This window comes from Leeia oryzae DSM 17879, from assembly GCF_000376945.1.
Taxonomy (GTDB): Bacteria; Pseudomonadota; Gammaproteobacteria; order Burkholderiales; family Leeiaceae; genus Leeia; species Leeia oryzae.
Map to the genome: position 1 here is coordinate 57672 of NZ_AQXU01000013.1, position 57131 is coordinate 114802.

At 51.3% G+C, this 57131-nt stretch carries 62 protein-coding genes (2 of these 62 cut by a window edge); 40 read left to right on the top strand and 22 right to left on the bottom strand.

Annotated elements, in window-relative coordinates:
- A protein-coding gene (gene rpoS, locus F552_RS0101845) for an RNA polymerase sigma factor RpoS (protein WP_026182300.1) crosses the window boundary here: on the top strand, window positions 1–173 show its end. Its footprint begins 772 nt before the window's first position; 173 of the gene's 945 nt are visible here — the last part of the coding sequence; the start codon falls outside the window, past its left edge; the stop codon is at window positions 171–173.
- Between the two features lie 106 nt (window positions 174–279).
- Here rpoS and F552_RS0101850 read toward each other — a convergent pair whose 3' ends face one another.
- Window positions 280–1086 carry an MOSC domain-containing protein gene (locus F552_RS0101850; RefSeq protein WP_018150011.1) on the bottom strand — a complete coding sequence of 269 codons (807 nt, stop codon included), beginning with the start codon at window positions 1084–1086 and terminating at the stop codon, window positions 280–282.
- 145 nt (window positions 1087–1231) lie between these two features.
- Here F552_RS0101850 and rarD point away from each other — a divergent pair, with 145 nt between their 5' ends.
- Window positions 1232–2185, top strand: coding sequence for an EamA family transporter RarD (gene rarD / locus F552_RS0101855; protein WP_156802199.1), 954 nt, complete (start codon window positions 1232–1234; stop codon window positions 2183–2185).
- 57 nt (window positions 2186–2242) lie between these two features.
- Here the strand turns inward: rarD and F552_RS0101860 are convergent, their stop codons facing one another.
- The 3 genes from F552_RS0101860 to F552_RS0101870 form a co-directional block, all read right to left on the bottom strand.
- On the bottom strand, window positions 2243–3547 hold the full coding sequence (locus tag F552_RS0101860) for a DUF3422 family protein (RefSeq protein ID WP_026182302.1): 1305 nt from the start codon (window positions 3545–3547) through the stop codon (window positions 2243–2245).
- Window positions 3548–3639: 92 nt separating this feature from the next.
- Complete coding sequence (locus tag F552_RS18225) at window positions 3640–6057, bottom strand: sensor domain-containing protein (RefSeq protein ID WP_018150014.1); 2418 nt, start codon at window positions 6055–6057, stop codon at window positions 3640–3642.
- Window positions 6054–7343, bottom strand: coding sequence for an HD-GYP domain-containing protein (locus F552_RS0101870; protein ID WP_026182303.1), 1290 nt, complete (start codon window positions 7341–7343; stop codon window positions 6054–6056). The genes F552_RS18225 and F552_RS0101870 overlap by 4 nt, the downstream gene beginning before the upstream one ends.
- Before the next feature lie 271 nt (window positions 7344–7614).
- Here F552_RS0101870 and F552_RS0101875 point away from each other — a divergent pair, with 271 nt between their 5' ends.
- Together F552_RS0101875 and F552_RS0101880 are read left to right on the top strand one after the other, a co-directional pair.
- Window positions 7615–8037, top strand: a complete 423-nt coding sequence (locus tag F552_RS0101875; protein WP_018150016.1) for a SirB2 family protein — start codon at window positions 7615–7617, stop codon at window positions 8035–8037.
- A 192-nt stretch (window positions 8038–8229) separates the two neighbouring features.
- Window positions 8230–8625 (top strand): group II truncated hemoglobin, encoded by a 396-nt coding sequence (locus F552_RS0101880; protein ID WP_018150017.1) that lies wholly within the window; start codon window positions 8230–8232, stop codon window positions 8623–8625.
- Between the two features lie 72 nt (window positions 8626–8697).
- On the opposite strand, the gene F552_RS0101885 is transcribed toward F552_RS0101880, so the two are convergent.
- Both F552_RS0101885 and F552_RS0101890 read right to left on the bottom strand, forming a co-directional pair.
- The gene (locus tag F552_RS0101885) at window positions 8698–9411 is read right to left on the bottom strand and encodes an SAM-dependent methyltransferase (RefSeq protein ID WP_018150018.1); all 714 of its coding nucleotides are present in this window, start codon (window positions 9409–9411) and stop codon (window positions 8698–8700) included.
- 4 nt (window positions 9412–9415) lie between these two features.
- The gene (locus tag F552_RS0101890; RefSeq protein ID WP_018150019.1) at window positions 9416–10018 is read right to left on the bottom strand and encodes a Maf family nucleotide pyrophosphatase; all 603 of its coding nucleotides are present in this window, start codon (window positions 10016–10018) and stop codon (window positions 9416–9418) included.
- 170 nt (window positions 10019–10188) lie between these two features.
- On the opposite strand from F552_RS0101890, the gene F552_RS0101895 reads away from it, so the two are divergent.
- The 11 genes from F552_RS0101895 to pabC all read left to right on the top strand — a co-directional run bounded on the left by F552_RS0101895 (window position 10189) and on the right by pabC (window position 19328).
- Window positions 10189–10683, top strand: coding sequence for a YceD family protein (locus F552_RS0101895; RefSeq protein WP_018150020.1), 495 nt, complete (start codon window positions 10189–10191; stop codon window positions 10681–10683).
- Window positions 10684–10710: 27 nt separating this feature from the next.
- Entirely contained in the window at window positions 10711–10890 is a 180-nt protein-coding gene (gene rpmF / locus F552_RS0101900) for a 50S ribosomal protein L32 (protein ID WP_026182306.1), read from the top strand.
- A 111-nt stretch (window positions 10891–11001) separates the two neighbouring features.
- The gene (gene plsX / locus F552_RS0101905; RefSeq protein ID WP_018150021.1) at window positions 11002–12048 is read left to right on the top strand and encodes a phosphate acyltransferase PlsX; all 1047 of its coding nucleotides are present in this window, start codon (window positions 11002–11004) and stop codon (window positions 12046–12048) included.
- On the top strand, window positions 12049–13005 hold the full coding sequence (locus F552_RS0101910; protein ID WP_018150022.1) for a beta-ketoacyl-ACP synthase III: 957 nt from the start codon (window positions 12049–12051) through the stop codon (window positions 13003–13005). It abuts the gene before it with no gap.
- 3 nt (window positions 13006–13008) lie between these two features.
- Window positions 13009–13488, top strand: coding sequence for a DUF3617 domain-containing protein (locus F552_RS0101915; RefSeq protein WP_018150023.1), 480 nt, complete (start codon window positions 13009–13011; stop codon window positions 13486–13488).
- On the top strand, window positions 13488–14405 hold the full coding sequence (gene fabD / locus F552_RS0101920; RefSeq protein ID WP_018150024.1) for an ACP S-malonyltransferase: 918 nt from the start codon (window positions 13488–13490) through the stop codon (window positions 14403–14405). Before F552_RS0101915 ends, fabD begins: the two co-directional genes overlap by 1 nt.
- Before the next feature lie 20 nt (window positions 14406–14425).
- Entirely contained in the window at window positions 14426–15166 is a 741-nt protein-coding gene (gene fabG, locus F552_RS0101925; RefSeq protein ID WP_018150025.1) for a 3-oxoacyl-ACP reductase FabG, read from the top strand.
- Between the two features lie 195 nt (window positions 15167–15361).
- Window positions 15362–15601, top strand: coding sequence for an acyl carrier protein (gene acpP, locus F552_RS0101930; RefSeq protein WP_018150026.1), 240 nt, complete (start codon window positions 15362–15364; stop codon window positions 15599–15601).
- Between the two features lie 114 nt (window positions 15602–15715).
- Complete coding sequence (gene fabF / locus F552_RS0101935) at window positions 15716–16954, top strand: beta-ketoacyl-ACP synthase II (RefSeq protein ID WP_026182307.1); 1239 nt, start codon at window positions 15716–15718, stop codon at window positions 16952–16954.
- A gap of 167 nt (window positions 16955–17121) precedes the next feature.
- Window positions 17122–18498: an aminodeoxychorismate synthase component I gene (locus F552_RS0101940; protein ID WP_026182308.1), complete on the top strand. Its 1377-nt coding sequence runs from the start codon at window positions 17122–17124 to the stop codon at window positions 18496–18498.
- A 5-nt stretch (window positions 18499–18503) separates the two neighbouring features.
- Window positions 18504–19328, top strand: coding sequence for an aminodeoxychorismate lyase (gene pabC, locus F552_RS0101945; RefSeq protein WP_018150029.1), 825 nt, complete (start codon window positions 18504–18506; stop codon window positions 19326–19328).
- Window positions 19329–19470: 142 nt separating this feature from the next.
- Here pabC and F552_RS0101950 read toward each other — a convergent pair whose 3' ends face one another.
- Together F552_RS0101950 and F552_RS0101955 are read right to left on the bottom strand one after the other, a co-directional pair.
- Window positions 19471–19887 (bottom strand): hypothetical protein, encoded by a 417-nt coding sequence (locus F552_RS0101950; RefSeq protein WP_018150030.1) that lies wholly within the window; start codon window positions 19885–19887, stop codon window positions 19471–19473.
- Window positions 19888–19931: 44 nt separating this feature from the next.
- A complete protein-coding gene (locus F552_RS0101955) occupies window positions 19932–20369 on the bottom strand; it encodes an acyl-CoA thioesterase (RefSeq protein WP_018150031.1) in 438 nt (145 codons plus the stop codon).
- A gap of 188 nt (window positions 20370–20557) precedes the next feature.
- On the opposite strand from F552_RS0101955, the gene F552_RS0101960 reads away from it, so the two are divergent.
- From F552_RS0101960 to mgrA, 7 genes are all read left to right on the top strand, one after another.
- Window positions 20558–21001, top strand: a complete 444-nt coding sequence (locus F552_RS0101960; RefSeq protein WP_018150032.1) for a universal stress protein — start codon at window positions 20558–20560, stop codon at window positions 20999–21001.
- Between the two features lie 177 nt (window positions 21002–21178).
- Window positions 21179–21895: a proteasome-type protease gene (locus tag F552_RS0101965; RefSeq protein ID WP_018150033.1), complete on the top strand. Its 717-nt coding sequence runs from the start codon at window positions 21179–21181 to the stop codon at window positions 21893–21895.
- 6 nt (window positions 21896–21901) lie between these two features.
- Complete coding sequence (moaD, locus tag F552_RS0101970; protein ID WP_018150034.1) at window positions 21902–22162, top strand: molybdopterin converting factor subunit 1; 261 nt, start codon at window positions 21902–21904, stop codon at window positions 22160–22162.
- Window positions 22163–22189: 27 nt separating this feature from the next.
- A complete protein-coding gene (locus F552_RS0101975) occupies window positions 22190–22660 on the top strand; it encodes a molybdenum cofactor biosynthesis protein MoaE (RefSeq protein ID WP_018150035.1) in 471 nt (156 codons plus the stop codon).
- Between the two features lie 6 nt (window positions 22661–22666).
- Window positions 22667–23269, top strand: a complete 603-nt coding sequence (mobA, locus tag F552_RS0101980) for a molybdenum cofactor guanylyltransferase MobA (protein ID WP_083917400.1) — start codon at window positions 22667–22669, stop codon at window positions 23267–23269.
- Window positions 23270–23308: 39 nt separating this feature from the next.
- Window positions 23309–23788: a cyclic pyranopterin monophosphate synthase MoaC gene (gene moaC, locus F552_RS0101985; RefSeq protein WP_018150037.1), complete on the top strand. Its 480-nt coding sequence runs from the start codon at window positions 23309–23311 to the stop codon at window positions 23786–23788.
- A gap of 245 nt (window positions 23789–24033) precedes the next feature.
- The gene (gene mgrA / locus F552_RS0101990) at window positions 24034–25071 is read left to right on the top strand and encodes an L-glyceraldehyde 3-phosphate reductase (RefSeq protein WP_018150038.1); all 1038 of its coding nucleotides are present in this window, start codon (window positions 24034–24036) and stop codon (window positions 25069–25071) included.
- A gap of 29 nt (window positions 25072–25100) precedes the next feature.
- On the opposite strand, the gene F552_RS19875 is transcribed toward mgrA, so the two are convergent.
- The 13 genes from F552_RS19875 to yjgA all read right to left on the bottom strand — a co-directional run bounded on the left by F552_RS19875 (window position 25101) and on the right by yjgA (window position 36370).
- Window positions 25101–25610, bottom strand: a complete 510-nt coding sequence (locus F552_RS19875) for a hypothetical protein (RefSeq protein WP_018150039.1) — start codon at window positions 25608–25610, stop codon at window positions 25101–25103.
- A gap of 159 nt (window positions 25611–25769) precedes the next feature.
- Window positions 25770–26933: an acetate/propionate family kinase gene (locus F552_RS0102005; RefSeq protein WP_018150040.1), complete on the bottom strand. Its 1164-nt coding sequence runs from the start codon at window positions 26931–26933 to the stop codon at window positions 25770–25772.
- A gap of 4 nt (window positions 26934–26937) precedes the next feature.
- Complete coding sequence (locus F552_RS0102010) at window positions 26938–27945, bottom strand: bifunctional enoyl-CoA hydratase/phosphate acetyltransferase (RefSeq protein WP_018150041.1); 1008 nt, start codon at window positions 27943–27945, stop codon at window positions 26938–26940.
- 39 nt (window positions 27946–27984) lie between these two features.
- On the bottom strand, window positions 27985–28746 hold the full coding sequence (gene fabI / locus F552_RS0102015) for an enoyl-ACP reductase FabI (RefSeq protein WP_018150042.1): 762 nt from the start codon (window positions 28744–28746) through the stop codon (window positions 27985–27987).
- Window positions 28747–28875: 129 nt separating this feature from the next.
- On the bottom strand, window positions 28876–29781 hold the full coding sequence (locus F552_RS0102020) for a LysR substrate-binding domain-containing protein (RefSeq protein WP_018150043.1): 906 nt from the start codon (window positions 29779–29781) through the stop codon (window positions 28876–28878).
- Window positions 29782–29837: 56 nt separating this feature from the next.
- Window positions 29838–31034 carry an L-2-hydroxyglutarate dehydrogenase gene (gene lhgD, locus F552_RS0102025; RefSeq protein WP_018150044.1) on the bottom strand — a complete coding sequence of 399 codons (1197 nt, stop codon included), beginning with the start codon at window positions 31032–31034 and terminating at the stop codon, window positions 29838–29840.
- 181 nt (window positions 31035–31215) lie between these two features.
- Entirely contained in the window at window positions 31216–32160 is a 945-nt protein-coding gene (gene glaH, locus F552_RS0102030; protein ID WP_018150045.1) for a glutarate dioxygenase GlaH, read from the bottom strand.
- A gap of 170 nt (window positions 32161–32330) precedes the next feature.
- Window positions 32331–33215, bottom strand: coding sequence for a 2-hydroxyacid dehydrogenase (locus F552_RS0102035; RefSeq protein WP_169333554.1), 885 nt, complete (start codon window positions 33213–33215; stop codon window positions 32331–32333).
- 32 nt (window positions 33216–33247) lie between these two features.
- Window positions 33248–33928: an alpha/beta hydrolase gene (locus tag F552_RS0102040; protein WP_018150047.1), complete on the bottom strand. Its 681-nt coding sequence runs from the start codon at window positions 33926–33928 to the stop codon at window positions 33248–33250.
- 2 nt (window positions 33929–33930) lie between these two features.
- Complete coding sequence (locus F552_RS0102045) at window positions 33931–34509, bottom strand: DNA-3-methyladenine glycosylase I (RefSeq protein ID WP_018150048.1); 579 nt, start codon at window positions 34507–34509, stop codon at window positions 33931–33933.
- Window positions 34510–34520: 11 nt separating this feature from the next.
- Complete coding sequence (locus F552_RS0102050) at window positions 34521–35195, bottom strand: energy-coupling factor ABC transporter permease (protein ID WP_018150049.1); 675 nt, start codon at window positions 35193–35195, stop codon at window positions 34521–34523.
- Between the two features lie 7 nt (window positions 35196–35202).
- Window positions 35203–35799 (bottom strand): molybdopterin adenylyltransferase, encoded by a 597-nt coding sequence (gene mog, locus F552_RS0102055; RefSeq protein WP_018150050.1) that lies wholly within the window; start codon window positions 35797–35799, stop codon window positions 35203–35205.
- Window positions 35792–36370 (bottom strand): ribosome biogenesis factor YjgA, encoded by a 579-nt coding sequence (gene yjgA, locus F552_RS0102060; protein ID WP_018150051.1) that lies wholly within the window; start codon window positions 36368–36370, stop codon window positions 35792–35794. Before yjgA ends, mog begins: the two co-directional genes overlap by 8 nt.
- Window positions 36371–36537: 167 nt before the next feature.
- Here yjgA and pmbA point away from each other — a divergent pair, with 167 nt between their 5' ends.
- The 14 genes from pmbA (at window position 36538) to F552_RS0102135 (ending at window position 49829) form a co-directional block, all read left to right on the top strand.
- On the top strand, window positions 36538–37878 hold the full coding sequence (pmbA, locus tag F552_RS0102065; RefSeq protein ID WP_018150052.1) for a metalloprotease PmbA: 1341 nt from the start codon (window positions 36538–36540) through the stop codon (window positions 37876–37878).
- Between the two features lie 87 nt (window positions 37879–37965).
- Window positions 37966–38487, top strand: a complete 522-nt coding sequence (locus F552_RS0102070) for a TIGR00645 family protein (RefSeq protein WP_245546643.1) — start codon at window positions 37966–37968, stop codon at window positions 38485–38487.
- A 16-nt stretch (window positions 38488–38503) separates the two neighbouring features.
- Complete coding sequence (locus F552_RS0102075) at window positions 38504–39151, top strand: DNA-3-methyladenine glycosylase family protein (RefSeq protein WP_018150054.1); 648 nt, start codon at window positions 38504–38506, stop codon at window positions 39149–39151.
- 500 nt (window positions 39152–39651) lie between these two features.
- Entirely contained in the window at window positions 39652–40596 is a 945-nt protein-coding gene (locus F552_RS0102085; protein WP_018150056.1) for a chemotaxis protein, read from the top strand.
- Between the two features lie 46 nt (window positions 40597–40642).
- Window positions 40643–41578, top strand: coding sequence for a chemotaxis protein (locus F552_RS0102090; protein WP_018150057.1), 936 nt, complete (start codon window positions 40643–40645; stop codon window positions 41576–41578).
- Between the two features lie 49 nt (window positions 41579–41627).
- On the top strand, window positions 41628–42017 hold the full coding sequence (cheY, locus tag F552_RS0102095; RefSeq protein WP_018150058.1) for a chemotaxis response regulator CheY: 390 nt from the start codon (window positions 41628–41630) through the stop codon (window positions 42015–42017).
- A gap of 10 nt (window positions 42018–42027) precedes the next feature.
- Window positions 42028–42783 carry a protein phosphatase CheZ gene (cheZ, locus tag F552_RS0102100; RefSeq protein ID WP_018150059.1) on the top strand — a complete coding sequence of 252 codons (756 nt, stop codon included), beginning with the start codon at window positions 42028–42030 and terminating at the stop codon, window positions 42781–42783.
- Between the two features lie 54 nt (window positions 42784–42837).
- A complete protein-coding gene (locus F552_RS0102105) occupies window positions 42838–44739 on the top strand; it encodes a chemotaxis protein CheA (RefSeq protein WP_018150060.1) in 1902 nt (633 codons plus the stop codon).
- Between the two features lie 67 nt (window positions 44740–44806).
- Window positions 44807–46039, top strand: coding sequence for an EAL and HDOD domain-containing protein (locus tag F552_RS0102110; protein WP_018150061.1), 1233 nt, complete (start codon window positions 44807–44809; stop codon window positions 46037–46039).
- A 108-nt stretch (window positions 46040–46147) separates the two neighbouring features.
- A complete protein-coding gene (gene tmk / locus F552_RS0102115) occupies window positions 46148–46801 on the top strand; it encodes a dTMP kinase (protein ID WP_033374471.1) in 654 nt (217 codons plus the stop codon).
- Entirely contained in the window at window positions 46791–47825 is a 1035-nt protein-coding gene (gene holB / locus F552_RS0102120) for a DNA polymerase III subunit delta' (RefSeq protein ID WP_018150063.1), read from the top strand. The genes tmk and holB overlap by 11 nt, the downstream gene beginning before the upstream one ends.
- Before the next feature lie 64 nt (window positions 47826–47889).
- Window positions 47890–48213, top strand: coding sequence for a PilZ domain-containing protein (locus F552_RS0102125; RefSeq protein WP_018150064.1), 324 nt, complete (start codon window positions 47890–47892; stop codon window positions 48211–48213).
- A 66-nt stretch (window positions 48214–48279) separates the two neighbouring features.
- Window positions 48280–49068 carry a TatD family hydrolase gene (locus F552_RS0102130; protein WP_018150065.1) on the top strand — a complete coding sequence of 263 codons (789 nt, stop codon included), beginning with the start codon at window positions 48280–48282 and terminating at the stop codon, window positions 49066–49068.
- Complete coding sequence (locus tag F552_RS0102135) at window positions 49065–49829, top strand: MBL fold metallo-hydrolase (protein WP_026182316.1); 765 nt, start codon at window positions 49065–49067, stop codon at window positions 49827–49829. The genes F552_RS0102130 and F552_RS0102135 overlap by 4 nt, the downstream gene beginning before the upstream one ends.
- 100 nt (window positions 49830–49929) lie before the next feature.
- Here F552_RS0102135 and F552_RS18235 read toward each other — a convergent pair whose 3' ends face one another.
- Window positions 49930–50250 carry a 2Fe-2S iron-sulfur cluster-binding protein gene (locus F552_RS18235; RefSeq protein ID WP_169333555.1) on the bottom strand — a complete coding sequence of 107 codons (321 nt, stop codon included), beginning with the start codon at window positions 50248–50250 and terminating at the stop codon, window positions 49930–49932.
- 212 nt (window positions 50251–50462) lie between these two features.
- Between F552_RS18235 and F552_RS0102145 the strand changes: the two genes are divergently transcribed.
- The 4 genes from F552_RS0102145 to F552_RS0102160 form a co-directional block, all read left to right on the top strand.
- Window positions 50463–52610: a type I secretion system permease/ATPase gene (locus F552_RS0102145; RefSeq protein WP_026182317.1), complete on the top strand. Its 2148-nt coding sequence runs from the start codon at window positions 50463–50465 to the stop codon at window positions 52608–52610.
- Window positions 52610–54037, top strand: a complete 1428-nt coding sequence (locus F552_RS0102150) for an HlyD family type I secretion periplasmic adaptor subunit (RefSeq protein WP_018150068.1) — start codon at window positions 52610–52612, stop codon at window positions 54035–54037. Before F552_RS0102145 ends, F552_RS0102150 begins: the two co-directional genes overlap by 1 nt.
- Window positions 54037–54645, top strand: a complete 609-nt coding sequence (locus F552_RS0102155) for a response regulator transcription factor (RefSeq protein ID WP_018150069.1) — start codon at window positions 54037–54039, stop codon at window positions 54643–54645. Before F552_RS0102150 ends, F552_RS0102155 begins: the two co-directional genes overlap by 1 nt.
- A 221-nt stretch (window positions 54646–54866) precedes the next feature.
- On the top strand, window positions 54867–57131 hold part of the coding region annotated (locus F552_RS0102160; RefSeq protein WP_018150070.1) for a retention module-containing protein (this coding region is incomplete at its 3' end). 2888 nt of the annotated region lie beyond the right edge of the window; 2265 of 5153 annotated nt are visible.

A 57131-nucleotide genomic window follows, 5' to 3' on the forward strand; every position in this document is an offset into this window, starting at 1 on the left:
TCGTGATTGAAAAACGCTACGGTTTCAATGACAGTGAAGTGTATACCCTGGAAGAGTTGGCTTCTGAGCTCGGACTGACTCGTGAGCGGGTCCGCCAGATTCAGATCGAAGCAACCACAACATTGCGTAAAATGCTAAAACGTAACGGTGTTCATAAAGAAGCGTTGTTTTAGCGCTTGCTTCATTTATATTTGACATAAAAAATGCCAGCATTTTTGCTGGCATTTTTTATGGTTGTAACCCGCTGACCTCACAAGGTGTTGTGCCTGACACTTGGGCTTAGAACTGCCAATCCAGAATGTCGACTTCATCTCCCACCTTGATCAGCCCCGGTTTCGTCACTTCCAGATTCTGGCCAAAGCAAATCCCCCAGTCAGGCAGGTTCCGATAACTGGATAACGTCACCAAAGGTTCATTATCTGCCGATTTGATACCACTTTGAGGATCAACCGTTGTAAACACGCAGCGTTCGCAAGGTTTGCGAATGGTCAGTTCAACTTCACCAATGCGTATGCTGGCCCAGAAATCTTCTTCAAAAGCGGGCGCACCGGCAATGACAATATTGGGCCTGAACTGCAGCATGCTGACCGGCTTTTCCAACCGGTTGTTCAGGTCGGTCAGCGAACTTTCGCCCGCCAGTAATAAAGGATAACCATCCGCAAAGGAAAGGGGTATCCGTTCTTCCCGGAATCGCTGTGTTGCACTGCCAATGTAATACAGAATGCAATCGATGCCCAGAAACTGCGAGGTCCAGTCATTCGCCTTTTGACTGCCGGTATTTGCCCCGAATGTTTGCCCCCAGACGGTTGCATCCGCTGGTTGGCTCAGCTCGTCCAGCGTAAGGGACAGTATTGGCATGTCAGGGGCCTGGAGCTGGATATGCTTGTCTATGAACGTCAGCCGGATTGTTACCAGTTGCGGGTATTCACGCCCGGTAATGAAACGGCCTTCTGGTGTGGCAATCATCCAGTGCCTGTCGAGCGGTAAGCCCATGTGGTCAGAATATGCTTCCGAAAGCGGAAATGGTGCGCCGGATTTGAGCGGGTAGGTATAGAGTGCCGAGACATGCATGGATGCATCTTTCATGACAAAACAGTATGAATTCTAGTTGAAGAGCCAAAGATTCACCAGTACAGCTTTTCAACTGTATAGCTCTGTTTTATGCAACTGTACCGTGACAGTTTATTGTATCCAACGTAGTCTGATGTCTGCAGATACTGTAAACGGGGTCATGTTTACCCTGACCTTGCTTGTCTGCAAACCACTCAGTCAATTGTCGAGGTACGTTGTGTTGTCTAAAAAAGGTTTGGGATACGGCTTTATGGCCTACTTTATCTGGGGATTGTTTCCATTGTACTGGAAACCGCTCTCCGCTATTCCCGCTTTTGAGATTCTGGCCCATCGCATGGTTTGGTCTTTGGTGGTCATTGCCATCCTGCTGACGTACCGCAAAGAATGGTCAGTCTTGCAGGCCTCTTTAAGCAACCGTAAAACCGTACTGACCTTTCTGTGCTCGTCCATTTTGCTGGCGACCAACTGGGGCGGGTATATCTGGGCAGTCAACAACGACATGATTCTGGAGTGTAGCCTTGGCTACTTCATGAATCCGCTGGTCAATGTCATGTTGGGCGCTCTGGTATTAAAAGAGCATTTAAGGTCGGGGCAAAAACTGGCCATCATGATCGCTGCAGCCGGTGTGGTGTGGCTGACCATCCACCTTGGGCATCTACCCTGGATTGCATTGCTGTTAGCGCTGTCTTTTGGCCTGTATGGGCTGATCCGCAAAACTGCCAGCCTTAACTCGCTGGAAGGGCTTTCGCTAGAAACCTTATTGCTGGCAGGGCCGGCTTTGCTATGGCTCATCTGGCGTGATACTGCAGGTATCGGCCATTTCGGTCATGTGGTCTGGTGGCAGAACCTGATGCTGGTCGGTGCCGGCATCGTTACAACTGGCCCGCTATTGCTCTTTGCCGCAGGCGCAAGACGCTTGCCATTAAGCACCATGGGGTTGTTGCAGTACATGACGCCCACCATTCAGTTTTTCATGGGGATCTGGCTGTATCACGAGCCGTTTGATCATGCGCGTTTGCTCGGTTTTATCGCCATCTGGTGCGCATTGGCCCTCTATACGATGGAAGGACTGTGGCAACAGCGGAAAACCATGATGGCAGCCATGCCGCAATAGAAAACGACAAAGTGGCCAGATGATAAAATCTGGCTGCATTGTCGTAGTCAGTCCTGATTATTGGTGCGACGAAAGTTTCTTTTTGAAACGGTGCATGCCAAACGCCACCAGACCGGCAACCACAGGGATGCTGATGCCTGTGACCAGTTCATAGTCCACCGCCAGTCCGGCCGCATGTAGTCCCTTGCTGGCATAGCCTACCAGGCCAACAATGTAATAAGTCAGCACGGCAACAGAAAGCCCTTCTACCGTTTCTTGCAAGCGTAGTTGAAGTGCAGCACGCCGGTTCATGGATTCCAGCAGCCCATGGCGCTGGGTTTCACTGGCAATGTCGACCCGGGTTCTCAGCAGGGCAGTCGTTCGCTGCAAGCGCAAGGATAACTGTTCTTGCCGCAGACTCACCGCATTTGACGTATGTATTGCGGGGGCCAGGCGTCGCTCCACAAACTCTCTGAACGGTTGAAGGCCTTGAAGGCGAGACTCTCGCAACTCTTCAATCCTGCGTTCGATCAATGCATAGTAAGCCCGGGTGGCCCCAAAACGGTAGCTGCTGGTGGCAATGCTGTTTTCGAGTGCACCAGCCAGCTGTGTCATGCTGTTGAGCAGGTTCTTGTCTTCTTCAGACTCGGTCCGGATTGCCGTGGTCAGCTTGCTGAGCTGGGTTTCCATTTGTGCTAGTTGCGGCAGTAGCTGTTTGGCTACTGGTAAAGAAAGCAGAGCCAGCAGCCGGTAAGTTTCAATTTCCAGCAAACGCTGCAACATGCGACCGCTTTGACGCTGCCCCATCAATCCGTCCAGTAGCAGTATGCGTGAGGCGCCAGAGGGCAGGTACGGATCTGCATGCAAACGCAAATCGGTCAGCCCGACGCCTTTGCCATCACCGAGTTCGGAACCGATCAGATCATTGCCGGCAAAGTACGCATTGGCCAATTCTCCAAGATCCAGCCGGGTCGCCGGTTTGGGCAATACCGCGGTATGGATGGCTGCCAATACTTGTCCCGGCAGGTTGCTTAACCAGTTTTCTGGCAGCAAGGTGAGCGGACTTTCAGAAAAAATGGTATCTGTCTTGTCCCAGCACCGGATGAACGTATATCGTACAAACTCCGTATGCACATCCCAGCGAACAGTGAGCGGAGTGCTTGAAATGGTGTGATGCGATGCATTGTCCTGGGGAGGGGCAGTGCCCAGCATGCGGCTGAGAGTCGATAGCGCCTCCCTGTGTTGCTCTACCCCCTCACTGGTCATGACCAGCGAGGTTACTTGCGAATAGAGGGGGGCAATAAAGAAGGGTCTTGCATGCGCTTCATCATTCAGAGACCGTCTTAAAGGATGCTCGTTCATGGGTTTGATGGGGGAGGTCATGGCCTTGGACAGTGATGGACTAAGTAAAATTACGTAGGAGTGTAACTGAAGGCACACAGGCCTCCAAGGAGAATTTCCCGATCTGCCGATGATCAGTCGGTGACTTTTTTGTCTTTGGTCTCAGAGAAATGATGGTAGAGACGCGAAATCTCATCTGGCGATGTAGGGCGTGCAAAAAGATAGCCCTGAAAGTTATTGCAACCCGTAGAGACCAGAAAATCTCGTTGCGCCCGGGTTTCTACACCTTCTGCCAGTACTTTTAACTTCAAGGCCGTCGCCATATTGATCATGGCGTGAATCAGACCCTCATCCACATGATTGCCAGGGATACCCTTGATGAAGGAGCGGTCGATTTTCAGTGAGTGAATCGGAAACTGTTTCAGATAGGCAAGATTGGAGTAACCGGTACCAAAATCATCAATCGCCAGTTTGATGCCCAACTCTGCCAATGCCTTCAACCGGCGGATGGTATCTTCTACCTCACGCACCAGCGAGGTTTCTGTTAATTCCAGTTCCAGCAAATGGGCCGGAAGCTGATGGCGTAACAGGGCTTCTGCCACTTCATCGACGAAATTGGGTTGCTGAAACTGAAGCGCCGATACATTGACGGCAACCACAATATTCATATTGGCTTTATGCCACACGGCGGCTTGCCGGCAAGCCTCATCCAGTACCCAACTGCCAATCTGCATGATAAAGCCAGTCTCTTCTGCAAGCGGAATAAACTTTCCGGGCGGGACAATGCCTGTCATTGGGTCTTTCCAGCGTATTAATGCTTCTACGCTACCCAGTGTGTGACAATCCGTGTTGATCTGAGGCTGGTAATCCAGATAAAAGAGATTTTGCTTGAGTGCTGCTCGCATCGCATGGTCGAGCTTCATCCGGGACAAAAGTCCGGTATTCATTTGCTGCTGGTAAAAACGCGCTCCAGAGCGACCACGTCCCTTCACATGGTACATGGCACTATCCGCATTCTTGATCAGGTCGTCTGCCGTCAACCCGTTTTCCGGGAATAGCGCAATCCCCAGACTTGCCGTCAGGCTAAAAGCCTGCTGATCAATATCATACGGAATCGTCAGGTAATCAATAATCCGTTTGACGACGCGTTCAGCAGCGACCTCATCGACGTCTTTCAGCAGCAGAATGAATTCGTCCCCTCCCTGGCGTGCGGCAATATCCACAGGCCTCAGACAGGCAACCAGACGTTTGGATACCTCCCGCAGAACCTTGTCACCAAAGGCATGCCCCAGAGAATCATTGATGTGTTTGAAGTGGTCAAGATCAAGGCAAACAACGGCAAAGCTGTTGCCAGGGTAGGGAGAGGCGATCAGGGACGACAGAATATCCTGGAAGAGCGTCCGGTTAGGAAGCCCCGTCAAGCTATCGTGCTGGGTTAGTTCTTCCAGGCGGTCTTTTGCAGCTTTTGATTCACTATTGTCTTTGATAAAAGCAACTACGGCAGCAGATGTATTGGAGTGATGCTTAAGTCGTGTCATGTAAACATCAAACGGATGCTGGATGTCAGTATTTACATTAAACAAGACTTCGCCACGCCACTCACCACTGATCTCAAGCCCATCAAGAATGTTCTGCCGGGTTTCTGTATCTGCCAGCTTTAACAGATCAGGCAGGGAGCTGGCGCCATATTCATTCAGCCTGCTTTGCAGTTGCTCAGCCTTGGGGTTGATGTGCAAGATATTCAAGGCCTGATCCAGAACGATAATCGCATCCAGATTGCATTCGAATACGGAGGCGGCCAGTGTTCTGTCTTGTTCACCGGCAATCAGTCTGCTGATATCCCGGAAATACACCACATAGCCGATCAGCTGATGCTGGACAAATTGCGGCGTAATGGTTTGCTCAAGGTACAGACCTTGCTGTGTCTTGATAATAACCTGTTGTGGTAGCTGACTGGCGCCAAGATTCAGGTAGTTCACCAGCATGAAGTCAGCCGGTTCGGCCAACTGTGGGCCCATAACCAGATCAACAGGCTGGTTTAAAATATCCTTGCCAAGGAGTGCATGATGCTGGAGCCATAGTGCATCAAAGGCCCGGTTATAATTCCTGATCCGCCCGGTAACATCTACAACCACCACCGCATCCGAACAGGCTTCGAGTGTGGATTTTAATTCTGCCACTTCACGCGTCAGTTTTCGCTGTTGCGCGGTATGGTCGCTAATGTCTTTAAATACAACCAGCAATTGCACATCGTCAAGCCGTGTGATGCGTCTCCGGATCAGAATCTGGTGGCCAACGATATTTTGCAGCAGAGTTTCGGAGTCGAGTAGCACGTCCCCGGCATGTTCTCCATCCATACCGGACCAGAATAGCGCATCCTCCGGTGAAGGAAACCATTGCTGCACACTGCTGCCCAGCAATTGCTCTTTCCGCATGCCAGTCAAGGCGCAAGCCATTTCATTGGCTTCATGCACCTGCAAGGTCTCTGCGTCCACAAAAAATGCCGCATCAAAGATGCTATTGATGCAGGCGGGGCTGAGAATTGGACTCAACCGTGCTCTCCCATGACAAGAGAGCGGTTGGTGTGTTCAAAGAAGTAGCTTAACTGTTTTCTGGGGGCCAGGTAGTCAAAAACAGCCTTGGGCAATTGAACGGGTTTGATTGATTGCTTGATCCCGAGATCGTTGACATGTTCCAGATTGATGACGGGAGCATGCTCACGAGCCACTTTGGGCTCGTAAGCCAGAATAGTCGGCTTTAAAGGCTTGTTCGGATTGACCGAGGTGACAATCCCGAATCTGTCATCTGTCAGTTTCACAACTGAGCCAGGAGGGTAAATGCCCATCATTTTGACAAATGATGCCAGCAAGGTTTCGTCAAACTCATGACGAGTCTGGGCAAAGATGGTCCGGAGTGCTTCGTGAGGCGTCAGCATGTCCAGCGGATTGGCATTGTTGCACAGGTTATCATAGCGATTAATCAGCGAAATGATTCTGGCCGCTACTGTCATCCGGTGGACGTTGATACCGCTCGGATAGCCATTGCCGTCGGCGAGTTCATGGTGCTGGCCAATGGCCAGCAACACATGCGGAGGCAATTCCATCTCTCTGCCGATTTCCACCCCTTTGGCAACGTGTTCTTTGAGCAAGGACTTTTCTGCTGAGCTTAGCTGGGTATTCTGAAAACGTAACCGGTCCGGCAAACTGAGTTTGCCAATGTCGTGCAGTAGAGAGCCGACTGTCAATGCGTGCAAGGCCGCTTCTTCCAGTCCCGCATTTTTGCCAAGCAACAGGGATAATACCGTGACATTCACACTGTGAAGCGTGAACTCGTCTCCTGAGCGATCTGCCAGCAAGCGGATGGCCACATTATCATCCATCAGCTCCTGAATGAGGCTGCTGGCCAGTGCATCGACTTTTTGTTTTGCCTGTTGCGGTTGAGAAAATACTTCTTTGGTCAGGACCCTGAGCTGCCGGCAAGCGTCGTTGTAATGTTTCTCGCATTCTTGCAGGCTGGCTTGTTGTTCATGTTCTTTTTTGTGGGCCAGCTTTTTCTGGGCGATTTCTTCGGCAGCCAGCTCGCGTGCCTGAATCATTTCTGGTGTATCGACAGCGACAGGCTCAACCTTCTCTTCTGATAGCGGGAGTGTATCGCTGCGCGCAGGGTCATAGCGCACTTGTTGCAGACCAAGTGAACGAATGGTGTCTATTTGCGTCTGAGAACGAATCTTGAAACGGTTTAAAGAGAATGGGTGAGACATCCAGTCTAACTCAAGCTCGATAAACATCCCGACTCTCAGGCGAGATACATCAATATATTCTAATTCGGGTGCGCTCATTTTGGATAAGTTAACCAATACTAACCGTTCATGGAGATGTTACCTTCAAATAACACCCCTGAATAATGTCATTGGTATCTGTGCGATATCAGGAGGCTACTATATCACTATAGATTAACAAACCAGCATTTTTCATATAAATTTCGCTGGAAAATTGTCTATGGCATAAATACCGGAGATTCTTCATCCGGCGGATTCATGTTTTATGTCACTATAATGGCATGACATTATTGCATGATGAAGAAACAACACCGTATCTGGCCATCAAGACATGGCGATTCTATATAAATTAGAAAAGGCAAATTACATGGTGTTCTATCAAACGGTCAAGCATATACACATGCTGGCGGTCGCATTGTCTGGCATTTTCTTTTTGGTTCGGGGGCGCTGGATGATGCAGCAATCTGAGAACCTTCAAAAAAAGTGGGTTAAGGTACTACCCCATATCATTGATTCATTACTGCTGCTTGCCGCGCTGACCTTGTTATTTTCTGGTGGCTGGTATCACAGCTTGCCTTCCTGGATTGTGGCTAAAATACTAGCGTTAATCATCTATATCGGGCTGGGCACCATGGCATTGAAACGCGGTAAAACGCTGGAAGTGCGGTTGATATGCTTTGTGCTGGCCATCTCGGTGTTTGTCTACATGATACTGGTAGCCATCAGCAAATCTCCCGTGCCAATACTGTCTTAGTTTGGGCGGCATGGCCAGATGGGTAATTGGATTTTACGAATTGCGTCAATGTCAGGCTGGGCTGGTTACTCTCTGCCAAAACAATCCAGTACAATATGTATTGGATTGTGTCTGCTTATGTGTGCCGAGTGACTGGGGCCGTGTGACAGACATCAGATAGCATTAAAAGACAAGCGAAAGCAGTTACTCATCATGTCAGAAGTAAATCAACTTACCCCATACCAGATGCTGGGCGGGGATGCCGTACTGAAACAATTGGTCGACCGTTTTTATCAGATCATGGATCAAGACCCGAAAGCGGCAGAAGTCCGTGCCATGCATCCGGAAGATTTGACCGTGTCTGCAGAAAAGTTATACATGTTCTTGTCTGGCTGGATGGGTGGGCCGGATCTGTACATCGAAAAGTATGGACATCCCATGTTAAGGGCAAGACACATGCCTTTCCCGATTGACAGCCAAGGTCGGGACCAGTGGATGTATTGCATGCTTACAGCTATGAACGAAGTGCCGATGGAAGATGCGTTGCGCCTTCAGCTGGAACAGGCCTTCTTCAGAACGGCGGATTTCATGCGAAATCAGGATGCCTAGTCAGAATAGTCAGATCATTGCCTGACGGCATGTGGAAGTACCAGGAAGGTATCTCCACATGCCGTATTGCGTTCAGTTTGCCAGAAACAGGAACAGGGCAGGGCGTTTATGAAATGCCGGTGCAGACTGTTTTTTCCATTCCCCGACGGTCAGTGTGCGGATTTGTTCTTCCGGACACGTCAGGTCCACTGCAATGCATAGTCTGGTGGCCGGGTTGAGGCTACTTAGCAAGCTATCCAGCATGGCCTGATTGCGGTAGGGTGTTTCAATAAACAGAATGGTTTCTTTATTTTGCCTGGAGTAGATTTCCAGCTGCTTCAGGGTTTTGGTGCGATCGTCGTTATTGGCAGGCAAATAGCCTTGAAAAGAAAATCGCTGCCCATTCAAGCCAGAACCCATGACCGCCAGCAAAATGGAGGAAGGGCCCACCAAGGGTACAACCTTGATGTTGTGCCTGTGTGCCAGCGCCACCAGCTGTGCGCCTGGGTCGGCAACCGCCGGGCACCCGGCTTCGGAAAGCAAACCAACATTCGTACCATCAAGCAGCGGCTGCAACAAGGCTGCCAGCTCATTATCCTGCGTATGTTTGTTCAGAGTCTGTAATGAGAGCTGCTGCAATGGCAGTGCCGTCTCTACTTTTTTCAGGTAAGCCCGGGCTGTTTTTGCATGCTCAACCACAAAATGCGTCAGCGTTCTGGCAATTTGCAATGTGGCTTCAGGAATGTGCTCAATCTGGGCCAGATTTTCATCCAGAGGTGCCGGAATCAAATATAAAATACCTGCCATGTTGTTATGCAACTCCAAGAGGGGGCATGCCAACTTTGATCAGCATGTCGGTTAAAGCCATTAGTGGCAGGCCAATAATGGCGCTAGGGTCGTCACCCCGCATCCATTCCATCAGGATAACACCCATGCCCTCTGTTTTTGCACTGCCGGCGCAGTTATACGGCTGCTCCGCACGCAAATAGGCTTCAATCAGTTCATCCGAATAATCGCGCATCTTGATGTGATATGGCACGACAATCTGCTGGCAGCTGTCCGTGCGTGTATCGAGCAGGGCCAAGGCAGTGTGGAAGGTAAGCGTTTTTCCACGCATTTTCTGCAGTTGCAGCACCGCCCTGTCATGAGTGCCTGGTTTGCCCAGTTGCTCGTCACCCAGCAAGGCGACTTGATCGGATCCGATAATCAGTGCGCCAGGAAACTTTGCGGCAACTGCACGCGCTTTTTGCACTGCCAGACGATCGGCTGTTTCTGCAGGCCCTTCGCCTGGGAGGGGAGTTTCATCAATATGTGGCCCTGCTACCTCGAAAGGAAGCCCCAGTCTTTGCAGAAGCTCTTTACGGTAAGGGGACGTTGAAGCAAGAACGAGTTGTGGCTGGTTTGATTCTGTCATGATCGTGTGGCTGGATGATATCTTTTAAGATGATTGATTAGGGCTTCAAGCCAAGTCTGGTATAAAATAGCGGTAAATCACGCCATTTTCCACATTTCATGCTGGCTACAGTGAGGTTTTGTCAGAGATGCTTTGACAAAAGTTGTCAGTAATAATATCATGCTGCGTTTATGTCAGAACAGTTCATTATCCATAATTTGCGTTTCGCCGAAGGTAAAGAGCAGATTGATGCGGTTTTGCCGCAATCTTCTTTTGCCCGTTTAAGCGCAGAGGTGGTACGGCCTACTGGGGATGTGCATTTCCGATTAACGGGGGGGCGCAACAGTTTAGGGTTGCCAGTCTTGGATCTGGCGGTTTCAACCACAGTTGAACTGGTCTGTCAGCGATGCATGAATGTCATGACAAGCGATATCGTTTCTGAAAGCCGCCTCGTGGTGGTAGATAAAGAATCACTTATCGACGAGTATGACAGTGACGAAGAAGATGCCATCCTTGAGGATGCAGAATTTTCGGTGCTTGAGCTGGTAGAAGACGAACTTCTGCTGGTATTGCCTGCATCGCCCAGACATGAAATGTGTGTGGATTCGTCAGCTGCAAAAGCGGCGGCAGAAGCCAATAAAAAACCCAACCCGTTTGCGGTGTTGGCCGAACTGAAAAACAGATAATTTTACAGGTTTAGTCAAGGAGTCATCATGGCCGTTCAACAGAACAAAAAATCCCCATCAAAACGTGGTATGCACCGCGCTCACGATTTTCTAACTACACCTCCATTGGCTGTTGAGCCAGTGTCTGGTGAAGTGCATCTGCGTCACCACATCAGCCCAAATGGCTACTATCGTGGTCGTAAAGTACTGAAGACCAAAGGCGAATAATTTGCCTGCCGCTTTTGCGGTGCAATATCAAACTGCTATGACTGACAGCAAATTCATGTCTGAAGGTCATAGCAGCTTCTCTCCCTACCTAAAGAAATTAAAATCCAGTCGATGAAAATCACAATTGCCGTAGACGCCATGGGCGGCGATCACGGTTGTCGTGTCACCGTTCCGGCTGTGCTCAAATTTCTTGAGCTACATCCCTCCGTTCATATTATTCTGGTTGGCATGACCGACGTGATCGAATCTGCACTGGCAGGTCGCGGGCACCTTTTTGCCGAACGCTTGTCTATCTTGTCAGCAACAGAAGTGGTCGGGATGGACGAGTCACCACAATCTGCGCTCAAGAACAAAAAGCAATCATCCATGCGGATTGCGATCAATCAGGTAAAAGAAGGGACTGCACAGGCTTGTGTTTCAGCCGGCAATACCGGCGCCCTGATGGCGACCGGGCGTTTTGTACTGAAAATGTTACCCGGAATTGAACGCCCTGCGATTGCCAAAGTCATGCCAAATGTAAAAGGCCATAGCGTTGTGCTGGACCTTGGGGCAAACATCGATTCAGAAGCATTGCATCTGTTGCAGTTTGGTGTCATGGGGTCCATGCTGGCGTCAGCCTTGTTAAATATCGAAACACCATCTGTCGGTTTGCTTAACGTGGGCACCGAAGATATCAAGGGTACACCTGTCATCAAAGAGGCTGCTGCGTTGCTGAAAAGTAGCGGCCTGAATTATTACGGTTATGTTGAAGGTAACGATATCTACAAGGGTACAACCGATGTTGTTGTCTGTGACGGTTTTACAGGGAATGTTGCGTTAAAAACTTCGGAAGGTTTGGCCACCATGGTGAACACCTTCTTGCGTGCAGCATTCGGTAAAAACTGGCTGACAAAATTTGCAGCATTGGTGGCTTATCCGGTACTCTCTGACTTCAAAAAACGGGTTGATCACCGTCGTTACAATGGGGCGAGCCTGCTTGGCCTGCGCGGAACGGTGGTAAAGAGTCATGGTTCTGCTGACGAACTGGCTTTCCGGTATGCACTGGAACAAGCCCTTCGTGAAGTGGAAAATAAGGTTATTCCTCGTACCGCTGAAAAGATGTCCGAGTTTCAGATGCGTGTCGATTCTTCGAGTGATACGGTTCAAGAGGCGATATAGATGTTTGCTAGAATCATTGGTACGGGAGGTTATCTCCCTGAGAAGTGTGTAACCAACAAAGATCTGGAGTCTGTGGTTGAGACTTCTGATGAATGGATTTTTACCCGTACAGGGATTCGTCAGCGTCATATCGCAGCGGATGGTCAACTGACGAGTGATCTGGCGCTGGTGGCCAGCCAGCGTGCACTGGAAAGCGCTGGCATTGATGCCAAAGACCTTGACCTGATCATTGTGGCAACTACCACGCCGGATATGGTTTTCCCGAGTACTGCATGCATCTTGCAACAAAAACTGGGGGCGGGCGCATGCCCTGCCTTTGATATGCAGGCGGTTTGCAGCGGGTTCGTGTATGCCTTGGCAACAGCTGAAAAATTCATCAAGACTGGCTCTGCCAAGCGCGCACTGGTTGTCGGTGCCGAAACCCTGTCACGTATTGTCGACTGGAAAGACCGTACCACTTGCGTCCTGTTTGGAGATGGCGCGGGTGCCGTTGTACTTGAGGCCTCAGAGGAGACCGGCATCTTGTCCAGCGTCCTCAAGGCAGATGGTAACTATTTGCCTCTGTTGAATGTCCCGGGACAGGTTCGCCATGGCGCTGTTGAAGGAACACCATTCATTCATATGGATGGCCAGGGCGTATTCAAGTTTGCCGTTCGTTCGCTGGGTGAAGTGGGTGAAGAGGCTTTGGCTCAACAGGGTATCGATAAGACAGAACTTGACTGGCTGATTCCACACCAGGCAAATGCACGCATTATCGAGGCGACTGCCAAGAAGCTGGGTATGCCTATGGAGCGCGTCGTGATGACGGTAGAGCGCCAAGGCAATACCTCGGCAGCTTCTGTGCCGCTGGCGATTGACGAGGCTGCACGTGAAGGAAAATTAAAGCGCGGTGACCTTGTCATGCTGGAAGGCATTGGCGGTGGTTTTGCTTGGGGAGCAATCTTGTTAAGGTGGTAAATCATGCGACGATCTTTGGGTTTTCTGGTGTTGTTATTGCTGCTTGCAAGTGCCTTTGATTGCGCACTAGCGGGTTCCCCTGTGGTACTGAAAGCAGGTAACTGGCATCTGAAAAATATCTCCACCCATTTCTTGATGGGGAAGCGGGAAAAAACCAAAGATCGCTGTTTTGATATGGCTTTAACCAAAGATTTGAGCAGTGATCTGAACCGATTGCTGGGCGACCAAAAGCAACAATGTCAAACCAGCCATTATCTGCGAACTGGTGATCATCTTTCCTGGCAAGTACGCTGTGATGACAAGGCGGTTTTGGTGGGCAAGGTAGATGTCTGGCTGGAAAATGACACTCACTACCATGGCACTGGCACAATGCACAGTGAAGGCTTGTGGCCCCCTGGCGAGTTGAAGTCTGAATTTAGTGGTGTCTACCTGGGTGAGTGCCCGGTGACACCTGAAAAACAAGAAAAAACAGGAGAAAAGTAATGTCAGTCGCTTTTGTATTCCCTGGGCAAGGCTCACAGTCTGTGGGGATGATGAACGCATTTGCCGATATTGCCGTTGTAAAAGACACATTTGCAGAGGCGTCTTCCGTGCTGGGCATGGATGTCTGGCAACTGGTGTCTGAAGGGCCTCAAGAATCCTTGAACGCTACTGTTAATACCCAACCTGTCATGCTGACGGCCGATGTCGCTGTTTACCGCGCATGGCTAGCGCAAGGTGGTGCCGTACCTGCGATGGTCGCTGGCCATAGCCTTGGTGAATATGCTGCACTGGTGGCTGCAGAAGTGCTGAGCTTTGCCGATGCATTACGTTTGGTGAAACTTCGTGCAGAAGCCATGCAGTCAGCTGTGCCTGAAGGTGTGGGTGCCATGGCCGCCATTCTGGGGCTTGATGATGCGGTATTGCAGGCTGCCTGTGATGAAGCAGCACAAGGCGAGGTGGTGGCGCCGGTTAACTATAACTCGGCTGGCCAAACCGTGATTGCAGGGCATAAGGCTGCTGTTGAGCGTGCCTGTGAGCTGGCCAAGGCCAAAGGTGCCAAACGTGCCTTGCTGCTGCCTGTATCTGTGCCCTCACATTGTGAACTGATGAAACCCGCAGCAGAAAAGCTGGGGGCAGCACTGTCAGGCTTGGCAATCAATGCACCAAAAATGCCTGTTCTGCATAATGTGGATGTTGCGACACATGATGCGCCTGCAGATATTTCAACCGCGCTGGTGGAACAACTGTATCGTCCGGTGCGCTGGGTTGAAACCGTGCAGAAGCTTGCGGAAAACGGGGCGACCGTCATTGTGGAATGCGGTCCTGGCAAAATCTTGCTGGGCTTGAACAAGCGTATTGCAGCGGAAGCCAGGCATGTGGCATTTACCGACCCTGCGCAGTTTGCTGAATTGGCTTAATCTTCGGGATATCTGGAATCATGTTAGAAAATAAAGTTGCTTTGGTGACGGGTGCGTCACGTGGTATTGGCAAGGCCATTGCGCTTGAGCTTGGCCGTCAGGGAGCGATTGTCATCGGAACAGCAACGTCTGATACCGGTGCTGCAGCCATCTCGGCATATTTGGCTGAAGCTGGCATCAAAGGCGCAGGCAAGACGCTGAATGTCACTGATCCAGCACAGCTGGATCAGATAATCTCCGATATCGAAGCATCGTTTGGTAGTATTGCTGTTTTGGTGAATAATGCTGGCATTACACGCGACAACCTGCTGATGCGGATGAAGGACGACGAGTGGGATGACATCATGAATACCAATCTGAAACCGGTGTTCCAGTTGTCTCGCGGAGTCATGAGAAGCATGATGAAGGCTCGCTGGGGCCGTATCATCAATATCGCTTCTGTAGTGGGTGCTACGGGTAACCCCGGGCAAACCAACTATTCCGCAGCCAAGGCCGGTCTGATGGGGTTTAGCAAGTCGCTAGCCCGCGAAGTGGGTAGCCGTAACATCACCGTTAACTGTGTGGCCCCGGGATTCATTGATACGGACATGACCAAAGTATTGCCAGAGGCTCAAAAAGAAGCCTTGACCGGGCAGATTGCACTCGGCCGCCTGGGGCAGCCAGAAGAAATTGCATCTGTTGTCGGCTTCCTTGCAGGGCAGGGTGGTGCCTATATTACCGGCCAGACGCTGCATGTGAATGGCGGCATGTACATGGGCTAAGGCTTGGTTTTGGGCAAAAATTGTGGTATTCCCGCATATTTTGAACAAAATATTTTGTCGGTTTTTGTAGTGTTTTTTATAGTTCTTTGTTTTTAAATGGTTTTTTATTGCTGGCAGGGAGTTTGGGTTTTCCCTTAAATTTGCTACAATGCCAGCGCTTTTAATGAATCCTGTCGAAAGGAATGGTTTAGTCAAATGGAAAACATCGAAGCGCGTGTTAAAAAGATCGTTGCCGAACAACTTGGCGTTAACGAAGCAGAAGTTAAAAACGAATCTTCATTCGTAGACGATCTGGGCGCAGATTCCCTGGACACCGTTGAACTGGTGATGGCACTGGAAGAAGAGTTCGAGTGCGAAATCCCGGATGACGAAGCAGAAAAGATCACCAACGTTCAGCAAGCTATTGACTACGTCAATGGCCACCTGAGCAAGTAAGTAGATTGATGAACGGGCGCCTTAAAAAGCGCCCGATTCATATTGATTATCTTGACTGCTGTAACTACAGCGTAGCCGTTGCCGGTTTCGCTTGTATCAAGCACGGAGAGAGCGTTGTCTAAGCGTAGAGTAGTGATTACAGGTTTGGGGCTGATTTCCCCGGTGGGCAATACCGTCGCAGAAGGTTGGAATAACCTGCTGGCTGGTAAAAGCGGCATTACGCGCATCACCAAGTTTGACCCGACAAATTTCGCCGCGCAAATCGCAGGTGAAGTAAATGATTTTGACGTCACGCAGTATATTCCTGCAAAGGATGCGCGACGTATGGATACCTTTATCCATTATGGTCTGGCAGCAGGCATTCAGGCAGTCAAAGACGCCGGAATCGATGCGGCCGGTATCAACCCGGAACGTATTGGTGTCAATATCGGTTCTGGTATCGGTGGTCTGCCACTGATTGAAGATACCTACAAAGTCTTGCAAGAGGGTGGCCCTCGCAAGATTTCTCCATTCTTCATTCCGGGTGCCATCATCAATATGATCGCAGGTCATCTGTCGATCATCTTCGGTTTCAAAGGACCGAACTACGGTATCGTGTCTGCTTGTACGACAGCGACCCACTGTATTGGTGATGCAGCACGCCTGATTGAGTATGGCGATGTAGACGTAATGGTGGCTGGCGGAGCGGAAGCAACGGTATCCCCGCTGGCGATTGGCGGCTTTGCTTCTGCACGTGCACTGTCTACCCGCAATGATGATCCGGCCACAGCATCCCGTCCGTGGGATACTGGCCGTGACGGCTTTGTACTGGGTGAAGGTGCGGGCGTTCTGGTGCTGGAAGAATATGAGCATGCCGTTAAGCGTGGCGCCAAGATTTATGGCGAGTTAGCTGGCTTTGGCATGAGTGCGGATGCACATCATATGACTGCCCCGTGTGAAGATGGTGAAGGTGCGGCACGTAGCATGGTTAATGCCATGAAGAATGCTGGCTTGACCATGGACAAGGTAGACTATGTGAATGCGCATGGCACATCTACCCCATTGGGTGACGTGGCTGAAACCATTGCCATCAAGCGTGCATTTGGCGAGCATGCCAAGTCATTGGCCGTAAGCTCAACCAAATCTGCAACTGGCCATTTGCTGGGTGCTGCGGGTGGCGTAGAAGCGGTGTTCTCTACTTTGGCAATCCATCATCAGGTTGCTCCTGCAACGATCAATTTGCATGATATTGATCCGCAGTGTGACCTGGATTACATCCCGAATACGCCTCGCGAAATGAAGATTGATGTTGCAATCTCCAACTCGTTTGGTTTTGGCGGTACGAACGGTACGCTGGTATTCAAGCGCGTGTAATTGGCCTGTATTTCAACCCGCTTTTCTGTCGGGTTTGATCGCATGTAGTCCGTTTTCGGGGTGGCTTTGTCCACCCCGAAATAGTTATGATGTCTGTCATTCGCCGGTTCCTGAATTTTTTCTGTCTCTCCAGTACTGCTCTCCTGATGCGTGGGTGATTGCCTGAAATGAATATTAGCCGTGTAATTCCACTGGACGTTGCCCCTAATCTGCAGGCTTTAATGGCTGCATATCCAGCGTTGTTCCCTGCATTGCTTCAATCCAGCAAAGTAGAAGGCTGGGACATGCTATTTGCCAGTACCGAGACGATTCCGGTGGTCGGCGGTCAGCATGTACTTGAAACACTCAATAGTCAGTGGCAACAGCGGGGTGGAGTTGTGCCTCAATGGCCAGCCGGTGTTCCCGAGTTGCCGTTTAAGGGGGGCTGGTTTGTATATTGTGGTTACGAGCTACTGCACGATATTGAGCCCGTCGTGCCGCGTTTTGCCGAGAGTAGCGATTTCCCACCGCATGCATTGTTCAGGGTGCCTGCTGCCATTCTGGTTAACCGACAGACAGGGGCGTCCTGGCTAGTCGCTGAGCCAGACTTCGAGGTACTGGCCGAGCGCATAATGGGCTTGCTGGCAGAGTCTGTCACGCCGGTGTCTGCGACGGTGCAAGGTGTCGAAGAAATTACAGAAGAAGCCCCTGACATTTATCTGCGTAATATTCTGAAAGTGAAGTCCTATATCACTGAAGGAGATGTTTTTCAGGTAAATCTTTCGCGCAGATGGACGGCCAGACTGAATCAGGACTTTTCACCGCATACCTTGTACGCCAGATTACGTGAAGTGAATCCGGCCCCGTTCTCTGGTTTGGTGCGTATCCCTCAGCCGGATCAGGCGCCTGCGTGGATCATTTCAGCTTCCCCGGAGCGCCTGATCAAGGTGGGCCTTGAAGGGACGGAGCGCAAAGCAGAGACAAGGCCGATTGCAGGTACGCATCCGAGGTCTCTGGACCTGGCCGAGGATGAGCGATTGAAACAGCAGTTGCTTGCCAGCCGCAAGGAGCGGGCAGAGCACATTATGCTGGTAGATCTGGAACGCAATGACCTTGGTCGGGTCTGCAAACCTGGTACCGTGAAGGTTGACGAGTTGATGGCGGTGGCGACTTATGCGTTTGTGCATCACATCGAATCGAACGTGAATGGCTATTTGCGCGATGAGGTGTTGCCCGGCGATGCCATCAAGGCGATGTTCCCTGGCGGGACCATCACGGGATGCCCTAAAGTACGGACTATGCAGATCATTCGCGAGCTGGAGACGCATCCCCGCTATGCTTATACCGGCAGTATGGGGTATGTGAATCTGGATGGGTCCATGGACATGAATATTCTGATCCGCAGCTTTATGTATAACCCTGCATTGCCGGGCGAGGAGCTGGTGTTTCGGGCAGGTGGCGGCATTGTCATTGATTCGGACCCGGAGCGCGAGCTGAACGAAACGCGTGCCAAGGTCAAAGGGTTGATGAGGGCATTGCGTGATGAATCTTCTGTAACGGGTTAAACGACATGCGTACGCTCGTGAATGGCGTCTCTACAGACCAGATATCCGTTGCTGATCGCGGTTTCATGTATGGTGATGGTGTTTTCCGGACGCTCAAGGCTGTGCAGGGCCGGTTAGCCAGCTGGTCACGGCATTATGACAAGCTGGCTTCAGATGCAGCTCGTCTTGGCATTCCTTGCCCTGATGTGTCTGTATGGGAGGGGGATATCCGCCAACTGATGCAATCAGAAGCCGAGTTGCAAGATTGCGTGGTGAAACTGACCTTGACGCGTGGCATTGGGCCAAGAGGCTATGCCGTGCCCGCTGAGTGCACGCCGACACGAGTAGTCCAACTTTCCCCCTTGATTCCGCCGGATGCGGCGTTGTACGCGGATGGCTGCTTGGTGGGGGTTAGCAATGTGGTCATGGGCTCACAGCCGCAATTGGCAGGTATCAAGCACCTGAACCGTTTGGAAAACGTGCTGGCCAGAACCGCAATGGCAGGTACCGGGTTTTTTGATGCCTTGATGCTGGATGAGCATGGATGGGTGATCGAAGGCATTCAGACCAACGTATTGCTGGAAATGCGTGATGGCCGTTGGCTCACGCCGGATTTGCAGCGCTGCGGAGTGGCAGGCATTACGCGAGACTTGATTATGCAGAACGCCCGCGCGCAGGGTGTGGAAATTCTGGTTTCCAAGGTCTCTATGACAGACATTCATGCCGCAAGCCATATCTGGCTAACCAATAGTCTGATTGGTGCGCTACCGGTGCGCACACTGGTGTGTGATCAGAGGACTTATCCGTATCAGGTCAAATCTCTGCCTGCCGGTTGGCTGTTGGAGGTTTGAACGCCTTTGTTAGACCTGGGCGTCTCCATATCGGAAGATGATCAGGTCGGTCAGCGACAGCGTGGGACTCATGCATGAGAGACCCGCACGCTGCGTTTTGTTTTAAATATTCAAATGGTTTCTTACCACCAGATATCCTGATTTACAGGGTTTTGAGCGTGGCTTCGATGTCTTCCAGAGAAATGTGCCAGCGTGCCAGAATGTGCTGGAACACGGCAATTTCGACTTCTTTCAGATTGTGGTCAGCCTTGGTCACGTCAATCAGAATAGCGGCTGTGATCAGACGTTTTTTCGGATCTGTGACGTCGTCCAGAATTTCGTCCAGACGTTTGACGGAGACAAGATGTACGGTGCCGTCTTCTTCCTGCTCGTCGGAAATATCGGACAGATAGTCATGAAATACCTGGGTGAACTGTTCTCGGCTAATCCCGATCACGTCATAGATATTAAGGTCTTCCAGTAGGTCAATCTCGCCCGGTTGTACTTCGGCATCGGTCACGATCATCATCGCGATGATGCGTGCCATGGCTTCCGGGCTGTTCTCTAGATAGTGTTTCATGAATGAATTTCCTGTATTGATAAGAATGAGCCGCGTTGTAGTGACTATTGTGGTGTTTGGTTAGCAAACTGCCGGGCAAAACTGCCAGGCAATTTCATGATTTTATGGGTCGCATAATCAAAGCAAACCATGGTTGTTTGTGCCCTGGCGACGATTTGCGTCGTACCGGCTTTATCTACCTGATAATGTAGTTCAAATCCGCATGACGAGAGTTGTGCTACCTCAATGCTGATTTGCAATTCATCACCATAAAAGGCTTCCGCCTTGTATTGAACGGTCAGGTCGCGCAGAATCAGGCCCGCATCTTCGATTTTCAGCTCACTATACCCTAAGCTGGCCAAAAAGCGGACACGTGCTTCGTGCAAAATGGAAACCAATGCATCATGCCCAAGGTGATTGCCGTAATTCAGATGACTGACGCTGACAGGGATTGTTGTGGTGTAGTGTATGGTGGTCAGTGGTGCCAGATTGATTTTTGCCATGTTGTCAGCTGCGGGTTAGTGATGCGAGTAATTTTAACACCATGTACTACACTGGATGTGACTGTATAAGTTCTTGTCTGGTTGTAGCCTGTATGACCTGCATCAATGTTTACATGGTGATGTGAGCTTAATGTTGCTATAACAGATATATAGACATTGCGTTTGAAATGCTTTTGAAAGGAGTCATCATGTACCAACGTATTTTTGTGCCGGTTGATGAAAGCCAGACCTCCGGTGTTGCACTGACAGAAGCCATTCGCTTTGCCCAGGATCAGCATGCCATCATCCGTTTGGTGCATGTGGTTGATCTTGCTCAGTTTTTCTGGGGTGGGGCTGAGTTTATCGATACGTCTGAGCTGCAGCAGAACCTGATCAATGCCGGGCAAAAGGTACTTGCCGAGGCAGAGGCAAGGGTGAAAGATGCCGGTATCAATGTCGATTCCCAATTGCATCAGACATATGGCGAGCGTATCGCCCGGGTCATTACGGATGATGCAAAGGCATGGAACGCCGATATTGTGGTGATGGGTACACATGGCAAGCGCGGGTTTGACCATTTGCTGTTAGGTAGCGTCGCGGAAGGGGTCATGCGCATGGCCACTACACCGATTCTGATGATTCGCGCCAACTGAGTCCGGTTTGTCTGATATCAGGCCGCAGCGCTTGCTGCGGCCTGATGTTTTTTAATGACCACCAAGCCATGTGAGTGCCAGTTTCATGGGCAAGACTCTCCACAAAACGTAAGTCTGGGGTTACACTCGTTCTTTTGGCGTATTTGCACTGTTCCGATTATGACGTATTGTCTTGCTATGCTTTTGGACGAAGGGCTGTTGATGGCCTCTGACTCCCGTACCAATGCGGGGGTAGACCATATTGCCACCTTTGCAAAAATGCACATCTTTGAAGTGCCTAATGAGCGCCTGATTGTCTTGCTGAATTCGGGCAATCTGGCGACCACGCAGAGTGTGGTGAGCTTGCTGCGAATGCGTACACAGCAAGAGGGCAAGAATCTGCTGAATGCCAAGACCTTGTATGAGGTGGCTGAGCTGGTGGGGGAGACCATCCGTGAGGTGGTGTCGAGAGATTCGTCTGGCGTGCAATCCAGCTCGGGGATTGATTATGGCTGTTCGTTTATTGTAGGTGGCCAGATTAAAGGGGAAGCCCCGCGGTTGTTCAATATTTACCCGCAAGGGAATTTTATTGAAGCCACCACGGATACCATGTATTTTCAGATTGGCGAGTCCAAATATGGCAAGCCCATCATTGATCGGGTCATACGCCGTGAAACACCGTTGGCGGAGGCAGCCAAGTGTGCGCTGATTTCTTTTGATTCAACCATCAAGAGTAATCTGTCGGTAGGATTGCCGATTGATATGTTGCTGTACCGGCGTGATTCGTTTGCCAAGGCAAACCCGCACCGGATCGACGGGGAAGACCCGTATTTCAGAAATATTCGTCAAGGTTGGGGGAAAGGGTTGCGGCAAGTGTTCAGCCGGCTACCGGATGCAACCTGGTTTGAAGAGTGAAATGATATGAGAACCTTGAATTTACTGTATTTTGCCCGCCTGAGAGAGTCATTTGGACGTGAAAAGGAAACGGTGGTATTGCCTGCGCAGTACGCTACTGTTGGTGACTTGGTGACGTATCTGGCCAGCCGTGGCGGCGAATGGGAAAACGAATTGGGTAGCGACAAGGTGTTTCGTGTCGCAGTGAATCAGGTATTGGCGACGGCAGACACGCCTTTGCCAGACCAGGGTGAAATTGCCATTTTCCCGCCTGTCACTGGTGGCTAGAAATCTCATCATTTCGGGAGTGCATGCATGACAGAGCAAACCCTGATCCGGATCCGTGTGTCTGAAGCAGATTTTGATTTGCAGGAAGAGCAGCAAGCACTGCTGGAGTTGACTGCAGAGGCAGGTGCTGTAGTCAGTTTTACGGGGTATGTCAGGGAGTTTTCCAGTGGAGCACCATTGGAAACCATGTTGCTGGAGCATTATCCGGGCATGACGGAGTCTGCGCTGGAAATGATTGCGCAAGAAGCCAGCCAGCGCTGGTCGCTTAAGGCAGTGAACATCATTCACCGGATTGGTCGTTTGGGGCCGAAAGCCCGCATCGTGCTGGTCCAGGTGGTGAGCAGGCATCGTGGAGATGCGTTTTCGGCGTGTGAATTCGTGATGGATTATCTGAAAACCCGCGCGCCTTTCTGGAAAAAAGAGTTTCCCCTGGAAGGCCAGCCTTATTGGGTAGAGGCCAAGGAGACCGACGAGGCCGCGCTGGCACGTTGGTTTTGATGATCCATGCAGAATAATCCGTCAGGTATGGAGACACTGGATGCGATTATTCTGGCGGGCGGCCAAGCAACCAGAATGGGCGGGGTAGACAAGGGGCTGGTGCTCTGGCGAGGCTTGCCGCTTGTCGAGCATGTGCTGGCTAGCCTGCGCCGCCAACAGCAGGTGGCAGTGAGATCTGTCTGGATTTCTGCCAATCGCCATCTGGAAACCTACCAAAAGCTTGATGTGAGCGGTGTTGTCAAAGATGGCTTGCCGGATTTCCCGGGGCCGCTGGCCGGTATTATGGCAGCCAGCCAGATGTCTGATGCAGACTGGTTTCTGATTGTGCCTTGTGACTCTCCCTGCCTGCCGGATGATCTGTTGTCGTGTTTGTGGGCGTCCAGAATCCCCCATGGGGTTGCCGTTGCGGTGACTGGCAACCCTGACTCTCCAGACTGGCAAGCGGCAGTTTGCCTTGCCCACAGGGATAGTTTGCCGGTGCTTGCAGAACGATTACATGCTGGCAAGCGTTCGTTGATGGGGTGGCAGCAATCGGTACCACATCAGCTTTGCCATTTTGATCAGGCTGACCGGTTTGCAAATTTTAATACGCTGGAAGAACTTGAATGATGTTTGGTCTTTCAGTAATAAGAATTCAAGGATAGTGCTGTGACAGAGTTGACGCATTTTGACGCAGAAGGCCAAGCCTGGATGGTGGATGTATCTGCCAAGAAGGAAACTCACCGGGTAGCAGTGGCGACTGGCCAGATTCGCATGCAACCAGAAACCTTGCAGCGGATTGTGGCGGGGGAGATGGCCAAAGGCGATGTGCTGGGTATTGCACGGATTGCGGCCATTCAGGCGACCAAACGGACATCTGACCTGATACCGCTTTGCCACCCGTTGCCATTGACCAAAGTGACGGTGGCTTTCGAGATTCTGGAGGCACAATCCCTGGTGGTTACTACCGTGACGGCCGAGACTGTCGGCAGAACTGGCGTCGAGATGGAAGCGCTGACCGGTGTCCAGGTAGCGTTGCTGACTATTTATGACATGTGTAAAGCCATGGATAAAGGCATGGTGATGGAGAATATCCGGCTGCTGGAGAAAATTGGCGGGAAGTCCGGCCACTGGGTGGCAGAACAATAAGTTGGCAAGCGGCTGGATTTGGTAGCGAGTTTTTTCTGCAGCAACAGCATGGAAATGACCTGTCTTGTTTGGCTAAAGCCCCTTAGGAAATTCGCTTCGCGTTGCGGTCATCTTTGCGCTGGTAACCGTGTCGGCACCTATGAATTCATGCCTGAGCGCATCAGCCGTTACAACCGGCAGTTGTAGTATCAATGTAGTCAAACTTCCTCTAAGCTTAGTGTTCGAATCTGCTTTAGAGGTGTCTTATGTCTTATGTCGCAGCAAATTCTCGTTACGATCAAATGGTGTACCGCTACTGTGGTAACAGTGGCTTGCAATTGCCTGCGTTGTCTTTGGGCTTATGGCATAACTTTGGCCATACAACGCCTTTGTCCACCCAGCGCGAGATGTTGCGCACGGCGTTTGATCTGGGCATAACCCATTTTGACCTGGCCAACAACTATGGCCCGCCCTATGGCAGTGCCGAAGAGAATTTTGGCCGTTTGCTGGCGATGGATTTCAAACCCTATCGTGATGAACTGATTATCTCCAGCAAGGCTGGCTATGACATGTGGCCGGGGCCATACGGGCAGGGCGGCGGTTCGCGCAAATATGTGCTGGCCAGTCTGGATCAGAGTCTTAGCCGCATGGGGCTGGACTATGTAGATATCTTTTACTCTCACCGCTTTGATCCGCATACACCGCTGGAGGAGACCATGGGGGCCTTGGCCACCGCCGTCCAGCAAGGGAAAGCCCTGTACGTGGGTATTTCTTCGTATTCGGCCGAGAAAACCGAGCAGGCGGCCCGTTTGCTGGCCGAGTGGAAAATTCCGCTGCTGATTCATCAGCCTTCTTACAATATTCTGAACCGGTGGGTTGAGAACGGTTTGCTGGATTCTTTGAAAACCGTGGGGGCGGGTTGTATCGCCTTTACGCCACTGGCACAGGGCTTATTGACTGACAAGTATTTGCGAGGCATTCCAGAAGATGCACGAATTAACAAACCGGGTGGCGGTTCACTGAAAACCGATCACTTGTCAGATGAGAATCTGGTACGTATTCGTGCGCTGAATGATATAGCCGCTGCACGCGGGCAATCGCTGGCGCAAATGGCGCTGGCTTGGGTGTTAAGAGATCCGCGTGTGACCACGGCACTGATTGGTGCCAGTCGTCCGTCGCAGATTGTCGAGAATGTGGCAGCGCTGAAAAACCTGGCGTTTACTGCAGAAGAACTCAAGGCGATTGATGCACTGGGTGGTGACGAGAACGTCAATTTGTGGGCCAAGTCGTCATTGGCGCGTTAAGCCGCATAGTGATACAAGATCAGTATGGCTTAACCAAACCGGGCATGGAGCGTAGACAGATAGGTATCCGCTACCGCATGCCCGGTTTTGCTGTCTCTCAGCGCCATGATCCATGGTGCAATACACTTTTTGAGTGTAGCGGCATCTGATGCGGCTTCGATGCGGCGGCGGATGTCTGCCCCCATGATGCCGAGGTATTGCTGGCAACCATCCAGCATCCAGTGCTTGATGTCTGCCAGATCGGAAGCATCGATACTGGGGACGATCGTCGATGGCGCATGTTTGGGTGATGGTATGGTTGAGCTCTGTAACGGGCTGATGGCCTGATTTGCCGTGGCAGATATCAGGCCTTCTAGTAACAGATGCTGCAAGAGGGGTTTGATGTCTTCGTCTTGCCCTGCCAGCCGTGACAGTGCTTCTGTGGTTTTCTGGCCGTCAATCAGGATCAACAAGCGCCTGACTTTTGCCGGCAATTTTAACTGGCGGCTAATGATTTCGTTGCGACCTGCATCTGTCTTATGAAACAGTTGCGCATCCATGGTGTGTCCCGCGTATCCATAAACAACAGATGCCGAGACTAACGTGCTTGTATGACACGGCCATTGCAGATAAATGAATTTTCAGCAGGTAGCAGAAATGGCTGACGACTATGCCAAGGGGCAGAGAAATACGGGTTTGATGGTCAAACCCGTATCTGCTTAGTCAGCGAGTAATGGCCCGACTTCTCTGGCAATTTGACGGGCTTCATCCGTAGGGATGATGTGGACGACAATGCGGCTATCCGCCTGCGTAATGGTGCGGGCATGTTGCTGGTTGGCGGTTTCATCCAGCGAGATGCCCAACCAGGCAAGCTGCTGGATGACAGCAGCACGGGTGGCCGCGTCGTGTTCGCCAATACCGCCGGTAAATACCAGTCCGTCCAGTCCGCCCAAGACCGCAGCCAGACCACCGACTTCCTTGACCAGCCGGTAGGCAAACAGCTGGATTGCAAAGGCGGCCTCTGGCGCATGGCTGGCGCGCAAGGTGCGCATGTCGCTGGAAATGCCGGAAACACCGAGCAAGCCGGATTGTTTATAGAGCAGGTTTTCGATATCACCGGCACTCATATGGAGGTGTTGCTGGCAATAGAGCAACACGCCAGGGTCGATCTGACCACTACGGGTACCCATCATCAGCCCGTCCAGTGCGGTAAAACCCATGCTGCTGGCCATGCTTGTGCCGTTTTCAATCGCGCACGCACTGGCGCCATTGCCCAGATGCATCACCACATAGCGCTTCTGCGCCAGGGCAGGATTGACCGACTTCATCTTGTTGGCAATATAGGCATATGAAAGCCCATGAAAGCCATACCGGCGCACCCCTTGTTCATAAAATTTTCTGGGTAATCCGAACCACTGGGCGACTTCTGGCTCTGCCGCATGAAACGCGGTATCAAATGCTGCAAATTGCGGTAATTCCGGATGCAGCTTTGCCAAGGCCTCAATGGCCGCCAGATTATGGGGCTGATGCAAGGGGGCCAGCGGGATGTACTGTTTCAGTGCATCCAGTACTTCTGGTGTGACTTTGACCGTTTCATGAAACAATGGCCCGCCATGAACCACCCGATGTCCGGCCGCTGTCAGGCTAAAGCCCTGGCCTTCGACCCAGGCTAACAGCAATGACAGCATCTTGTCGTGGCGATGGTCTTTGGCTTCTGTTTCCCAGGTAATGGCCAGATCATTGCCCAGGCGTGCTTCACCAGACACCATGCCGTCATGGGCATCCAGCGCACCATGGGCGACTTTGTCACCGGGCAGCCCGCCATCGTGTTCAAACAGTTCAAACTTCAGGGTCGAAGAACCTGCATTCAGAATCAGCAGCATGGGGTTATTTCCGTAGGTAACTGGCCATTAACAAGGCGACTGCCGCAGAGGCCAGGCGTGAAACGGCGCTGTCAGAACGACTGGTCAGCATGATGGGAACTCGTGCGCCCAGTACGATGCCGGCAGAGTGCGCGTTGGACAGCCAGGTCAGCTGTTTGGCCAGGATGTTGCCGGCTTCCAGTTCTGGTGCCACCAGAATGTCTGCATCACCAGAGACCTGAGAGACGATCCCTTTCTGGGCTGCTGCATCGGCAGAAATCGCATTGTCGAATGCCAGCGGGCCGTCCAGAATTGCCCCTTTGATCTGACCTCGTTCTGCCATTTTGCACAGGGCCGCAGCATCCAGCGTGGCTGGCATGGTCGGGTTGACAGTTTCGACAGCGCACAGGATGGCGACCTTGGGAGTCTCTATACCCAAGGCATGTGCCAGATCAATGGCATTCTGGACAATATCTGCCTTGGTGGTCAGGTCAGGCGCAATATTGACGGCGCCGTCAGTAATCAGCAATGGCTTGTGGTAGGTTGGTACATCCATCACGAAGACGTGGGACAGGCGGCGTGCAGTACGCAGGCCGTTTACCTTGTCCAGCACCGCAGACAGCAACTCATCCGAATGCAGGCTGCCTTTCATGAGCGAGTGAGCATAGCCACTACGAACCAGCGCAACCGCTACTTCAGCAGACTGATGACTATGCTCTGTCGAAACAATCGTGAAGGGTTCTACATGCGTCAACGCTTCGTCGCTACTGCGGCGGTGCAGCGGAGCAGTGACGGTCTGGAATCGGCTGATATCCAGTCCATGCTGTTGTGCGACCTGTCGGATTTTTTGTTCCGGACCCACCAGAATGGGCTGGATCAACCCGGCTTCCATTGCCTCCAGCGCGCCGATCAGTGAAATATCGTCACACGGGTGGGCAACGGCCGTAATGACCGCTGGCATGGCATGAGCTTTATCCATCAGGGCACGGTATTGTGCCGAGGTTTCTGTATAGTTTTGATCTGCCTGGTTCATGGAAGGCTCCGGAAGCTGTAATTGAAGGATGAATGCCGATTAGCCAACGATGTGGTAACCCGCATCGATATATTCCGTATTGCCGGTAATGCCTTTTGCGCCATCCGATGCAAGGAAGGCGGCGAGTGCGCCTACTTCTTCAATGGTGACCAGGCGGTGTTCCGGAGAGTCCTTGATCGCCAGGTTCATCAGTTCTTCAAAGGCAGGCAGGCCACTGGCGGCACGCGTGGCCAATGGGCCTGGAGAGATTGCATTGACGCGGATCTTCTGTGGCCCGAGGTTATCGGCCAGATAACGGACAGTCGCTTCCAGCGCCGCTTTGACCGGCCCCATCATGTTGTAGTTGCGCACGACCTTTTCAGAACCATAATAGCTCATGGTGATAATGCTGCCACCATCAACCATCAGTGGTTCTGCTTCTTTGGCCAGACGGATCAGTGAATGGCAAGAGACATCCATGGCACGTGCAAAGCCAGCGGCAGAGCAATCTACCAGACGGCCATGCAGGTCTTCTTTTTCGGCAAACGCGATCGAATGCAGGGCAATATCCAGCTTGCCGTACTTGTCCTTGATATGGGCCATGACTTGTTCCAGCTCGCCCGGGAACTCTACGTTGAGCGGCAGCAGGTCGGCGTCGATTTCATCGGCCAGCGGTTTGACGAACTTTTCTGCCTTGGCGTTCAGGTTGGTCAGAATGACTTTTGCACCTGCTTCATGAAACAGCTTGGCGCAACCCCAAGCAATACTATGTTCGTTAGCAACCCCGACGACTAAAGCGACTTTACCGGTCAGATTAAACATCTACATCTCCTGAATTGTGCATTGCAGCATTAATCGCAGAAGAATATTAGGAATAGTCTATTTAGTCAAATAAATAGACTAAATACTGAGCAAGGCTTGAAACAGATCAAATGTCTTGCAAATAGTGGCTTATTTAACGTGCTTGGAAGGAAGTGTCAGTTGGCTGGCAATCTGCTTCAGGCGCAGCACGGCAGGACTTTTGTCGTTGCGGCGGAACACCAGCGTCAGCGTCGATTTTTCCGTTACATCCACTAGTGGTTTGTAGATAATGCCCGGCATCTGCAAGTGACTGATGGAATGGGGAACGGTGGCAACGCCGAACCCGCCGCCCACCAGTGCCAGCGTGGTAATGAAGTCGCGGGTGGGTTGGGTAATCTGCGGGCTGAAGCCGGCTTTTTCACCAATGGCAAACAACGGTTGGGTAAAGCCGAAATCACGCTGGAATTGCGGGGTGATGAAGGCCTCGTTACGCAGGTCTTCAGCGCGAACTTCTGCCTGCTTGGCCAGTGGATGGTCTTTAGGTAGGGCCACGACCACATCTTCATGCAACAGCGGCATCACTTCAAAGGATTCTGCGTGCCCGACGATGGTACGCACGATACAGGCATCCAGCTTGCCTTCGTCCAGTCGCTGCAGCTGTAACGGACTTTCGAGTTCATGCAGGCCAATCTGGATGCCAGGCACATCTTTGCGATAGGCTGAAAGGATCTGCTGTACGATACCAGCACACGCCGCAGAAATGACGTAGCCGATTTCAAGCGAGCCAATTTCGCCTCGGCCAGCCTGGCGGGCAATCATCTCGGTACGTTTGATCTGGAACAGCGAGGCGCGAGCCTCTTGCAGAAACAGTTGGCCAGCGGAGGTGAGTGCAACCGAGCGTTTGGTTCGTTGGACCAGTTTGACGCCAAGCTCGCGCTCCAGCGCTTGTAACTGCATGCTTAGCGCAGACGGGGCAAGGTCGAGGGCTTCTGCCGCTTTTGCGAAATGCAAATGCTCTGCCAGTGTCACGAAGTAACGAAGCTGCCTCAGTTCCATGCTTTTACCTGCCTGAATGGGAAAGTGGGCAGGAATACCTGCCCACGGACAACATACTACTGCAAGGGCACGCAACTGGCCACATGCTGGCCGATTTCGATAGACGCCGTGGCGGCAGGCGAAGGCGCGTTACAGACATGAATGCTGCGGGTTTTCTGGATGATATGGAAATCATCTACCAGCTCGCCGTTTGGTTTCAGTGCCTGTGCACGGATACCTGCAGGGGCAGGGACCAGATCATCACTCTGAATTTCCGGAATCAGCTGCTGCAAGCTGCGTACAAACGCGGCTTTGCTCCAAGAGCGGACCATTTCTTCCAGACCTTCTTTCCAGTATTTGGCAGACAGAGTCCAGAAACCTTTATATCCCATGACCTCGGCAAAATCACGCAGGTTGAAATCGGTCTTCTTGTAGCCTTCACGGGCCATGGCCAGCACGGCATTCGGACCTGCCTCAACATGCCCACCGATCATGCGGGTGTAGTGCACCCCAAGGAAAGGGAACGACGGGTTAGGAACCGGGTAAATCAGGTGTTTTACCAGATGGCGTTTCTCTGGTTTCAGTTCGTAGTATTCGCCACGGAACGGGATGATTTTCAAGTCGGCGGTCGCACCGTCCATGTTGGCAACGCGGTCACTGTGCAGACCGGCACAGTTGATCAGGAACTTGGCCGTGAAATCGCCCTTGCTGGTTTCCAGATGGATTTGCTGGCCCACCTCTTTGATGGCCAGCACTTTGGTACCCAGACGGACCGTGCCGCCAGCTTCCTCGACGAGTCTGCCAAAGGTTTCGCATACCTGGCGGTAATTCACGATACCGGCGGAAGGGACCTGAATGGCTTCCAGTCCGCTGACGTGGGGTTCGATAACCTTGAGCTCATCCGGGCCAATGCGTTTTACATCCAGGCCGTTTTCCAGCCCGCGTTTGTAAAGGTTGTCCAGATGCTGTAATTCTTCGACTTTGGTGGCGACAATCACTTTGCCGCATAGCTCATGCTCGATATCGTGCTTCTGGCAGAATTCTACCATAGAGCGATTGCCCGCTTTGGCAAAGCGAGCCTTGAAACTGCCGGGTTTGTAGTAGATGCCAGAGTGAATCACGCCACTGTTGTGACCAGTCTGGTGTGCGGCCAGTACGTCTTCCTTTTCCAGCAGCAGAATTGAAGCGCCCGGAAAGCGCTGGCTCAGTGCGTAAGCGGTTGATAAACCGACAATACCACCACCCACAATTACGTAGTCATGAATCTGGCTCACTCAAGATCCTTTAATGCAAAAAATAAGGAAACGGACATCCATGGACAGTTTGGCGTATGCCCGTTTCCTTTGGGACAAGTTACTGATGTCATGAGATTGTACTCATGAAACCGGAGTGACTGTCTTGTTTTCGGGTAGCTGTGCCCTCTACCCATGCAGTCTTGGCCGGCGGGACGCTGCATTAATGGGCTGCAAATGTACCGCGTTGACGCATCAGTTCGCGGTGCAGCTCTGGGTGTTTCTCAAACGGTGCACGACCATGTAGCCAGAACAGGTTGTTCAGCATGACCAGCTGGCCGACAGGCAACGGCATCGCTTTGGTTTCTGGCGAGTTTTCCATCGAGTCAGACAGGTCTTTCAGCCAGGTGGCGTGCTCGATGGTTTCCGGGCACACAAACTGGTCGATAAAACATGCGCATGGGTGGTTGTTCAGCTGGAAGAACGTCCGGCGCTTGATGGTCTGTTGTACATTTTTGCTTGGTGGTGCCTTGTAGGTAAATTCATAGCTGGCCAATGGATGGGTGCTGAATTTTTCCAGATCTTCCCAGTCATCCAGGTGCAGCAGACGGGATTCACCGCCTTTGGCGTTGCGCTCTTCAAACTTCATCATCAGCAGCCAGTCGGTTGGCTCATCCACAAATGTACCATCGGTATGCAGGGTAAACAGACGGTAGGCCTGACGCAGGTAAGAGTCGCTGCTGTCGGTATCTTTTACCAGGAATCGTGCATAGTAGGTGCCAGACATGGCATCAAAGTTAGATGTACCCACCAGATGGCTTACGGCAGTACCAAATTTGACATAGTCGTCTTTTTCCATGGTACGGCCTTGGACACCAATGGTGTACCCGCCAGTCAAGCGGTCATGCAGAATGCCGCGCAGCAAACCACGGAATTTATGATCCAGCAGGGATTCCAGAATCTGGGCAATCACAAAACGCATGTAAGGAACGTATTCCAGGTTCTGGCTATTGATGTGACGTGTTTTCTCGAAGAACGCATCAATGACCTGATTGTTCAGTTCGATGTGATACATGCGATGGTGTTCTGGATGCGGCACGATGCGGTATCCATTGCCTTCGCAGAAAAATTCCTGACGGGTGTGACTCAGTTTGGTTGGGGCATTCACGGCTGTTCTCCTCTTGTTGGGGGGTGTCTGGAAAACAGTCTAGGGCGAGAGGAGAAATCAAACAATCCGCGCAGAACGCGAAATAATTCAGAAAAACTGAAGAGTTGAAAATGGTCAAAAGTTAGCATGCAAACAAGGGGTTACCCCCTTGTGCACTTAATAGTCACCACTTAATAGCCGCGCTCGCGATCCACAAGCCCGCTCACCGGCTTGCCTGCGTCAAACGCTTGCAGTTTGTTGGCGATCTGTTCTGCAGCATCATGCAGCGGCGTGATACCGGCAACATGCGGGGTTACCCGTATGGCAGGATGAGACCAGAACGGATGAGTGGCTGGCAGTGGCTCCTGCCGGAAGACATCCAGCGCTGCGCCAGCCAGCTGGCCACGGTCCAGTGCGGCCAGCAAGTCCTCATCCACCACCTGGGCACCGCGCGCCATATTGATCAGGAATGCCCCTTTGGGTAACCGGTCCAGAACATCGCGGTTGATCAGGTTGCTGGTTTGTGGCGTCAGCGGCAGCAGGTTGATCAGCACTTTGCAATGCGGCAACATCTCTTGCAAACCAGCGCCCCCCCAATGGGTGGTCATGCCGGGTATGGCTTCAGGCGAGTTCCGCCAGCCATGCACCGGAAACCCGAGCGACTGGCAGCGCTGCGCAACAACCGATCCCAGCTGACCAAGGCCCAGAATGCCAATGGGCCATTGCTGCTTGTCATCCAGCGCGTAGGGCAGCCATTTGGCCTGCTTTTGTTGCTGGCGGTAATCTGCATCGCGGTAAAACCAGTCCAGTATCATGCGTGTTGCGTAGTCAGCCATCTGGGTTGCCATACCACTGTCTTCCAGCCGGATCAGTGGTAGCGTCGCTGGGCAGTGGGCTATCAAGGCATCTACCCCGGCACCCAGTGCAAACATGGCTTTCAGGTCAGGTTGCTGTTGGAACAGTAGTGCAGGCGGTTTCCAGGCAATGGCATAGTCTGCGCCCGCAGGGGCGGCTTCCCAGGCTTCTAGCCGGATATCCGGCATATGGCGAGCCAGAGCAGCTTGCCACTGTTGCATGTCTTCACCTTGTGAGTAAAAAACAACCCGCATCATGCTTCCCGCCACAAGTTGATCAGCCAGTCAGACAAGTCTTCAATTTCTTCTGCGCACACCGAGTGTGGTGTCGGGTACTCATGCCACTCCACCTGATAGCCCCAGTCTTGGACCTGCTGACAGGCTTCTTCCCCCAACTGAATGCGTATCACCGGGTCATAGGTGCCATGGCCGGCAAAGATGGGGGTATCAAAATTGGCCGGTTGGCGAATTTTGTCCAGAGAATCGGTATTGGGCAGATAGGTGGAAAGGGCAACAATCCCGCCCAGGGTGTGCGGGCAGGTTAACCCTGCATAGTAGGCCATGACGCCACCCTGCGAAAAACCGGCCAGCAGAATGTGCTGCGGGGCAATGCCGCGCTGTATTTCCCGGTCGATCAAGGCTTGTATCTGGGCATTGGATGCCGTAATGCCGGTTTCATCCACTGTGCGGTGGACATCCGACAAGGTAATGATGTCATACCAGGCACGCATCACATAGCCGTTGTTGACCGTAATGGGTTGCATGGGCGCATGCGGGAAAACAAACCGGACAGACAAACCCTCAGGCAATTCCAGCTCGCTGGTCATCGGGAAAAAGTCGTGACCATCTGCACCCAGACCATGCAGCCAGATAATGCTGTGTGTGGGTTTGTCCCCCAGGGTGTGTTCAACGCATGGAAGTAGTTGTTCAGTCATTTTCAGATATCTTCTCTAGTAGCACAGTGGCAGTGTTGTTCATGATCATTAATCATGCCAACCGCCTGCATGAATGAATACATGATAGTCGAACCTACAAACTTGAACCCCTTTTTGGTCAAATCCTTAGAGATTTGATCCGAGAGTATTGTTTTGGCCGGTGCCTGACGGTAATCGTCCCAACGGTTTACAATCGGCTGGTTATCTACATAACGCCAGATGAAGGCATCAAAAGAGCCATGAGCTGCTTGTATTTCCATAAAGGCGTTTGCATTCCGGATGGCACTGGCTACTTTTAGACGATTCCGGATGATGCCAGGGTTATTTAATAGCTCAATGACCTTGTCATCGTTGTAGGTTGCGACGGTTTCCGGTGCAAAACCGTCAAATGCGGCCCGGTAACTGTCCCGCTTGTTGAGAACCGTTTCCCAGCTAAGGCCTGCCTGGGCCCCCTCCAGAATCAGCATCTCAAACAGATGCCGGTCATCATGGGACGGAATCCCCCATTCCTGATCATGGTAATCAACATATCTGGGGTTCGACAAGTTCACCCAACCGCAACGGTGCAAATGGCTAGTCATTGTCACTGCTTTCAAAAACGTGGCTTTTTGCCAAGGTATTGAAGATCATTAAAACTGCTTACCCATTCCGGTTTGTAAACTACCATCAGGGTCAGCAGAAAACCGGTCTGGAAGGCTTCTCCCCAGGACAATAGTAACCAGAAGGGTAGATAGTCACTCAATAAAAAATCCAGCGGGTAGGCGCCAATCAAACTTAGCAGAAAGACAGCAAAGAATCCTGTCGCCGCAAATACAATCGCAGCGCCGATAAAGCCACCGCCCAGCAGAAAGATGAACAGATTTTTAGGAAGAAAGCGCTGCTGCAACCAAAGCAGACCACTGGCCATGCCAACCGGACAAAGCGCAAGCAACAGGGCATTGACTGGCAATGCCTGCCAGTGATGGGTATTCACCGCGGTATGCACAAGCAGAACGGCCACCATGGCAAAACTGGCCAGCCAGCCACCCAGCATCCGGGTTACCAGCGTGGCACCCAGTAAATGGAGGGCAAGCCCCGGGCGAATGTTGGCCTGCAATTGCCAGAAGAAAGACACCAGGACAATCGAGCCGAACAGAACGTGTTGCTGGCTGTTGTTCAGTAGACGCTTCCAGTCCTGCTTGACGCCGGCAAACACCAGCACCGAGACCAGTAGCAGGCCACTCACTATGTTTAACCACAGGGGGATTAGCGCTGCTGGCGTGTCCATGACGGGATCAGGTCTGTTGTGGTTTTACGGCAGATTTGGGACGAAACGCTTTGACAACGGCTGGATTGGTTTCAACATAGGGTGCCCCGATCAGATCCAGACAATACGGGACTGCCGCAAAGATGCCAGGCACCATCACTGAGCCGTCTTCCGCCTTCAGGCCTTCCAGCGTCTCCTTGATAGCTTTAGGTTGCCCGGGCAGATTCAGGATCAGACTCTGCTTGCGGATCACGCCAACCTGACGGGATAAAATGGCCGTTGGAACAAACGCCAGACTGATCTGTCGCATTTGTTCCCCAAAACCGGGCATGACACGGTCTGCAACCGCCATGGTCGCTTCTGGTGTCACATCTCTGGGGGCAGGGCCCGTACCGCCGGTGGTCAGCACCAGATCACAGCCTGCATGATCCACCAGATCCCGCAGGGTATCTTCAATCACGGCTTGTTCATCCGGAATCAGACGGTTTTCCATGGTCCACGGGGTAGTCAGCGCCTCGCCAAACCAGCTTTGCAAGGCAGGCAAGCCTTTGTCTTCATAGACACCACTGCTGGCACGGTCACTGATCGATACCAGACCGATTTTTAGCGCGCGCGCCTCACTCATCGTCATCCTCCATGTCCTCGTCTTCCAGATCTTCATCTGTCGGTTCAGATACCGGGATAGGAGGCGGTTGCAGGGCTTTCAGTAGCTGGAATAATTCGCGGTATGCCTTGGGAGGCTTGTTCAGCTCACGCTCTTTCAGCGCGTTTCTCACCAGTTGGCGAACCTGCTGAATATCCGCCTCCGGAAACTCGTCGGCAAACAGGGTAATGGCATTGCTATCGCTTACCAGCTTGTCACGCCAGCGTTCAATGCGGTGCAGCCAGGCCGTCTGGGCGCTGGAACTCTGGGTCAACTGGTCCAGATACGCCTGGATGGGAGCAGCGTCCACATGCCGCATCAGTTTGCCAATATATTGGGACTGGCGACGAATGGCGCCATGCGCAGTCAACCGTTTTGCTTCCATGATGGCATCAAACAGGCGCTCTGGCAGCTGCAGCTTCTTGAGCTGATCCTTACCCAGGGCAACCAGTGCATCGCCCATGGTTTGCAAAGCGTGCATTTCACGTTTTTTCTGCGATTTGCTAGGGCCGTCGTCTAGCGGCTCGTCGTCATAGTAATCTGATGGATTCATGCTTATGTTCTGGTATGGTCGCGTGATAAAAGGCTGTCGCGTCAGCACTAGCACGCGATACACTATCAAAGCTGTTATCATACCATTCTATTGGGTTGCTTGCCTGATCACTGCTATAAATAGCGGGCGGGTAATCAGGTTACTGTTGTTAATTTCAGGATGAATTTGTGGCTAATACTCCGTTTTCTTACTCACAAGACGAACTCAAACAATTGGTCAGTGATGTACTGTCATACGCGCGCCAGAAAGGGGCAACGGCTGCAGATGCAGAAGTGTCCGAAGGTGCCGGACATACGGTCTCTGTTCGTCTGGGTGAAACAGAAACCATCGAATATCATCGTGACAAAGGCTTTGGCGTTACCGTCTATCACGGGCAGGCCAAAGGGCATGCCAGTACCGGAGACTTCAGCAAGGCGGCCCTGCAGGCAACTGTTGATGCCGCGCTCGATATTGCGCGCTATACCGCTTCAGACCCGTTTGCCGGCCTGGCAGACCCGGACATGCTGGCTACCCGTTTCCCGGACCTGGATTTGTTTCACCCATCCAATCTGAGTGTCGAAGAGAGTATCCGCCTGGCGACATTGTGTGAAGATGCGGCCAGAGCCGTTGATCCTCGCATCACCAATTCCGATGGTGCTTCGCTATCAACGCAAAGCGGGCAGTTTGTGTACGGCAATACCCTGGGTTTCCTGGCCGGTTTTCCTACCTCAAGGCATTCACTGTCTTGTGCCGTGATTGGCGAAGAAGGCGATGCCATGCAGCGCGACTACTGGTATGACTCCAGTCGACGCTTTGATGATCTGGCCAGTCCTGAATCCATTGGCCGTCGTTGCGGTGAGCGCACGGTACGCCGCCTGAATGGCCGCAAGATTGATACCTGCCAGGTGCCTGTTGTATTTGAAGCGCCGATTGCATCCAGTCTGATTGGTCACTTTTTGCAAGCGGTGAGTGGCACCAGTCTTTATCGCCAGGCCAGTTTCTTGCTGGATAGTCTGGGACAAAGCGTATTTTCACCGATCGTGAACCTGCATGAAGCTCCTTTGATTGTACAAGGTCAGGCCAGTACGCCATTTGATGATGAGGGTGTTGCAACCCAAGACCGGATGGTGGTCGAGAATGGTGTGGTGCAAGGATACTTCCTGGGCTCTTACAGCGCCCGCAAATTAGGCATGAAAAGTACCGGCAATGCCGGTGGCAGCCATAACCTGATACTCGGGTCGACCGGCGAAGATTTGGCCGCGTTGCTGAAAAAAATGGGGACAGGCCTGCTGGTAACAGAGCTGATGGGACATGGCACCAACACAGTGACCGGTGACTATTCTCGTGGTGCAGCCGGTTTCTGGGTTGAAAATGGCGTCATTGCCTATCCGGTTGAAGAAATTACCATTGCAGGTAATCTGAAAGACATGTTTAAAGGGATTGTTGCAATCGGGAACGATCACCTGCCGCATGCCAGCCGCCAAACCGGGTCTATTCTGATTGAGAATATGACAGTCGCAGGTAATTGAACGCAATAAATCGTATTTGAATTAACGTATTGGCTGAATTATGCCATCAGGTTAATTGGTTTTTGTCAGATGCAAGAGAGTAAATTCGTGAAGCATATTCCTAATCGTTTAGAAACCGGGTTGGAAAGTTTTATTTTCTGGAGTCGCTGGATTCAGGTTCCTTTATATCTGGGTCTGATTGTGGCGCAATGCGCCTATGTCTGGTCTTTTCTCAAAGAACTCTGGCATCTGGTGCATGACGTCAATGCCATGGGTGAAACCCAGATCATGCTGATTGTGCTCGGCCTGATTGACGTGGTCATGCTCAGCAACCTGATCATCATGGTCGTGATTGGGGGCTACGAAACCTTTGTATCCAAACTGGACCTGGGAACGCACGAGGATGTGCCGGAGTGGCTCTCCCACGTCAACGCAGGCGTGTTGAAGGTCAAGCTGGCAACGGCACTGATCAGCATTTCCGGTATTCATCTGCTCAAAGGATTTATCAACGCAGATGCCATCAAGGTTGAAACCTTGGCTTCGCAAACCGCCATTCATCTGGTATTTCTCCTCACGGCCATCGGGCTGGCATGGGTAGACCGTCTCATGACGCCAGCTCGTTCGCATTAAGCGTCAGGCTGTTTCAATGACACAGCTCACTTCTCCCAGGATCAAAACCTCACCAGATTACTGGCCAGAGGCAATTGATGCACTCGCCAGAAATGATCTTGCGCTGGTGGGGTTATTCAATGCCTATCAAGGAGAATGCCTGACCGGGGGAGGTGATGCTTTTTGTACGCTTGCCAATTCGATTGTCGGGCAGCAAATCTCGGTCAAGGCTGCTGACAGTATCTGGAAACGACTTGAGAGCAGGCTAGGGCACGTTAATCCGGAGCGCGTGCTGGTGACTTCGGTGGATGACTTGCGGGCAGATGGTTTGTCCAGTCGCAAAGTCGAATATCTGACAGACCTGGCTCGCCACTTCATCGATGGACGGATTGATCCGGTACATTTTGATGAAATGGAAGACGAGGCCGTCATCCAGCGTCTGACCGATGTCAGGGGGATCGGCCGCTGGACGGCGGAAATGTTCCTGATTTTCCATTTGTTAAGACAAGACGTTTTGCCACTGGATGATATTGGCCTGCAACGGGGTGTCGCCAGGCATTATGGCTGGGAATATCCGTTTCCGTTGAAAAGACTGGAACAATTTGCAGAACGGTGGAGACCGTATCGGACCGTGGCAACCTGGTTTTTGTGGCGAAGTCTGGATCCGGTGCCTGTTGCTTATTGAATGAATACGCAAATGGTATTCGAAACAGATATGGATCAGTGCGAAATCGCCATATCCAGCATCACGACTTTTATGAACCTCGGGTATCGAGGTAACTAAACAGGGTGGAATTGACTCAACTCAAGTCTATTTTGAATTATTGTGTCCATACTTTCGGACCATGAATAACCGGCAAATAAGCACTTTCCTGATACTGATTCGGCACACAGGCATATTATTCTTGACATCTCTATGATAAATTTCATCAGTTTTTGCAAGGTTAAGCTATATTAGTGGCTTGATGTACAGTCGAAACAAGGCCGTAAACGTACGTGTTTTTATCAGAAATCTAATGGACGTGTGTTTTTACCTTGCAACCGCACCAAATTATGCACAGAATGTAAAATGAGACTTAGATCAAGCAAAGAAGCGGTTCTTGTTCTAAAATAAACAACAACAGAGTCACATGTGTTAAGCCGGCTGTTAAGCTGTAACCAGACAGTGCTGATTGGAGTATCAACGTGTCCGAACTACTAAGAAAAATTGATGCACGAACCAAGCTGGCAGGAACCAACAAGCTGGAAATCCTGCTGTTCACGCTAGGCACTGACCAGCGAACAGGCCGAAGAGAAAATTTCGGGATCAACGTGTTCAAGGTGCGCGAGGTGATGCGTACCCCTGAAATTACCCATGCGCCTGAAATGCCAGCCTGTGTTGAAGGTATGGTCAGTTTGCGCGGCTCTCTGGTGCCTGTGGTCGATCTGGCCAAGTACACTGGCATTAATACGGACGCACGGCCGGAAATCATGATTGTGACCGAATATAACGGTCATACCCAAGGCTTCCTGGTTGAAGCCGTGGATACGATCCTCCGGCTGGACTGGTCTCAAATGCGCGTGCCCCCGGATATGCTGACAGCGCAGATGGGCGGCATCATTACGGCGGTGACAGAGCTGGATAACGGCAAACTGGTCATGATGATGGACGTTGAGAAAGTGCTGGCAGAAACCAGTAACTACGATGACCAGATGATCTTCCAGAACATCAAGCCGCTGGATAAGCCTCGTACGGTTTATTTTGCAGATGATTCTTCAGTTGCTCGCAAACAGATTTCTACAACCCTCGACATGATGGGGGTTCGCTACTTTTCTGCCATTAACGGCAAAAAAGCATGGGACGAGCTGGATAAAATGGCCTCCCTGGCCGAGGCCAATGGCGAGCTCATGAAAGATGTTGTCAATCTGATTCTGACAGATGTGGAAATGCCGGAAATGGACGGCTACATGCTGACGAAGAACATCAAATCCGATCCGCGTTTCAAAGGTATTCCGGTTTTGATGCATTCATCCTTGTCGGGCATGCAAAACCAGAAGCTGGGACAATCTGTCGGGGTGGATGAGTATGTTGCCAAATTTGAACCACAAAGACTGGCCGAAACCCTGACCAGATTGCTGGCGACACAATAATATTCGCTTTTGTTTATATAGACAGATTGATTACTAGGTGAATGCCATGTCCGGAAAAACACCCGAAAACCTGCTAGACAGTATTGATGCGCGCACCAAGCTGGCAGGTTCTAACAAGATGGAAATCTTGCTGTTCTCACTGGGGACAGGCGAAATCTTTGGTATTAACGTATTCAAGGTACGTGAAGTTTCTCAAACGCCACACATTACCAAGACACCCAACATGCCGCCTGGTGTCGAAGGCGTGATTTCTTTGCGGGGTAACATTATCCCGATTATTTCCCTTTCCAAATTCGTTAGCCCGGGCCAGAACCGCAGCAGCGAACAAACCATGATCGTGACCGAGTTCAGTCGTCATACCCAGTCTTTTCTGGTAGACGAAGTTGACCGTATCATTCGTGTGGACTGGGACAAGGTTCGGGCGCCAGAGGGCATGCTGGCGGGCAGTCAAGGACTGATTACGGCAGTGACAGAACTGCCGGATGGCAAGCTGGTCTCGATTCTGGACGTCGAACAGATTCTCTCCTCCGTGATTGGTGAAAAACTGATCCCGGATGTGGCCACAAACCCGATCCGCGAAGACATCTATATGTTCTTCTGTGATGATTCCATGGTGGCTCGTAAAGAGATTACCGGCGTGCTGGACAAACTGGGCGTCAAATATCATCAGGCCAACAACGGCAAAGAGGCATGGACCAAATTGCAGAATCTGGCCAGCCGTGTGCAGGGCGAAGGCGAGTTCCTTGGGGATCATTTGAAACTGATCCTGGTGGATGCAGAAATGCCTGAAATGGATGGTTATGTGCTCACCAAACACATCAAGGCCGATCAGCGCTTCAAGGGCATCCCGGTTGTCATGCATTCCTCACTGTCGTCTAATGCCAACCGTGCAATGGGAAATAGTGTCGGTGTTGACGCCTATGTGGCAAAATTCGATCCGGTGATTTTGGCGGAAACCATCAAGCCGCTACTGATGAGTTGATTTGCATCTGTTGCCAATATGTCTGGCAACAGATTTAGAGAGGGCAAGCATGGCTGATAAAAATATGAAGTTCCTGGTAGTGGACGATTTCTCTACCATGAGACGCATTGTGCGTAACCTGCTGAAGGAACTCGGTTTCACCAACGTGGATGAAGCCGAAGATGGTCAGATTGGCTTACACAAACTTCAAAATGGGCAGTTTGATTTTATTGTTTCAGACTGGAACATGCCGAACATGACAGGTATCGAATTGCTGAAAGCGGTTCGTGCTGATCCAAATCTTAAAAGTCTCCCTTTTCTGATGATTACTGCAGAAGCGAAAAAAGAAAACATCATTGAGGCGGCAACGGCAGGCGCCAGTGGTTATATTGTCAAGCCGTTTACTGCAGCTACACTCGACGAAAAACTAAACAAAATCTTCCAGAATCTCGGAAAATAAGGAGATACATGTGAGTGATAGAAAATATGAGAGCGGCGATTCTGCGGATCTGGAAGCTCTGTTTGATAGCATTGTAAGTACAAATGTCTCACATGAAGCAAATGCGGCCGGTGCATCTGAACACAAGGTGGATATCACCAGTGACATGATCGAACCAGCGAAGTCAATGTTCACCCAGATCGGGATGATGACCCGTAAACTGCACGACACCTTGCGTGAACTGGGCTTTGACAAGTCGATCGAAAAAGTTGTTTCCGAAGCAATTCCGGATGCCAAGGACCGTCTGGCCTACGTGGCCAAACTGACCGAGCAGGCTGCAGACAAGGTATTGTCAGCGGTGGATGTTGCCAAGCCTCTGCAAGAAAAATTGAGTGAAGATTCTGATGGCCTGAATCAGCGTTGGGACAAACTGTTTGCCAACCAGCTGAGTGTTGAAGAATTCAAAGTACTGGTCAATGACACGCGCAGTTTCTTGCATAGAACCAAGACCGATTCCAGACAGACAGATGCATTGCTGCTGGACATCATGATGGCGCAGGATTTCCAGGATCTTACCGGCCAGGTGATCAAGAAGATCGTTGAAATGGCAAAAGAGATGGAAAACCAGCTCTTTAACTTCCTTGTCGAATACACGCCCGGTGCAGTTAAAAAACAGGAAGAACACGCCCAGCTCGAAAATGGGCCTGTCATCAATACGGATGGCCGTAGTGATATTGTCACAGATCAGCAACAAGTTGACGATCTGCTGGCAAGCCTGGGTTTCTAAGACTATAACGGTATCAAGGCAAGTTAACCAATCGGTAGTAGCGAGGAACACACCATGAGTGAATTTGGCGGAATGGAAGAACTGCTTCAGGATTTCCTGACAGAATCCTCTGACATGTTATCCGACGTCGACAATAAACTGGTCGAGCTAGAAAAACGTCCTGATGACAAAACCTTGCTAAATGATATTTTCCGGGGCTTTCATACCATTAAAGGTGGGGCAGGGTTTTTGAATGTAGATGCGCTGGTGACACTCTGCCACCGGACAGAAAACCTGTTTGACAAGCTGCGTAACGGCGAAATGAAGCTCAGCGCAGGCCTGCTGGACTATATTCTTGCTTCAACCGGGGTCGTGAGGGAAATGTTTGGTGAGCTGGCGCAAAAGCGGCAGCCTCATTCAGCACCCCAAGCCTTGCTAGATAGCCTTGATGCCGTTCTGGAAGGCCGCCTTGATGCTAACCCTGCACCTGCTGCGCCAGCAGCACCTGCAAAAGAAGAAGTTAAGGCTGAACAGGTATCCACACCGCCTGCCGCTGTAGACGGGGAGCCGGACTGGAACAAACTCTATCATGGCTTACTGGGTACAGAACCTGCTGCGCCAGCCAAGACCGAAACTGTGCAGGCCAAGGCAGCATTGGAGGTTGCTCCAGTAAAAGCGTCTGAGCCCGTTGCACTGGCGCCTTCGTCAGGTGCTTTTGCCAATACTGGCGTCTCCTCCATGAATAGCGGGCAGCAAATTGCCCAGCAACTGACAACGCAAGAAACCACGATTCGTATTGATACCAATCGTCTTGATCAGGTGCTTAACCTGTCTGGCGAGATCGGATTGACGAAAAACCGTCTGACCACGCTGCGTACGGATATTCTTCAGGGCCGCAGTGATGCGCATACCCTGAGAGCGCTTGACGAAGCAATTGGTCAGCTGGATTTGCTGGTGTCTGATTTGCAGAATGCGGTGATGAAAACCCGTATGCAGCCAATTGGACGCCTGTTCCAGAAATATCCGCGGTTGGCCCGAGATCTTGCCCGTCAACTGGGTAAGGATGTCGAACTGGTCATCACCGGTGAAGAAACCGAACTTGACAAGACCATGATCGAGGATCTGAATGATCCGCTGGTCCACCTGGTTCGTAACGCGGTTGACCATGGTATCGAGACCAAGGAAGAGCGTCTCGCCATTGGCAAGTCAGAGAAAAGTCTGGTACAGCTGGCTGCCACCCAGGTGGGTGACCATATCCTGATCGAGATTACCGATGACGGTAAAGGCATGAAGCCTGAGATGATCCGTCAAAAGGCCATCGAAAAAGGTTTGCTCAAAGTTGAAGACGCAAACAATCTGGATGACAAGCAAAGTCTCCAGCTGATCTTCTTGCCGGGCTTCTCTACCAAAGACCAGATTTCCAGCGTATCCGGCCGTGGCGTAGGCATGGATGTGGTGAAAACCAACATCCAGAAAATGAATGGCCGGATTGATATCCAGTCCATTCCGGGTGAAGGTAGCCGTTTCACGATCAGTCTGCCACTGACCCTGGCGATCTTGCCGGTGCTGGTTGTCAAAGTGTGCGACCAGCCATTTGCTGTGCCATTGGCGATGGTTCGTGAAATTATTCCTCTGTCCAAGAACGATATCCAGCAAGTGTCCGGTAAGGCCACCATGGTGGTCAGGGATGAAATCTTGTCTGTACGTTCTCTTGCAAGCCTCATTGGCTGGCATGATAACAAGCCGCCATCATTTGGTGTCTTGATGCAATCGGCAGAAAGCTCATTTGTGTTGGCCATTGATACCTTTGTGGGGCGTGATGATGTCGTGATCAAACCATTGCAGAACATCAAGCCAAAGGGCATCGCTGGTGCTACACTATCAGGTGACGGCTCTGTGGTTCTGGTGCTGGATATGGAAGACCTGTTGGCCGCATTGGGAACTGATCAGGCCTCGCCATTATTTGATTTTGCGTAAACGATGTTTTTTTGTGGCAAATGGCAGATGATATCTGCCTGCCATGCCATTAACCTGTTAAGTCAATATGAATACTGCAACCAATAGTGATAGTGCGTTTATCGGGCGTCAGCCAATTCTGGATCGCCATCAGAAGTTGATGGGCTATGAGTTGCTGTTTCGTTTGAATGAATCTGCATCTACAGCCGAGTTTTCTAGCGACTTGCAAGCCGGTACCAATGTGTTGGTGAACACGTTGTCCAATATGGGTGCCGAATGGCTGGTTGGGGACAAGCTCGCATTCATCAACGTGGCACAAGCCATGCTTCAGAGTAATTTTCTGGAACTGTTGCAGCCACAAAAAGCGGTGCTCGAAATCGTTGAGTCTGTCAATGCTACCCCGGCTTTGATCGAGCGAGCCAGAGAGTTGCGCGCCCAAGGGTTTTCGATTGCACTAGACGACTTTGTGCTGACTCCGCAAACCGCACCGTTTCTGGAAATAGCCAACTACGTCAAGATTGATATCCGTGAACTGGGTATGGAGCGTGCGTTGGCGTTGTCCAAGCAATTGCGTCGTTACCCGGCTCTGCAGGTTGCCGAGAAAGTAGAAACCAAAGAAGAGTTTCGTGTTCTGCACGATGCGGGTTTTGATGCCTTCCAGGGTTACTATTTTGCACGCCCTGAGACATTGGCTGCCAAGGTCATTAACCCTGCATACGCCAACATCCTGTCGCTGCTGAACATGCTTCGCAATAATGCAGAAATCAAGCAAATTGAAGAAGCCTTGAAGCGTGACGTGGCCCTGTCTTTCAAATTGCTGCGGTACATCAACTCGGCAGGCTTTGGCCTTTCATGTGAGATCCAGTCTTTCCGTCATGCGGTTACCATTCTGGGGTACCAGAAGCTGTATCGCTGGTTGACACTGTTGCTGGTAACTGCGGCTGCAGAAACCCCAGGTGCATCAGCACTGATGAAACTTGCCATTACCCGTGGCCGTTTTGTGGAGCTGATTGGTCAGCATTTCCTTGATGGTTCAGATCGTGACAACCTGTTTATTGTCGGGGTATTCTCCTTGCTGGATGTCATGCTGGAAATGCCAATGGAAAAGGTTCTGGAAAACCTGTTGTTGCCCGAAACCGTCTGTGACGCGTTACTTACCCAGCAGGGCATGTATGGTCCTTTCCTGAAACTGGCCATTGCCTGTGAGAATCCGGAACTGAATGAGCTTGAGTCCTTGGCTGAACAGTTGCAGATTACACCTGAAATGCTCAATAAAGCCCAGATGAGTGCGTTGACCTGGGTAGAACAAATTGGTGTCTGATTCTTTGTTTTTCTAGAATGCCGTTTTCAAGACCCATCAAGACAAGCCCCGCTAGGGGCTTGTTTGTTTTATGCTAATTACTGGTAATGTGTTTTCATGGATAACCCGATGTCTTCTGTACAAGCCTTGGCCACAACCGGACGTTTCATCACCCTTGAGGGGGTAGATGGTGCCGGCAAGACAACGCATCTCGCCTGGCTGGTGGAGTATCTCAAGTCACGTCATGTGCCATTGTGCGTCACGCGTGAACCTGGTGGTACGCCATTAGGGGAGGCGTTAAGAGAGCTGTTGCTGCATGAGGCCATGAGCATAGAAACCGAAGCCTTGTTGATGTTTGCTTCCCGTCAGCAGCATCTGCAATCATGCATTATCCCTGCCCTGAATGCCGGTCAGTGGGTGGTCTGCGACCGCTTTACCGATGCAAGTTATGCTTATCAGGGTGGTGGCAGAGGATTGCCAGTTGAAAAGCTGGCCATGCTGGAACACTGGGTTCATAGCGATATTCAGCCTGATCTGACCTTGTTGTTTGACGTGCCGGCAGAGGTGAGCTTTGAGCGCGTGCGTGGCGCCAGGTCTCCGGATCGTTTCGAACAGCTGGATCTGGCGTTCTTCCAGCGTGTCAGACAAGCCTATCTGGATCGCGCGGTTGCCGATCCACTGCGTTTTCGCATCATTAATGCCAACCGGGCAATCGATGAGATTCAACTGGAGCTTGCCGAGGTAATTATGTCTTACATCCAGGGTGAAGCTCATGCAAGCTGAGGGTGTGCCAATGGTGCAGCCGTTGCCATGGCACCAAACCATCTGGCAGCAATTGCAGAGTCGGCGTCAGCAGCTACCGCATGCCATTCTGCTCCATGGCATGACGGGTATCGGGAAAGCCCATTTTTCCGAAGCGCTGGCAGCCAGTCTGCTGTGTGAAGCACCACATTCAACAAACGGTGCATGCGGCCATTGCCAGGCATGTAATTGGCTCTCGCAAGGTAACCATCCTGACTTTCGTCGTATCCTGCCGCCAGCCGACATGCCTTCAGAAGATGCAGAGCCAGCCAAGCGTTCGGGCTTATGGATTGGTATTGAGGCGATACGGGATCTGACGGATTTTGTTCAGCTGACGTCGCACAGAAGTGGTGTAAAGGTCGTTCTGATTCCTTCTGCCGAGAAACTGAATCAGGCAGCAGCCAATGCACTATTAAAGACACTGGAAGAACCACCGGCTGGTGTGATTTTTATTCTGGTATGCCAGCAGTTGGGGCGTGTATTGCCTACCATCCGGAGCCGTTGCCAGAAAATCAGCTTGCCAGCCCCGGCCAGAGGCGAGGCACTGGCATGGCTGGCGGATCAGCGATTGTCCGGACACGAGATGCTGCTGGATTTGTCGGGTGGCATGCCTTTGCTGACGGCTCAGTATGCTAATGATGAAGTTCTGGCCAGCTTGCCAACGGTGCTGGAATGGTTCTCCGCGCCGCGTAAAGATCCGGTTCAGGTAGCGCAAGACTGGAGCAAACTGCCTTTGTCTACATTGCATGACTGGTTGGGTAAATGGCTGTATGATTTGCTCAGGTTAAGTGTGGGTGGGCAAATCAAGTATTACCCGGATAAGTCGGACGCCTTGCAAAATCTTGCTGGCCGTACCGATAGTGTGGCATTAATGGAGTGCATGACTGCTTTGCAACAAGACAAACGTCTGTTAAGTCATCCATTGAATCAGAAATTGATGCTGGAAAACTGGTTGTTTTCGTATCGCGGGTTATGGCAGAAACGTGCTGTGCCAGTGAGTTCTTGAAAGATAGGATGGAGTACGTATGAGTGAGGTTTCCAAACCTGCGCCAGTCACAAGACCTGGCGTCATGTCTTTGACCATTAAAGAAAAAGCCAGCCTGTACGCCGCTTATATGCCATTTATTCAGGGTGGCGGGTTATTTGTGCCAACGCCAAAGCCTTACAATTTGGGTGACGAAGTTTTCTTGCTGCTGACGTTGCTCGACGAGCCAACCAAATACACGGTAACGGGCAAGGTGGTTTGGATTACACCGCCAGGGGCACAGGGTAGCCGGTCTCAGGGGATTGGTGTCCAGTTCAGTAATAACGAGTTTGGCGTAGCCGCCAAGAATAAAATCGAAGGTATCCTGGGTGGGCACCTCCAGGCGAATCGCTCTACCCATACGATGTAACCGTATGCACGCTCATACGAAGCCTGGCTGGCGAAAGCCGGGTTTAATTTTAGTTAAAAGTCATTTATGTTTATCGATTCGCACTGTCATCTGAATTTTCCGGATCTGGTTAGCCAGCTGGATCAGCATCTTGCCGCAATGGCCAAGAACAACGTATCCCATGCATTGATTGTGGCAGTGGATCGGGCAGGGATTCCTGGCATTCTAAAACTGGCAGAACAGCACCCGCAATTCTTTGCATCTGTCGGTATGCACCCGGATCATGAAAATGAACCCGAGTTTTCAGTTGAAGAATTATGCGAGTTGTCTGCCCATGAGAAGGTGATCGCCATCGGCGAAACCGGGCTGGACTATTACCGCCTGGAAGGCGACCTGAGCTGGCAGCGCGAGCGGTTCCGGGTGCATATCCGGGCAGCCCGGCAGGTTGGCAAGCCTTTGATCATTCATACCCGTTCCTCGGCTGAAGATACACTGTCTATCATGCAGGAAGAATCCGCCCGTGATGCAACCGGTGTGATGCATTGCTTTACCGAAAGCAAAGAGGTCGCCAAAGCTGCTCTGGATATGGGGTTTTATATTTCCATGTCTGGTATCGTGACATTTAAAAGTGCTCAGGATCTGAAAGAAGTCGCCAAGTACGTACCACTGGACCGCTTGTTGATCGAGACCGATGCGCCTTATCTGGCGCCCGTGCCTTTCCGCGGGAAAATGAATCATCCGGCGCTGGTGATGCATGTTGCGGAAGAAATTGCCAATCTCAGGCAAATCACGCTCGATGAGGTTGCCCGGGCAACCACAGAGAATTTTTTCCGTCTGTTTGCCGCGGCTTCCGTCAGCGAGACGGTGCCAGCATGAAGGTCATCGTTCTGGGTGCTGGCTCTTCTGCAGGTACGCCGGTCATCGGATGTCATTGCAAGGTATGTACAGAGGCTCATCCGTTAAATTGCCGCACCCGCGCTAGCTGTTACATTATGGCTGGTGATGTTGGCCTGTTGATTGATACCGGGCCGGATTTACGTCAGCAAGCCCTGCGCGAGAAATTGCACGAAGTATCTGCCGTGCTGTATACGCACCCGCATGCAGACCATTTGAACGGGATTGATGATTTGCGTGCGTTTTGCTTTCGGCACAAGAAAGCGATCCCCGTTTTTGGCAACCAGTTTACGATCCACAATATCGAAGAGCGGTTTGGTTACACGCTGTTGCCGCCGACAACGCATTGGGAGCGCCCCGTATTAAGTGCGCATGTTGTGGATGAACCGTTCATGGTGGGTAATGTCAATGTGATACCTATCCCGCTGCTGCACGGGCAATGGCCAATTTTCGGTTATCGGGTGGGCAATGTGGCCTGGTTGACCGATGTTTCCGAGATTCCAGAGAGCAGCTTTGCTTTGCTGGAAGGTCTGGATGTGCTGTTTCTGGATTGTTTGCGCTATCTGCCGCACTATACGCACCTGAGCCTGGATCAGGCTATCGTGCTGGCTACCCGGATTGGCGCCAGACAAACCTGCTTTATGCATATGACCCATGAAGTGGATGTTGTCGAAGCTGGCAAATCATTGCCTGATAGCATGATGTTTGCTTTTGATGGTCAGCAAATTGAAATTGCAGAATAATTCTTGGGTGGTACATTTGATCGTATCCTGAATAAGGATATCGATGACATTTTCAATGTCAACGCAGGCTTCACGAGGTTGAACAATTGCAACTGGTCTCTTACCAGATAACTTCTATCTTATCCTCCGGTGCTACCAGGACATGACATGCAAGACGCCAGATAGCTGGTGTCTGTTTAATGGTGGTTAATGCATGTGCTTCCGGTGTGATCAGTTTATGCCTTAACAACACATTCTTTTCTTTTCCAGAGAGCGTCACCCATCTCTCTTCTTGCTCTTCCGGATAGCGGATGTGAACGGCGCAGGCCCCGCATGTCCCATGTCCGCAACGCCAGTAGAGGGGCAGGGTATATTCCCTTACCCACTCTGTAATGGTTCTAGCCGGCATGCCGGACTGATCTATTAAATGCGGGGAAGTCATTGTTCCCCCAAAGAGACGTATATAGCCCATGTATTTCCATTCAACTTATCGCATGATTTTACGATTGTTGACAGAGTGGTTGATCTGATTGCCATTAGAATACATGCTGCCTGATTTTAAGCAGGATTCATCACACATACTATTAGGCTTGTTAACTTTTTTTGCTATAGTGGCTTAACTAATCTTATAAAAATATTAACCAGGGATAAGCTATGCCTGACTGGAATATTGACGCACACCAGACTCATTTTGATCCGCTGCTGGATTGTCTTGTAGAACTTTCCCGTATTCATGGTCAGTCTATTTCGAAAGAGTCTCTCTCGGCCGGGTTGCCTCTCGTCAATAATAAACTTACACCATCTTTAATGGCACGTGCTGCTGCACGGGCCAATCTGACCGCTCGCGTGGTCCGCCGCGATCTGGCGGATATTTCCGAATATCTCTTGCCTGCCATTTTGTTGCTGGAAGACCACCAGGCGTGCCTGCTGTTGGGTCGCAATCCGGATGGTTCTTTTCAGGTCCGTTGGCCAGAGGTGCCGGAAAGTGTTGATAAGGTTTCTGAAGAAGCGCTGACGGCCCGTTATACGGGTCGGGTTATCTTTGTGCGGCCCAAGTTCAAGTTTGATGCGCGCGCTCCCCAATTAGGGTATCTGAAGTCCCGTCACTGGTTTTGGGGTGCCATGTATGACTCCATGCATTTTTACCGGGATGCACTGGTTGCTGCGATTCTGATCAATACATTTGCCTTGGCATTCCCTTTGTTTTCCATGAATGTCTATGACCGTGTCGTGCCCAATCATGCCGTAGATACGCTGTGGGTGCTCGCGATTGGCGCCAGTCTGGTCCTGGTCTTTGATTTTGCCATGCGTACCGTACGGGGCTATGTATTGGATCTGGCCAGCAAACGTGTGGATGTCAAACTGTCATCACTGATCATGGAGCGTGTGCTGGGTATTCGCATGGAGCACAGGCCGCCTTCAGCGGGGTCTTTTGCTGCTAACCTGCGTTCGTTCGAGTCTGTGCGTGACTTTATCGCATCGGCCTCCATGGCGACACTGGTGGATTTGCCGTTTACCGTTTTGTTCCTGCTTGTTTTGGTGTGGCTGAACCCATGGCTGATTTTGCCGGCAGTCGTCGGCATTGTGCTGGTGGCTGTATTCGGATGGATTGCCCAATCCAAAATGCAGGAGCTGACCGAAATCAGCCAGCGTTCTTCTGCGCAGCGGAACGCAACGCTGGTAGAAAGCCTGGTGGGGATTGAAACGGTGAAAGCACTTGGTGCCGAGTCGGATATCCAGCGCCGTTGGGAAAGAACGTCTGTGTTCTTGTCCCAGATCGGCAGTCGCTTGAAACTGATGTCTAACACAACCGTGAACTTTGCATCCTTCATCATGCAGCTGGTCAACATTGCCGTGATTCTGACCGGGGTGTATCTGATTATTGATGGTCAATTGACGCAAGGTGGCCTGATTGCCGCAACGATGATTTCGGGCCGTGCCATGGCGCCGCTAGGGCAGCTGGCCGGTTTGTTGATGCAATACCATACAGCCAAGACCTCACTGGCATCGGTAGAGACGTATATGAATCTGCCTGTCGAACGTCCGGAAGATGCTTCTTTCCTGCACCGCGGGCATTTCAGAGGTGAAATTGAATTCAAGGATGTCACGTTTTGTTACCCTGGGCGTGAGAATGCCGCATTAAAGCGTGTGTCTTTCAAGATTCATGCAGGTGAGCGTGTGGCCATCATCGGGCGCATCGGCTCTGGTAAAACCACAATCGAACGCCTGATTCTGGGGCTCTATCAGGCAACAGATGGCGCTGTGATGCTGGATGGTGTCGATGTTCGGCAGATCGACCCGGCTGAGTTGCGTCGTTCCGTTGGCTATGTACCGCAAGATGTCACCCTGTTCTTTGGGTCTTTGCGTGACAACATTGCCGTTGGCGCACCATTTGCCGAAGATAGCCAGATCCTGATGGCAGCAGAACTGGCTGGTGTATCAGAGTTTGCCCATGCGCATCCAGCAGGCTTTGACATGACGATTGGTGAACGCGGTGAATCTTTGTCGGGCGGTCAACGGCAGTCAGTCGCGGTGGCTCGCGCTTTCCTGAATGACCCGCCCATGCTGATTCTGGATGAGCCTACCAACGGGATGGATCATACCAGTGAAGAACGTCTGAAAGGTCGCTTGAAGCAGGTATTACAGTCAGGGAAAACCATGTTGCTTGTTACACACAGAACTGCTTTGCTGGATTTGGTGGATCGTCTAATTGTCATGGATAACGGCCAGATTGTTGCCGATGGTCCGAAAGCACAAGTGGTTGAAGCACTGCAGCAAGGTCGCGTCGGGAGGGCTGGATAATGATGCAACAGCAACCAGCCGAACAAAAGAAAAAAGGTTTTATGGCCCGCATGTGGGGGCATTTCCACCACAAGAGCTCGTCCGGTTTCGATAGTTATCTGGATGCCATGTTTTCCAAGCATGATGTATCAGACGACGAGCTGTTTGGTGATGGTGACTGGGCCATTGTCGAAAAGGATTCACGCAAGATCCGCATGGTCATCTGGACCATGGCGATTGCCATTGGCGGGTTACTGACGTGGGCAGCATTGGCGCCGATTGATGAAATTACGCGCGGCGAAGGTAAAGTTGTGCCTTCTTCCGAACTCCAGATCATGCAAAGCCAGGATGGTGGCAGTATTTCCTATATTGCGGTCAAAGAAGGGCAGGCCGTCAAGAAAGGGCAACTGCTGCTTAAAATTGATCCGACCCGCTTTGTGTCTTCTCTCAATGAGAATCGGGCCCAGTATTACTCCCTGCTGGCAAGGGCCGCACGCCTGCAGGCGCTGTCTGAAAACAAGCCCTTTGTACCTCCTCCAGAGGTTGTCAAAGACATGCCGCAGATTGCTGAACAGGAAAAGAGTCTGTATGACTCCAGCCTGCAAGGACTTGAAACCAACATTGCCATTGCAAAACAGCAACTGGCACAACGTACTCAAGAATTGATCGAGGTCAAAGGGCGCAGGGAACAAGCGTCGCAAAGTTACGACTTGACGGCCAAGGAACTGTCTGTCACTAAACCGCTGGTGCAAAGTGGCGCAGTGTCTGACGTCGAATTATTGAGACTTGAACGGGATGTATCCAGAAGCAAGGGTGATCGGGACACGGCCAGTGCCCAGATTCCGCGTCTGGAATCGGCCATTGCAGAGGCTAGCCGCAAAATTCAGGAAGTGGACCTGACTTTCAGGAATCAGGTGCGGGGCGAGCTCTCTGAAACCATGGCCAAGTTAAACAGTTTGTCTGCTGGTAGTACGGGGTTGGCTGACAGGGTAAAACAGACCGAAATCCGTTCACCGGTCAATGGTATGGTAAAGCGTTTGCTGATTACCACCGTGGGTGGTGTGGTGCAGCCAGGCAAAGAAGTGGTGGAAATCGTGCCGAGTGAAGATGCCTTGCTGCTGGAAGCCAAGATCGCCCCAAGGGATATTGCCTTTTTGCGCCCGGGACAGTCTGCGCTGGTCAAATTTACCGCTTATGACTTCTCTACCTATGGTGGCCTGGAGGCAACACTTGAACAGATCGGTGTTGACTCTGTAACGGATGATAAAGGTAACTCTTTTTACATTATCCGGGTGAGAACCAAACAGTCTTCCATTGGCGATAAGCATCTCCCGATTATTCCGGGTATGGTGGCCGAAGTGGATATACGTACCGGCAAGAAAACTGTTCTTTCGTACTTGCTCAAGCCTGTCTTGCGGGCAAAGGCCAATGCATTGACGGAAAGATGATGACTCCAAACATATTGTATTTTGCAAGCACGGATAAGGCGTTACTGGATCGTTGGGCATTGGCGTATCCGGATGCCAAAGTGTTGCCTGCGGATCTGAATTTTGCCCGTGCCGTAGACAAGGCCATTGTGCTTGTAGACGCAACGGTACCCGGTATCATTGCTGAAGATTCTGCGCTCTGGGCCCACAAAGACCGTTTGCTGTTGGTGATTTGCAGCATGGCGCCAGAGGACGAGGAGGGTCTGCAGATGCTGCAGGCCGGGGCAGTCGGGTATGTGCATGCGTATTGCGACCCGGAAATGCTGCAACAGGTTGTCAATGTGGTTTCCAGTGGCGAAATCTGGGTAGGCCGGAATTTGATGATGCGACTTTTAAAAGGTGTTCATCAGTTGTCTGGTCAAACCAATGAACATGCGCTGGATAGCCTGACAGAGCGTGAGCGGCAAGTGGCAACATTAACTGCCAAAGGGCAATCCAATAAAGAAATTGCCCGTGCACTGGATATTACTGAACGAACTGTCAAGGCACATATCTCTACCATTTTCGAGAAAATGGGGGTTTCAGACCGCTTGCAACTTGCCTTGAAAGTGAATGGCCTGACGGGATAAATGCAACAAAAAAGCATGACGTCCCTGTTTTTATAAAAAAATTGGTTGACAAAACGCCGCCTATTGTACATCGGTACAATAGGCGGCGTTTTTACATGGGCGTACATTGATGCATAAGACGTTTTTTTATGTTGGAAAGAGCCGGAGTACTTGTTTGATGATTTAGAGCTTAACTGGGGGACGCAATCATGAGCGATTCTGTAAGTTCAGTAAAATCTACAATGGTGATCTCTTCTGTCAAAGGACGCGTCATCGTCCGCGACGAAAATGGTCTTGAACACGCCGCTCAGCCGGGAGAAGTCCTGACGGTTGGCGAGAAACTGATTACAGGGGCTGATGGTCTGGTTGAACTAGCCGCCCCGGATGGGGGTAACCCGATTACCCTGGCTGCCAATAAAGAACTCCTTATCGATGCCGACATCTTCGGCACACAAGCAACAGACAATACTGAAGCTGCAATTGCGCAGCTAAATCAGGGCGATGTCAACGTGGCACAAGCCTTGGCCCAAGGTCAGGATCTGACGGCGAATCTCGATCCAACCGCGGCTGGTCTGAATGCCGGTACCGATGCGACAGAAGGGCACAGCTTTGTGCGCTTGCTGCGTATTGTGGAAGGTACTTCTCCTTTGGGCTTTGGGTTTGCAGGCCCTGCCGACAATACACACTTTGAAACAATTCCCGGTACTGTACTTGCAGTACCTGCTCCCGTTGAGAGTGTACCTGTTGCTGTGGATGATACGAATACCGTCACAGAAGATTCTGAAACGACAACTGTTTCAGGGAATGTACTGACCAATGATACGGTGGGGGCTGATGTAAACCCAACCCCTATTACGCCAACAAATGGCACTATTTATTTGCAATATGGCTGGTTAACACTTCATTCAGATGGTACCTATACTTATACACTGGATAACAGCAATCCAAATGTAAATAAACTGAATACTGAAGAAACGCTGCATGACACTTATACCTACACCTTAACAGACGGGAATGGCAGCACTGCAACAGCCGTGTTGGACATTACCATCAATGGTCATACTGATGCTCCTCCGACCATCACTATCCCTGTGACGGAAGGTGCAATTGAAGGGTCTGATACCACGCTACCTGAGACTGCAGCAGCGACAGCCGGCTACTTTACCATCACGGCAGATGCCGGTATCCACGACCTGCAAATTGGTAACACCAATCTGACGCTTGCCCAACTGCAGGCGCTGAATACAACCCATGTGACGGTGGATACGGGCAGCAGCGATGGGACGCTGATTCTGACCGGTTTTGATGAAACGACCGGAGTGGTGAGCTACACCTATGATCCAAACGTACTACACCATACCGATGGCACTCCTATCATCGACAGTATCAGTATCACGGTGACGGACGACACTGCGGTGAGCCGCAGCGATACGCTCGACATTGCCATTACCGATACCGGTCCGGTGGCCGTGGATGACAGCAACAGCATTACTGAAGATGCGATCCCTAATACAGTCGAAGGTAATGTACTGACGGGCTCTGGCGCTGATACGGTGGGTGCAGATACCAATGCAACGCCTGTGACACCGGTGACGGATTTGGCCCTGACCTATGGCACGCTAACACTGCATGCGGATGGCTCTTATACCTATACGCTGGATAACAGCAATGCAGATGTCAACAAGCTGAATGATGGTGAAACACTGCATGACACCTATACCTACACGTTGACAGACGGTGACGGGACGACTACGACAGCCGTGCTGGATATCACGATTCATGGGAATACGGATGGAATCACCATTGAAATTCCTGTGACGGAGGGTGCAATTGAAGGGTCTGATACCACTCTGCCAGAAACTGCAGCCGCGACAGCCGGTTACTTTACCATCACGGCAGAAGCGGGTATTCATGATATCCAGATCGGTAACACCAACCTGACACTCGCCCAACTGCAGGCGCTGAATACAACCCATGTGACGGTGGATACGGGCAGCAGCGATGGGACGCTGATTCTGACTGGTTTTGATGAAACGACCGGGGTGGTAAGCTACACCTACGATCCAAACGTACTGCACCATACCGATGGCGTACCTATCATCGACAGTATCAGCATTACGCTGACAGATGATAATGCGGTCAGTCAAAGTGACACGCTGGACATTGCGATTACAGATACTGGCCCAACGGCAGTGGATGACAGCAACAGCATTACGGAAAATGCAACGCCAAATACCGTGAGTGGAAATGTACTAACGGGTTCTGGTGCTGATACCGTGGGTGCAGATACAAACGCCAACCCAGTCACAGCGGTGACGGACCATGCTTTGAGCTATGGTACCTTGACGCTGAATGCAGATGGCTCTTACACCTACACGCTGGATAACAGCAATGCAGACGTGAACAAGCTGAATGATGGTCAGACGCTGCACGACACCTATACCTACACGTTAACAGACGGTGACGGAACTACCACGACGGCAGTTTTGGATATCACTATTGTCGGC

Bases quoted from the DNA above. Each gene is read 5' to 3' on its own strand.
- F552_RS0101850 (WP_018150011.1), bottom strand. From the start codon at position 1,086: ATGAAAGATGCATCCATGCATGTCTCGGCACTCTATACCTACCCGCTC.
- rarD (WP_156802199.1), top strand. From the start codon at position 1,232: ATGTTTACCCTGACCTTGCTTGTCTGCAAACCACTCAGTCAATTGTCG.
- F552_RS0101860 (WP_026182302.1), bottom strand. From the start codon at position 3,547: ATGACCTCCCCCATCAAACCCATGAACGAGCATCCTTTAAGACGGTCT.
- F552_RS0101870 (WP_026182303.1), bottom strand. From the start codon at position 7,343: ATGAGCGCACCCGAATTAGAATATATTGATGTATCTCGCCTGAGAGTC.
- F552_RS0101875 (WP_018150016.1), top strand. From the start codon at position 7,615: ATGGCGATTCTATATAAATTAGAAAAGGCAAATTACATGGTGTTCTAT.
- F552_RS0101880 (WP_018150017.1), top strand. From the start codon at position 8,230: ATGTCAGAAGTAAATCAACTTACCCCATACCAGATGCTGGGCGGGGAT.
- F552_RS0101885 (WP_018150018.1), bottom strand. From the start codon at position 9,411: ATGGCAGGTATTTTATATTTGATTCCGGCACCTCTGGATGAAAATCTG.
- F552_RS0101890 (WP_018150019.1), bottom strand. From the start codon at position 10,018: ATGACAGAATCAAACCAGCCACAACTCGTTCTTGCTTCAACGTCCCCT.
- F552_RS0101895 (WP_018150020.1), top strand. From the start codon at position 10,189: ATGTCAGAACAGTTCATTATCCATAATTTGCGTTTCGCCGAAGGTAAA.
- rpmF (WP_026182306.1), top strand. From the start codon at position 10,711: ATGGCCGTTCAACAGAACAAAAAATCCCCATCAAAACGTGGTATGCAC.
- plsX (WP_018150021.1), top strand. From the start codon at position 11,002: ATGAAAATCACAATTGCCGTAGACGCCATGGGCGGCGATCACGGTTGT.
- F552_RS0101910 (WP_018150022.1), top strand. From the start codon at position 12,049: ATGTTTGCTAGAATCATTGGTACGGGAGGTTATCTCCCTGAGAAGTGT.
- F552_RS0101915 (WP_018150023.1), top strand. From the start codon at position 13,009: ATGCGACGATCTTTGGGTTTTCTGGTGTTGTTATTGCTGCTTGCAAGT.
- fabD (WP_018150024.1), top strand. From the start codon at position 13,488: ATGTCAGTCGCTTTTGTATTCCCTGGGCAAGGCTCACAGTCTGTGGGG.
- fabG (WP_018150025.1), top strand. From the start codon at position 14,426: ATGTTAGAAAATAAAGTTGCTTTGGTGACGGGTGCGTCACGTGGTATT.
- acpP (WP_018150026.1), top strand. From the start codon at position 15,362: ATGGAAAACATCGAAGCGCGTGTTAAAAAGATCGTTGCCGAACAACTT.
- F552_RS0101940 (WP_026182308.1), top strand. From the start codon at position 17,122: ATGAATATTAGCCGTGTAATTCCACTGGACGTTGCCCCTAATCTGCAG.
- pabC (WP_018150029.1), top strand. From the start codon at position 18,504: ATGCGTACGCTCGTGAATGGCGTCTCTACAGACCAGATATCCGTTGCT.
- F552_RS0101950 (WP_018150030.1), bottom strand. From the start codon at position 19,887: ATGAAACACTATCTAGAGAACAGCCCGGAAGCCATGGCACGCATCATC.
- F552_RS0101955 (WP_018150031.1), bottom strand. From the start codon at position 20,369: ATGGCAAAAATCAATCTGGCACCACTGACCACCATACACTACACCACA.
- F552_RS0101960 (WP_018150032.1), top strand. From the start codon at position 20,558: ATGTACCAACGTATTTTTGTGCCGGTTGATGAAAGCCAGACCTCCGGT.
- F552_RS0101965 (WP_018150033.1), top strand. From the start codon at position 21,179: ATGCTTTTGGACGAAGGGCTGTTGATGGCCTCTGACTCCCGTACCAAT.
- moaD (WP_018150034.1), top strand. From the start codon at position 21,902: ATGAGAACCTTGAATTTACTGTATTTTGCCCGCCTGAGAGAGTCATTT.
- F552_RS0101975 (WP_018150035.1), top strand. From the start codon at position 22,190: ATGACAGAGCAAACCCTGATCCGGATCCGTGTGTCTGAAGCAGATTTT.
- mobA (WP_083917400.1), top strand. From the start codon at position 22,667: ATGCAGAATAATCCGTCAGGTATGGAGACACTGGATGCGATTATTCTG.
- mgrA (WP_018150038.1), top strand. From the start codon at position 24,034: ATGTCTTATGTCGCAGCAAATTCTCGTTACGATCAAATGGTGTACCGC.
- F552_RS19875 (WP_018150039.1), bottom strand. From the start codon at position 25,610: ATGGATGCGCAACTGTTTCATAAGACAGATGCAGGTCGCAACGAAATC.
- F552_RS0102005 (WP_018150040.1), bottom strand. From the start codon at position 26,933: ATGCTGCTGATTCTGAATGCAGGTTCTTCGACCCTGAAGTTTGAACTG.
- F552_RS0102010 (WP_018150041.1), bottom strand. From the start codon at position 27,945: ATGAACCAGGCAGATCAAAACTATACAGAAACCTCGGCACAATACCGT.
- fabI (WP_018150042.1), bottom strand. From the start codon at position 28,746: ATGTTTAATCTGACCGGTAAAGTCGCTTTAGTCGTCGGGGTTGCTAAC.
- F552_RS0102020 (WP_018150043.1), bottom strand. From the start codon at position 29,781: ATGGAACTGAGGCAGCTTCGTTACTTCGTGACACTGGCAGAGCATTTG.
- F552_RS0102035 (WP_169333554.1), bottom strand. From the start codon at position 33,215: ATGCAACAGTGGCAAGCTGCTCTGGCTCGCCATATGCCGGATATCCGG.
- F552_RS0102040 (WP_018150047.1), bottom strand. From the start codon at position 33,928: ATGACTGAACAACTACTTCCATGCGTTGAACACACCCTGGGGGACAAA.
- F552_RS0102045 (WP_018150048.1), bottom strand. From the start codon at position 34,509: ATGACTAGCCATTTGCACCGTTGCGGTTGGGTGAACTTGTCGAACCCC.
- F552_RS0102050 (WP_018150049.1), bottom strand. From the start codon at position 35,195: ATGGACACGCCAGCAGCGCTAATCCCCCTGTGGTTAAACATAGTGAGT.
- mog (WP_018150050.1), bottom strand. From the start codon at position 35,799: ATGAGTGAGGCGCGCGCGCTAAAAATCGGTCTGGTATCGATCAGTGAC.
- yjgA (WP_018150051.1), bottom strand. From the start codon at position 36,370: ATGAATCCATCAGATTACTATGACGACGAGCCGCTAGACGACGGCCCT.
- F552_RS0102075 (WP_018150054.1), top strand. From the start codon at position 38,504: ATGACACAGCTCACTTCTCCCAGGATCAAAACCTCACCAGATTACTGG.
- F552_RS0102090 (WP_018150057.1), top strand. From the start codon at position 40,643: ATGTCCGGAAAAACACCCGAAAACCTGCTAGACAGTATTGATGCGCGC.
- cheY (WP_018150058.1), top strand. From the start codon at position 41,628: ATGGCTGATAAAAATATGAAGTTCCTGGTAGTGGACGATTTCTCTACC.
- F552_RS0102105 (WP_018150060.1), top strand. From the start codon at position 42,838: ATGAGTGAATTTGGCGGAATGGAAGAACTGCTTCAGGATTTCCTGACA.
- F552_RS0102110 (WP_018150061.1), top strand. From the start codon at position 44,807: ATGAATACTGCAACCAATAGTGATAGTGCGTTTATCGGGCGTCAGCCA.
- tmk (WP_033374471.1), top strand. From the start codon at position 46,148: ATGTCTTCTGTACAAGCCTTGGCCACAACCGGACGTTTCATCACCCTT.
- holB (WP_018150063.1), top strand. From the start codon at position 46,791: ATGCAAGCTGAGGGTGTGCCAATGGTGCAGCCGTTGCCATGGCACCAA.
- F552_RS0102125 (WP_018150064.1), top strand. From the start codon at position 47,890: ATGTCTTTGACCATTAAAGAAAAAGCCAGCCTGTACGCCGCTTATATG.
- F552_RS0102130 (WP_018150065.1), top strand. From the start codon at position 48,280: ATGTTTATCGATTCGCACTGTCATCTGAATTTTCCGGATCTGGTTAGC.
- F552_RS0102135 (WP_026182316.1), top strand. From the start codon at position 49,065: ATGAAGGTCATCGTTCTGGGTGCTGGCTCTTCTGCAGGTACGCCGGTC.
- F552_RS18235 (WP_169333555.1), bottom strand. From the start codon at position 50,250: ATGACTTCCCCGCATTTAATAGATCAGTCCGGCATGCCGGCTAGAACC.
- F552_RS0102145 (WP_026182317.1), top strand. From the start codon at position 50,463: ATGCCTGACTGGAATATTGACGCACACCAGACTCATTTTGATCCGCTG.
- F552_RS0102150 (WP_018150068.1), top strand. From the start codon at position 52,610: ATGATGCAACAGCAACCAGCCGAACAAAAGAAAAAAGGTTTTATGGCC.
- F552_RS0102155 (WP_018150069.1), top strand. From the start codon at position 54,037: ATGACTCCAAACATATTGTATTTTGCAAGCACGGATAAGGCGTTACTG.